Source organism: Compostibacillus humi (genome assembly GCF_014637175.1).
Lineage (GTDB): Bacteria > Bacillota > Bacilli > Bacillales > Amphibacillaceae > Oceanobacillus > Oceanobacillus humi.
The window spans coordinates 57,672-101,797 of the sequence record NZ_BMEV01000002.1 but is presented as its reverse complement, the minus strand read 5'-3'; the positions used below and the strand labels follow the sequence as shown (position 1 = coordinate 101,797).

The following is a 44,126-nucleotide window of genomic DNA, read 5'->3' as shown; positions in this document are numbered from 1 at the left end:
AGTCTTTTTCAAAACAACGAAGTCCCTATTGAAACTGGAAAAAGAATTCCAGAGTCGTTCATATGATGCACTAATCAGCCATACAACCATTGTGTTTACAAGGTATATCGTGCTTTCCTGGCAAAATCGGTGCAGACCGTACATTAGGTGGCATGTTTTATGAATTATGTGATGAAATAAATGAACTTGATTGGTCTGTAGCGTTACAGCAATTAATCGAGCTTCTTGAAGATATCCTAAAACACACCAATAAAAGAATACAAAAGTTAATTAAAAGTCAACTACAACAATGGGTTGCGGGTCTGCCTAACTATATCAAGGTGTACCTGCCTATTTTAAACTGCGAAAGTTGAGTTAATAATATAAGGAAAGGGGGTGGGATGGGATTGACTCAGGATAACATCATTCTTTTTCCAAAATGGAGGGAAATGTTAGAGGAAGAAAGTTTGCAGGCGCTGAAGGAAAAGCGCTATGGAACAGCTTTGAAAAAATTGAACAAGCTGATCGAACATAAAGTGGAAGATGTAGAAATTTTTACCGGCAAATTAATCTGTTTAATGGAATTAGGACGTCTTCCGGAGGCCCAGTCCTTATGTGAAGAGCTGCTGGCGCTTAAAAACGAAAATTATTTGCATTACATCCATATCTACTTGACGATTTTGCTGCAAACGAATCAATATGAACTGTTAATGGAAGAAGTTCAGTCTTTATTAGAAATGGAACATTTGACACCTCCCGAAAGAGAACAGTTTCTCCAGCTGTTTTCGATGAGCAAAAAAATGAAAGAAGAATCAGAAGAGGAAGAGGTGAACGAGCTTCTCGCCAAATTTAATCGGGCAGTTGGAGAAGGCAATATTCCTTTACAGTGGCATTACATAGACAGATTGAATAAATTAGGGGCAGAACCGGAAAATGCCGTAATCGAACATTTAGCAGCCGAAACGATTCACCCGGTAATTAAAACGGCAATTTTCCAATGGCTGCAAGCGCAGCAGGTAACAGAACCCGTTCGGATACATAAATTTGACAAATGCAAAGATTTTATACCGATTAAAATAGAAAGACTGGATAATAACCAAGACTACAAGCTCATCGTCAAGCAATTCGCCCATGTTGAAGAAAACAATCCAACGCTGTTTCAAGTGATGAAGAAATTATTGTATCATTTTCTTTATGTTTTATACCCGTACAGTCCATCACGGGAACATTATTCCGACATTGCCCTTGCATTAACATCTTTAGGGAAAAAGTTATTGGGCATCGATACATACCATCATGGGGATCAAAGTGCGACCGTGTCCTATTATGAAGATTTGATACAGTATGCTGAAACGCTGTATTCCAGCGTAATTGAAGAGTGATTTGATGGAAATGCTTGAAAGCAGTATAAATTATGGTATAATGAAGTGGTTATTAAAGCAATATCCCTAAAAATACAATGTTTTTGGAAAACAGATGTCCATTTTCGACATGCTGCACTTACATAGAAATGATGAGGAACGAATTATTTTTTTGGGAAATTTTAAGTTGGAGGGAACAATATGTCAGCAAAATGGGAAAAACAAGAAGGAAACAAAGGGGTACTAACCTTTGAAGTTCCTGCAGAAGAATTTGATAAAGCGCTAGATCAGGCGTTTAAAAAAGTAGTAAAGGATGTTCAAATTCCTGGGTTCCGTAAAGGGAAAGTTCCGCGGAGCATTTTTGAAAAACGTTTTGGCGTGGAAGCATTGTATCAAGATGCCGTGGACATCGTTCTTCCAGAGGCATACCACAAAGCGGTAGATGAAACAGATATTTTCCCTATTGACTCACCGGAAGTGGATATTGAGCAGATTGAAAAAGGGAAGGATTTAATCTTTACTGCTGTCGTAGAAGTGAAGCCTGATGTCACTCTTGGCGAATACAAAGGGCTCGAAGTGGAAGAACTTCCTGTAGAAGTTACTGATGAAGACGTGGAAGAGGAAATTAAACGTATCCAAGAGCGTCATGCAGAACTCGTTGTAAAAGAAGAAGGGGAAATTGAAGAAGGCGATACCGCTGTCATCGATTTCGAAGGCTTTATGGATGGAGAAGCCTTTGAAGGCGGCAAGGGAGAAAACTATTCCTTAGAAATCGGCTCTGGCCAATTTATCCCTGGTTTTGAAGAGCAGCTAATTGGCAAAAAAGCTGGAGAAGAAGTGGAAGTAGAAGTTACTTTCCCTGAAGAATACCATGCGGAAGATTTAGCCGGCAAACCTGCGACGTTTAAAGTGAAAATCCACGAAGTGAAATACAAAGAACTGCCAGAATTAGACGATGAATTTGCAAAAGATGTGGACGATGAAGCAGAAACGCTCGAACAGCTAAAAGAAAAGAAAAAAGAAGAGCTGATCAAATCCAAACAGCAAGAAAGCGACAATGCGAAACGTCAGCAGCTCGTCGAAAAAGCAACAGAAAATGCATCGGTTGATATTCCAGAAGTAATGATTGACACGGAATTAGAACAAATGATGCGTGAATTTGAACAAAACTTGCAAATGCAAGGAATGACCATGGAAATGTATGAGCAATTCTCCGGTCAAGACGAAGATGCGTTAAAAGAACAAATGAAAGAAGACGCAGAAAAACGCGTGAAGACGAACTTGACGCTTGAAGCAATTGCGAAGGCAGAAAACCTGGAAGTGACAGAAGAAGAAGTAAATGAAGAATTAGAGAAAATGGCATCCATGTACGGCATGGAAGCAAAACAGCTTCTGCCATTGCTTGGCGGAAATACTTCCACCATCAAAGGGGATCTTCAGCTGCGGAAAGCTATTGACTTCTTAGTAGAACATTGCAAAGTCGTTTCTGAAGCAAAATAAAAAAATGCAACAAGGTGCGAATAACTTCGCACCTTGTTTTATGTTCCTGCAGCCAATGATACTTAATCTTCAAATTAATCATATAATAGAAGTAAAATAATTTGACTTTTATTCAAAATGGCTGATAATAAAAATCATAAGAAAAGGAATCATTTTTTGGAAAAAGCAAGTTCGCATAAAAGCCTTTCATTTGACCATGCTACCAAAAAGGCTTTCAATTATTTATGAGGGAAAAGTGTTATCGTTTTGTTTTTTACTTTTGTTCTGATATGATTGCTATAAGTTGTAACCTGGATTTTAGGAAATGTAGGGGTGAATGGAATGTTTAAATTTAATGATGAAAAGGGTCAGCTGAAATGCTCTTTTTGCGGTAAGAGTCAAGACCAGGTACGGAAATTAGTTGCCGGTCCAGGTGTTTATATATGTGATGAATGTATTGAATTATGTACTGAAATTGTGGAAGAAGAACTTGGAACCGAAGAGGAAATCGAGTTTAAAGAAATTCCGAAACCGAAAGAAATATGCGAAATCCTGGATGATTACGTAATCGGGCAGGAGAAAGCAAAGAAAAGTCTTTCTGTTGCCGTTTACAACCATTATAAACGGATTAACTCTCCGAAGAGTTCCGATGATGTGGAGCTGGCGAAGAGCAATATTGCGATGATCGGTCCGACGGGAAGCGGGAAAACGTTATTGGCACAAACTCTTGCGCGAATTATTAACGTGCCGTTTGCCATGGCAGACGCTACGTCGCTGACAGAAGCAGGTTACGTCGGAGAAGACGTGGAAAACATTCTCCTGAAATTAATTCAAGCTGCAGACTACGACGTGGAAAAAGCGGAAAAAGGGATTATTTATATCGATGAAATTGATAAAGTAGCCCGTAAATCGGAAAATCCTTCGATTACGAGAGATGTTTCCGGAGAAGGCGTGCAGCAGGCATTGTTAAAGATTTTGGAAGGGACCGTTGCCAGCGTGCCGCCCCAAGGTGGAAGAAAACACCCGCACCAGGAGTTTATTCAAATCGATACGACGAATATTCTCTTTATCGTCGGCGGTGCCTTTGACGGGATTGATCAAGTAATTAAACGGAGACTTGGCAAGAAAGTAATCGGATTCGGCACAACAGATAAGCACGAAGATTTGTCCATGGGAGAACTTTTAGCTCAAGTGCAGCCGGAAGACTTGTTGCGCTACGGTTTGATTCCGGAATTCATCGGTCGGATTCCTGTTATTTCCAGTTTAGAGCCGCTGGATGAAAAAGCGCTGATTAGAATTTTGACTGAACCAAAGAATGCATTGGTAAAACAGTATCAAAAGCTGTTTGAAATGGATAATGTGGAATTGGAATTCGAAGAGGATGCCCTTGTGGAAATTGCCAAGAAAGCCATTGAGAGAAAGACCGGTGCCCGCGGATTGCGTTCCATTATTGAAGGAATTATGCTCGATGTCATGTTTGAACTTCCTTCCCGCGATGACATTGAGAAATGCATAATCACGAAGGAAACGGTAATTGAGGAAGACGGAAGTCCGACACTGATTTATCGGGATGGAACGGTGCAAGAAGGGATGAAAAAACATCCGAAGGAAAGTGCGTAACGGCAGCAATTGAACATAAACGAAAAGAGACTGACGAGACTAGTTCTTAGGACAAAGAGCTTTTGCTTTGTTAGTCTCTTTTTATGTTTAAAGAATAATATTGTATCACATACTAATTGCAATAAAGTTCGTTTACAATTTGCTTGATTTTCTATAAACTACTTGAAGGAATATTGTCGTACATCCACCGAGAAAATTGAAACATGATTTTGGAGGTTACATACATATGACGAATGATATCATACAAATTCCCCTCCTTCCCCTTCGTGGCATACTCGTCTTTCCGTCCATGGTCATCCATTTAGATGTCGGAAGAGATAAATCCGTTTCCGCGCTGGAAAAAGCGATGATGGAGGATCAGCGGATTTTTCTTGCTGCTCAAAAAAAGGTGAGAATCGATGATCCGGGTACGGAAGATATTTACCGCATCGGAACGGTAGCTACGGTAAAACAAATGATTAAACTGCCAAATGGAACTTTCCGGGTTTTAGTGGAAGGGAAAGAGCGGGGAGAAATTATCCGCTACGTTGAATCCGAGGACGAATTTATCGTTGAAATTGAGAAACTAGAAGATGTTCGCGGAGAAGAGCATGAAGAAGAAGCGTTAGCCCGCACCGTTCTATCCCAATTTGAACAGTACATTAAAATTTCGAAAAAGATTAAACAAGAGACATTGGCAACGGTCGCTGATATCGAGGATCCCGGCAGAATGGCAGACATTATCGCCAGTCATCTCGCCTTAAAAGTGAGAGAAAAACAGGAAATTTTAGAAACGATTGACGTAACAGATCGTTTACATAAGCTGCTCAGCATTATTTCCAACGAGAAAAAAGTATTGGATTTAGAAAAGAAAATCGGGCAGCGGGTCCGCTCTTCCATGGAAAAAACCCAAAAAGAATACTATTTGCGGGAACAATTAAAAGCGATTCAAAAAGAATTGGGTGAAAAAGACGGAAAAAGCGGCGAAATCAGTCAGCTGAAGGAAGAAATCGAACAATCACAAATGCCGGAACATGTCCGGGAAGCCGCGTTGAAGGAATTAAGCAGATATGAGAAAGTACCGCAAAGCTCTGCAGAAAGTGCGGTCATCCGAAATTATCTTGACTGGCTAATCAGCCTTCCGTGGACGCAGAAAACGAAGGATAATATCGAAATTAGCCAGGCTGAAAAAATATTAAATAAAGATCACTATGGCTTGGAGAAAGTAAAGGAACGGATTTTAGAATATTTGGCTGTGAAAAAACTGACCAACTCACTCCGAGGCCCGATTCTTTGTCTAGTTGGCCCGCCTGGGGTTGGGAAAACATCATTGGCTAAATCGATCGCTTCGGCAGTCAACCGGAAATTTGTCCGCATCTCTTTAGGCGGAGTCCGGGATGAGGCTGAGATTCGGGGGCATCGTAGAACATATATCGGTGCCATGCCCGGAAGAATTATCCAAGGGATGAAAAAGGCAGGAACGATAAACCCGGTATTTCTGCTCGACGAAATTGATAAAATGTCCAACGATTTCCGCGGTGATCCGTCCGCAGCCCTGTTGGAAGTGCTGGATCCGGAACAGAACAAAAATTTTAGCGACCATTTTATCGAGGAAACCTATGATTTGTCCCATGTAATGTTTATTGCAACAGCAAACAATATTGCCGGCATTCCCGGACCGCTCAGAGACCGGATGGAAGTCATCTCTATAGCCGGCTATACCGAAGTGGAAAAACAGCATATTGCGAAACAATATTTGCTCCCGAAACAAATTAAAGAAAATGGCTTAAAGCGAAGCGATCTGCAAATACGGGATGAAGCATTGCTAAAGCTTATTCGCAATTATACGAAAGAAGCAGGAGTCCGCGGCTTGGAACGGCAAATTGCAAAATTATGCCGAAAAACGGCCAAAATTATCGCAGCCAAAGAGAAAAAGCGGGTTATTATTACTGAAAACAATATCGAAGAATTTTTAGGCAAACCTATATTTCGCTACGGGCTGATGGAACAGGAAGATCAGATCGGTGCTGCGACCGGCCTTGCCTATACGACGGTAGGCGGAGATATTTTAACGATTGAAGTAAGCCATTATCCAGGCAAGGGGAAATTGACGCTAACCGGCAAATTAGGGGAAGTGATGCGGGAGTCGGCCCAGGCTGCCTTCAGTTATATCCGTTCCCGTGCGAAAGAGCTGAATATTGATCCAGATTTCCATGAAAAATATGATATCCACATTCACGTCCCGGAAGGAGCCATTCCGAAAGACGGGCCGTCTGCCGGAATTACGATGGCAACCGCCCTCGTTTCCGCATTGTCCAACCGAAAAGTGAAAAAAGAAGTGGGCATGACAGGAGAAATTACTTTAAGAGGAAGGGTATTGCCAATCGGCGGACTGAAAGAAAAAGCCCTTGGCGCCCATCGCGCCGGACTGACGACGATTATCCTGCCAAAGGATAATGAAAAGGACATTGAGCAAATTCCAGAAAGTGTACGGGAAGGGCTGACCTTTATACCTGTCAAACATTTAGATGAAGTGTTGCAGCATGCTCTAGTGGAGGAACAGTAATGAAAGTAACGAAAGCAGAAATTGTCATTAGTGCGGTAAGCAAAAAGCAATACCCGGAGGACGGGCTTCCGGAAATTGCCTTAGCCGGCAGGTCCAATGTGGGAAAATCATCGTTTATCAATAAATTAATCCAACGGAAAAACTTAGCGAGAACGTCGTCAAAACCGGGCAAAACCCAGACGTTAAATTTTTATAGAATCAATGATGCCTTTTATTTTGTCGATGTACCCGGTTACGGATATGCGAAAGTATCCAAAAAGGAGCGGGAAAAATGGGGTCAGATGATGGAAGAATATTTCCGCTTCCGGGAAACATTGCGGGCTGTATTATTAATCACGGATATTCGCCATGAACCGACAAAAGATGACGTGCAAATGTACGATTACTTAAAATACTACGAAATTCCTGTCGTCATCATTGCCACCAAGCTGGATAAAATTCCGAAAAATAAACGTGACAGCTTTGTAAAACGGACGAGAACGGTTTTACAGGCCGATCCGCAAGACGTACTAATCCCCTTTTCCGCGGAAACCGGGGAAGGAAAAGAAGCAGCTTGGAGCGCCATCGAGAAATATTTGGCATAAATGAATCGCGAATTCTATCGAGGGATGATCTTTATGAAGGTCATCCTTTTCCTCTATTTGCACCTCAACAATCCAATTCCTTGCTTGTCCTCATGAACTATGGTACATTACATTCGTACTAATACGGTTTATCGATTATTGTCATTGAGAGTTCACATATTTGCAAAATATTTCGGGCTGTAACGTGATATACTAATATATAGTATGTTTTAATAATGATTTTAAAATAAGAACGTTTAAGGAATTTGGGGGTAAGGTACATTGCATATATTAAAAGTTGGAATAAATTACAGAACTGCCCCAGTAGAAATTAGGGAGAAACTCACTTTTTCTGAAAATACACTGGCTGAAGCGGTTGTTGAACTGAAAAACCAGAAAAGTATTTTGGAAAATGTGATCATTTCTACCTGTAACCGTACCGAAATATATGCTGTCGTCGATCAGTTGCATACTGGCCGTTATTATATTAAAAGATTTCTTTCCGATTGGTTCCAAATTCCGATGGAAGAGTTCAGCAAATATTTAATCATCACCGAAGATGATGGCGCAGTAGAGCATTTATTCCGTTTGTCTACTGGACTCGATTCGATGGTGTTGGGAGAAACGCAAATTTTAGGTCAAGTGAGAGATGCCTTCCTGACATCCCAAAACGTAAAAACTACAGGAACGATATTTAACGAGCTGTTTAAACAGGCAATCACTTTTGCCAAGAAAGCTCACCATCATACTGGAATCGGCGAACATGCAGTATCCATCAGCTATGCAGCGGTGGAATTGGCGAAAGAAATTTTCGGCAATTTACAAAATAAACATGTAGCGATTCTCGGTGCAGGGAAAATGGGGGAGCTGGCGGCGAAAAATTTGCAAGGCTCCGGAGCATCGTACATTACGGTTATTAACCGGACAAAGGAAAAGGCAGTGGAATTGGCAAAGCAATTTCATGCTACTGCGAGATCGTTAGACGAACTGGAGGAAGTTTTGCTTGATGCCGACATTTTAATCAGTTCCACCGGTTCCGATACGTTTGTCGTCACGAAAGAAATGCTTCAATCGGTTCAAGAGCGCCGCAATGGCAGTCCGCTATTTTTAGTAGATATTGCTGTGCCGCGGGATATTGACCCGGAAGTGCGGGAAATAGAAAAAGTGTTTTTATACGATATTGATGATTTGCAAAATATTGTTGACAGCAATTTGGAAGAACGAAAACGAGCGGCGGAAAAAATAGAGTTTATGCTGGAAGAGGAAATTATTACGTTTAAAGAATGGCTAAAAATGTTAGGCGTTGTACCGGTCATTTCTGCTCTCCGGAAAAAGGCATTGGCAATTCAGGAAGAAACGATGAAAAGCATTGAACGAAAAATGCCTGATTTAACTGCCAGAGAAAAGAAAGTTCTAAGCAAACATACGAAAAGCATTATCAACCAATTGCTGAAAGAACCGATTACCCAGGCGAAGGAATTGGCAGGCAACGGAAATAGCGAAGCGCTGCAGCTGTTTGTTGATATATTTGGGATTGAGGAAGAAGTAAGAGACGAATTTGCCAAACAGGCAAAAAAAGACGAAACATTAATGGTAATGCTTAAAAAAGAACAATCACCATTTAAAAACACGGAGGAAATGACAACAGTCTAATTGTAAATAACCAGAGGGAAATTTCCTCTGGTTATTTTTATAAATACGGCCTGCTCTGCCTTTTTCATTTCTTCTTGCTGAAAAAAGCGTTACAATAAGGTGGAGTAAAGGAATATAGTAGGAGGATTTCTGTGCGAAAAATTATCGTTGGTTCAAGGAAAAGCAATTTAGCATTAACACAAACGAACTGGGTTATAGACCAATTAAAAAAAGCAGGCGTGGAACACGAGTTTGCAGTTGAAAAAATCGTTACAAAAGGGGACAAAATTTTAGACGTCACCTTATCGAAAGTCGGCGGAAAAGGGCTGTTTGTGAAAGAAATTGAACAAGCCATGTATGATAAGAAAATTGACTTTGCCGTACATAGCATGAAGGATATGCCGGCGGAACTGCCGGAAGGGCTTATCATTGCTGCCATTCCAAAAAGAGAAGACCCCCGGGATGTGCTCATTTCCAAGGATGGGACAACCTTCGACGAATTGCCGGAAGGGGCTGTTATCGGTACGAGCAGTTTGAGAAGATCAGCCCAGCTGCTGGCGAAAAGACCAGATTTGCAAATGAAATGGATCCGGGGAAATATTGAAACAAGGATACGCAAATTGCATGAAGAGGACTATGATGCCATTATTCTGGCTGCTGCCGGCTTAAAGCGAGCAGGATTAAGCGAGAAATATGTTACCGAATACTTGGAACCGGAGCTCGTTGTTCCAGCCGTCGGCCAAGGCGCGTTAGCCATTGAATGCCGAGAAGATGATGAAGAAATACGGGCGGTACTGGAGAAAATCCATGATCATTTAACTGCGAAAGTCGTCACCGCGGAACGAACATTTTTAAATCTGTTAAACGGCGGATGCCAAATTCCGATTGGCGGTTACGCCTATTTGGAAAATGAAGAGATTATCCTTACCGCGCTTGTCGGTTCCACCGACGGAAAAACCATTTTGAAGGAAGTAATCCGCGGTACAGACCCGGTTCAAGTCGGTAAGGAAGCAGCAGAGAAATTGCTTCGTCAAGGGGCGAAGGAAATTATCGAAGCGGCCAAAGAGGAGCTGGACAACTGATGTCCCTTCCCCTCCAAGGAAAAAAGATTATTATTACGAGGGAGCAAAATAAAGCTTCCGTGTTTGCCGAGAAAATTAGAGCTAACGGAGGCATCCCAATCATCATACCGCTTTTGAAGATCAGCTGCAAAGATGAAGCTAGAAATAGAAACATCCTTTCTCAGCTGGATCGGTTTCGGTGGGTTTTCTTTACGAGTGCAAACGGGGCACATTGTTTTTTTCAAATGCTGCACCGGTATCAGGTGCCGATGGAAATCATGCAGGAGAAAAAAATTGCTGCCGTTGGAGTGAAAACAGGGGAAAGCCTGGAATCATATGGTATTACTGCTGACTTTATTCCGACCATATACAATGCGGAAACGATGGCGGAAGAATTTTTAGAAAACGACGTTTCAGGACCGATACTGCTCGTCCGGGGAAATTTATCGCGGGATGTGCTTCCTCGGGTATTTTCCCAGCAAGGAATGGACTTTGACTGGGTGGAAGTGTACGAAACGATCCCGATGGTCGAAAACGAAGAAAAATTACGGAACATATTGCAGGAGCCTTACGATTTTATCACCTTTACCAGTCCTTCGGCAGCAGATGCCTTCTATCAGTTTGCCGGTATTGCTGTCGAAAAACCATGTGTCAGCATTGGAACGACGACGGAGAAGCGACTCGCTCAGTTAGGGTTTCCGAATATCATCACTGCAAAGGAATTTACCATTGATGGCATGATTGAATGCATGAAACAATTTTTGGAAAAGGAGTAAAGAAAAAATGAACGATATTGCCTTTAAGAGACATAGAAGGTTGCGCTCTTCGGCTTCGATGCGCGCGTTAGTGAGGGAAAATTATCTGCGGGCAGACGATTTCATCTACCCGATGTTTGTCATTGAAGGGGAAGGAATTAAAAATGAAGTACCGTCCATGCCTGGAGTATACCAAGTTTCCCTCGATTTGCTGCTCGATGAAGTGAAAGAAGTATATGATCTGGGAATTAAAGCGATAATGTTTTTCGGTGTTATTACCGCGAAAGATGAAATCGGAACCGGCGCATATATTGACGATGGCATCGTGCAAAAGGCAACCCGCCTCGTGAAAAAAGAATTTCCGGATTTGCTTATCGTTGCAGACACCTGCCTTTGCGAATATACGTCCCACGGCCATTGCGGCGTGATACACGAAAATGATGTGGATAACGACGAATCGCTGAAATTATTGGCAAAAACTGCCGTTTCCCAAGCGAAAGCAGGAGCGGACATTATCGCCCCATCCAATATGATGGACGGCTTTGTCGCGGTCATTCGCCATGCTTTGGACGAAGCAGGGTTTACACATATTCCAATTATGTCGTATGCGGTGAAATATGCCTCCGCCTTTTACGGACCTTTCCGGGATGCGGCCGATAGTGCCCCTCAATTTGGCGACCGGAAAACGTATCAGATGGACCCGAGCAACCGGCTGGAAGCGCTGCGGGAAGCCCAGTCCGATATCGAAGAAGGCGCAGACTTTATTATGGTGAAACCGGCGCTGTCATTTTTAGATATTATTCGGGACGTGAGAAATCATGTTCAAACGCCTGTCGTCGCTTATAATGTCAGCGGCGAATATGCGATGGTGAAAGCGGCGGCCCAGAACGGCTGGATTGATGAGAAGAGTGTCGTGCTGGAAATGCTTACGTCCATGAAACGGGCCGGGGCGGATATTATTCTTACGTATTTTGCCAAAGATGTTGCAAAATGGCTTAAAGAAGAAAATTAATGGATGAGGTGATCCTATGATTCAGCAGCAGAACTCGAAAAGAATTTATGAAGAGGCAGTACACTTAATGCCGGGAGGGGTAAACTCTCCAGTTCGTGCCTTTAAATCGGTCGGCATGTCACCCCTTGTGATGGAGTCCGGGAAAGGATCGAAAATTTACGATGCGGACGGCAATGAATATATCGATTATGTATTGAGCTGGGGTCCGCTAATTTTAGGACATGCCGATGAACGGGTTGTAGCCAAACTGAAAGAGGCTGTGGAAAAAGGAACAAGTTTTGGCGCGTTGACAGAAATGGAAAATAAATTGGCAAAATTAGTGATGGAGCGCATTCCGTCCATTGAGATGATTCGCATGGTGAATTCCGGAACGGAAGCAACGATGAGCGCAATTCGCCTTGCCCGGGGATATACGGGAAGAGAGATTATTTTAAAATTTGAAGGAAGCTACCACGGTCACGGGGATTCCTTGCTTATTAAAGCCGGGTCTGGCGTCGCGACGCTGGGACTGCCGGATAGCCCGGGGGTACCGCAGTCTGTTGCCAAAAATACAATTACCGTACCGTACAATGATTTGGAAAGTGTTGAACTCGCCTTTGAAAAATACGGCGATAATATTGCAGGAGTAATTGTCGAACCTGTTTGCGGCAACATGGGAGTCGTTCCTCCGGTCAATAACTTCTTGCACTCTTTGCGAAACATAACGGAACAACATGGCGCATTATTAATTTTTGATGAAGTAATGACCGGGTTCCGCGTTGGCTATCATTCCGCCCAAGGATTTTATGATGTTACACCGGACTTAACTTGTCTAGGAAAAGTCATCGGCGGCGGCCTGCCGGTAGGAGCCTTTGGCGGAAAACGGGAAATTATGGAGCAAATTGCCCCTGCCGGTCCGATATATCAGGCAGGCACCTTATCCGGCAACCCGCTGGCAATGACAGCTGGCTACGAGACGATTTCTGCCTTGGATCATGCTGCCTATGAAGAGATGAATAAAAAAATTGACCGGTTAATTGAAGGCTACAAACAGGCGGCCGAAGAATATGGTGTTCCTCTCGCTGTCAATCGGGCCGGATCCATGTTCGGCGTGTTCTTTACGAATCAGGAAGTTACTGATTTTGCTTCTGCCCAAAGTTCGGATTTGGACTATTTTGCCGAATATTACCGGAGTATGGCGGAAGAGGGAATCTTTTTGCCGCCATCCCAATTTGAAGGATTGTTCTTATCGACAGCCCATACCGATGAAGATATCGAAAAGACGATTGCGGCAGTCCGTAAAACATTTGCTAAACTTCAAAAATAATACCCTAGTACTTTCCGAAAGCTATTCCGATATAGGAATAGCTTTTTTCATGCATATCCAATTAGCCCAGTTCATATAGTTAACTTAGAAAGCATATATATCTTGCTTTATAGGAGGGGAGGAGAAACGTTGTCAAGGGAAGAACCTGCCGTATTTAGTTTTGAATTAAATGAATCTCTTTATTTTGATAAAGGACAGGAAGTAGCTGAATTGCGAACCATTTCTTTAGATCCGGAAATATCGATACAATCCTTTCATGAATATATTTCGATTCGCGGCGTCATAGAATTATCTGGTGAATATGTGAAGGTATCCTCTGACGAAAATGAAGAAGAGCCGCTTTCCAGGTTGGAAGAGATGGACGCGAAAAGATATGTAGAAAACGTAACAGAGACAGAAGATGGCTTTGCGGAATTTTCCCATCGGTTCCCAGTGGAAATATCGGTCCCGGCGTATCGGGTGCGCAGCTTGGACGATGTGAGTGTCAGTATCGATTCCTTTGACTATGAATTGCCAGAGGAAAGTAAAATAAATTTGTATGCCACGATTTCTATTCACGGATTACAGGAAGATGTGACCTTTCCTCAAGAGGACCGGGAAAAGGAAGCAATAGCAGAAGTCGATGATGTATTTGAGTTCGAACAGAGACAGCCGGAGGAGGAACCGGATAGTACCGAGGAGATTTCCTTGCCATCTGAAGGGACAAATAAAGAAACGGAAGAAGCAGGAGAGCCGGAACAGGATGGCGGACGATTCCTTTTTAAAACGAAAACCCAATCCTTTGCCGAATTTTTTGGTACAACGGTAAATGAAGAAGCAGAGGAACATGAGCAGACAGACTTAGAGGCTTCGTCTGAAGAAACCGTTGCGGAACAGGCGAATGATGAGTTCGATTATTTGTCTGATTTATTTGAAGACCGGACGGAAACCGGGTATACGAAAATGCGCCTTTGCATCGTTCAAAAAAACGATACGATTGATACGATTGCAGAGCGCTTTAATATCAGTCCGTTACAATTGATCAAACAAAACAAGCTCGAAGATGATTTCGAAGTGACAGAAGGACAATTGTTATACATTCCAATGAAAACGAGGCAGAAAGAAAAGTAACGCTTTACCCCTTGAATGGACATCTTCAAGGGGTACTTTATATGGGGGGGAATAATGTGGAAGAGTGGTTGACCGCTGTTCTCAGCGCCTACGGATTACATCAAGTTTCGGCAACGAAAATATCCGGCAACTTGTATAAAATAGAAGATGGTTTTCAAGCCTACGCTTTGAAGAAAAGCCGGCTTTCGGACAAAGAATTAGACTTCTTTTCCCATGTTTACTGGCTGGCAAACAGCCTGCAATTGCGATCTATTTTGCCAGTTTATTTGACGACCGACGGGCAAATTGTTTACAAATGGCAAAAGCATTATTTCTATTTAACCCCCTGGCTGGAGAGCACTCGTCCTTTCCGGGACAAGGAAATACAAGATTTTTACAAAAATATTGCAACGATTCATTCCAAGACGAAACGTCCGCGAAAAATAGAACTTCAATCGTTCAAAGATAGCTTTTTATCCTATCAGACGTACTGTAAAGATTGCCAAATCCATTTAGAACGTTACGTTCAATTATTTGAACAGAAGGAGTATATGTCCCCCTTTGAATTGCTCGTCTGTACCCAATATCGGGATGTTGCTTATGCATTTTTCGAATTGAACAAGCGGTTAAAACAGTTTCTTCATGAAGACACAGCGTTTACATGGAGCAGCTCCCTCTGTCATATGAACTTAAAAATTTCCCATTTGTTTGACAGCTACATTATTAATTGGGAAAGTGCCCGTTTGGAAAATGCAGCTGCTGATTTAGCCGTCTTTTTCCGCAATGAAACGAAAAAACACGGCCGTTTCGGGGAACTGCTGCAGCAAAATTTTCATGCCTATATGAATGTAAACAAATTGACTGAAAAAGAATTGCAGTTATTATTGATCTACTTATTATCCATCAGCAATTATTTATCCGTTATTCAACAGTATGTGAGCAAAACATCGCAGGAAACGATGGTCGAGCAAATCATCCGTCTGCAGCATGAGTACCGAAATATTTTGTTTGGGATACAATTCTCCCAATATGTGGAAAAAGAATTTGAAACGGTGTCAGCCGAGGACATTAACCTTTAAATCCATTCCAAATAGAAGGCGATTAAAAGTCCCGTCAGTATACCTAATAGAATTAAATCAAATGTAGTCGGGAACAAAATCGTTCGGATTAATTGAAATATTAAGATGGGCAGCGTTACTTTTTCCGCAATGAAAATACATTTCCTTAACCATGGAGGCAGCCGGTACCGGTAATATCTAGGAATATTCATCACCTCCAGCCAAAATCACAAAGATTTTGTTATTATCATATGTATAAACAAGTACAATTGGTGCAAAGATGGTATAGTAGTTGACGTTTTTCCAAAGACGCTATAAAATAAAGGAAAATCAAAGGAAAAATGCGAGGATAGGGAAGAGTACAAAATAAAAGCCTGAAAGAGAGGGAAATCAGCGGCTGAAAGTTTCCCAGGTACTTTTATTTTGGAAGGTCGCCCTTGATGCAGCTTCTTTGAAACGGAAGTAGAAGAAGCCGGTGTGAACCGTTATCCGTATGGAGAGTACAAATGATTTTGTCATTTGTAAACAAAGGTGGTACCGCGGAAAGCAAGCCCTTTTCGTCCTTTTATGAGGATGAAAAGGGCTTTTATATTGTTAAAGGAGGAATAAGGAGTAATGGAAAAAGGAACTTCAGCCCTTCCAACAAAGTACAATCCGAAGGAAGTGGAAAAAGGAAGATATCAATGGTGGCTGGACGGAAAATTTTTCGAAGCGACAATGGATCCGGAGAAAGAGCCATATTCCATCGTCATTCCGCCGCCGAACGTAACAGGAAAGCTTCATCTTGGCCATGCCTGGGATACGACAATGCAGGATACGATTTCCCGCATGAAGCGGATGCAAGGATATGATGTATTATGGCTTCCGGGAATGGACCATGCCGGTATTGCTACCCAAGCAAAAGTAGAAGCAAAATTAAAAGAGCAAGGAACGAACCGTTATGAGCTTGGCAGGGAGAAATTCCTGGAAAAAGCCTGGGAATGGAAGGAAGAATATGCAGACTTTATTCGTTCCCAATGGGAAAAACTCGGCTTAGGTCTCGATTATTCCCGGGAGCGGTTTACCCTTGATGAAGGGTTGTCTGATGCGGTAAAAGAAGTGTTTGTAAGGCTTTACGAGAAAGGCTTAATTTACCGGGGCGAATATATTATTAACTGGGACCCGGAAACGAGAACCGCCCTTTCGGATATTGAAGTAATTTACAAAGAAGTTCAAGGCAAGTTTTATCATATGAAATACCCGATTAAAGACAGCGATGAAACGATTGAAATCGCAACGACCCGTCCGGAGACGATGTTAGGGGATACCGCAGTAGCAGTACATCCTGATGATGAACGTTACCAGCATCTGATCGGAAAAACCGTTGTACTGCCAATCGTCGGACGGGAAATCCCAATCATTGCCGATGAATATGTCGATATGGAGTTTGGTTCTGGCGCAGTAAAAATTACGCCTGCCCATGATCCAAACGACTTTGAAATCGGCAACCGTCATGACTTGCCGCGGGTGCTCGTCATGAATGAAGACGGGACAATGAACGAAAATGCCGGAAAATACGAAGGAATGGACCGGTTTGAATGCCGAAACCAAATAGTAAAAGATTTGCAAGAAGCAGGGGTGCTGTTCAAAATCGAAGACCATACCCACCAAGTTGGACACTCGGAGCGAAGCGGCGCCGTCGTTGAACCGTACTTATCTACCCAATGGTTCGTAAAAATGAAGCCGTTGGCAGAGGCTGTTATTGAAATGCAAAATACTGAAGAGAAGGTTAATTTTGTTCCTGCCCGCTTCGAACGCACCTATTTAAACTGGATGGAAAATATCCGCGACTGGTGTATTTCCCGGCAGCTCTGGTGGGGCCACCGCATACCTGCCTGGTACCATAAAGAAACGGGAGAAGTTTACGTCGGCAAGGAAGCGCCAGCGGATATTGAAAATTGGGAGCAGGATGAAGATGTTTTAGATACGTGGTTCTCCTCTGCCTTATGGCCGTTTTCTACGATGGGCTGGCCGAATACGGAGGCAGAAGATTATAAGCGGTATTTTCCGACGAACGTGCTCGTTACCGGTTACGATATCATCTTCTTCTGGGTAGCGCGCATGATTTTCCAGTCGAAGGAATTTACCGGAAAGAGGCCGTTTAAAGATGTGCTGATTCACGGTTTAATCCGGGATGCGGAAGGCCGGAAAATGAGCAAATCCCTCGGAAACGGCGTAGACCCGATGGATGTTATCGAGAAATACGGTGCCGACTCATTAAGATATTTTCTCTTAACCGGCTCTACCCCTGGGCAAGATTTGCGTTTCCATTGGGAAAAAGTAGAGTCTACATGGAACTTTGCCAATAAAATTTGGAACGCTTCCCGTTTCTCGCTAATGAACATGGAAGGCTTTACTTACGACGATATCGATTTGACGGGAGAAAAATCCCTTGCGGATAAATGGATTCTTACCCGCTTGAATGAAACGATCGAACATGTAACAAGAAATAATGAAAAATACGAATTTGGGGAAGCCGGACGCCATCTGTATAACTTTATTTGGGATGACCTATGCGACTGGTATATCGAAATGGCTAAACTGCCGTTGTACGGGGACGATGAAGAAAAGAAAAAGACTACCCGCTCCGTACTTGCCTATGTGCTTGACCAGACGATGCGCTTGTTACATCCGTTTATGCCGTTTATCACGGAAGAAATATGGCAAAAGCTTCCGCATCAGGGTGAATCGATTACCGTTGCCAGCTGGCCAAAAGCGAACGATTCCTTCCACGATGAAGAGGCAGTGAAGGAGATGAACCGCTTAGTTGCGATCATTAAAGCGGTGCGGAATATTCGGAGCGAAGTAGATACACCGATGTCAAAACCGATTAAGATGCTTGTGCTGGCAGAGGATGACAATGTCAAAGCAGAATTAGAGCGAAATCGGGAATATTTGGAACGATTCTGTAATCCAAGCGAATTAACGATTGAGACGACGTTGGAAGTACCGGAGAAAGCAATGACAGCAGTTGTAACCGGTGCGGAAATCTTCCTTCCGCTGGAAGGGCTCATCGATTTGGACAAAGAAATCGAGCGGCTCGAACAGGAACTGGAAAAATGGACGAAGGAAGTAGAACGGGTGCAAAAGAAACTTTCCAATAAGAACTTTGTCGAAAAAGCACCGGAAGCTATTGTAGAAGAAGAACGGCGAAAAGAGAAGGATTACTTGGAAAAACAAGCAAAAGTGAAAGCAAGAATTCAAGAATTGCAAGGATAACGCAAAGCGGAGTTCTATATATCAGAACTCCGCTTTACATTTTTTTTTATAAATGAAACGTATTTTTCCAGCAAGTTTATATCGCTTACTTGGCTTAACGTGCGCGAACCGACTACATCTTCAATTTCGTTAAAGAGGAGTCCCCCTTCCGAGTCGAACAAAAAGTCGATTCCAACTAAGCCGAAGTCCATGCTTTCGATGATTTTTTGCACAAGCTTCCTTTCCCCGCTGTTCAGTTCATACCACGCAGCGGTCCCTCCAAGAGTATAGTTGGCGCGAAAGTCTTTGTCACTCGCCCGCAGGACAGCACCGACAATTTCCTTTCCGATGACAAACACACGGAGGTCTTTACCGAGCTGAACATTGGCCGGCTGGATGATTGTGTCTGATTGGATTTTCTCCGCCGAATGACTCCACTGTCTTTCATTTTCGATATAGTATACTTGTTTTCCGCCGTGCCCGTCTACTTCTTTCAGGACAAAAGGAAAGCTAATGGGCGGCAAATCGGGAAGGAGATCCTTCGGAAAATAAAAAGTATCAGCCATCGGTATGTTGAATTGGCTAATGTAGTGATGGGTAGCTGCTTTATTGTTGCAGATCGCTGAGACGTTTGCCGGGTTAAAAACCGGGATGCCTAATGCTTCCAGGTGACAGTTCAGCAACGGTTCCCTCGTCCGGACAACGGCAAAGTCAGGCAGCCTAGTAATGGGCTGCTTCTTTAATTTCATCTGCTTTTTCCAATTTTCGATTCCGATGATTAAGTCTTCCCGAAGGATAAGTTCCAAGTCGATTTGCTGCTTACTTGCTTCTTCGATAAACCATAGAATATAAGAATGATTCGTTGCAGCATCTTCTTTTCGGTAAATTAGCCATCCATTCAGCATTTTGACTTCTCCAATCTTCATTTAATTTGTCGCAGAATATGCCGGACGATATAGTCAGCAGCATTAATCCCGGTACAATCGAACAAATTGCGGATGTGGGCATTGGAATTCACTTCACAAACGTACCGGCTATCATCCGGTCCAAATAAAATGTCTACTCCGGCGAAATCTGCGCCGATCGCCTTTGCAGCCCGAATGGCCAGTACTTTTTCTTCTGTCGTCGGCGAATAATTTTCCATTTTTCCGCCACTTGTGACGTTGGCACGGAAGTCCTGTTCGGATGTCCGCTTCATTGCAGCAACGACGTGATTTCCTACAACTTGCAATCTTAAATCCCGGCCAAAGCTTGATTTGAGAAAGGATTGAAATAAGAATGGCTTGCCTTGTAATTGCTCGACTTTCTCCCTTAATTCAGCTTCCGAATGAACAAGATATACTTGTTCCCCAAAGGAGCCGAAAGCTTCTTTTATGACTAGCGGAAGGCCAAGCTGTTCGATCACTTGTGTTAGCATGTTTTTCTCGATCGTACCTGTCGAAAAGATTTTTGGCGCTATGATCGTCGAAGGAATCGGAATTTCTTCCTTCACCAATTCCTGATACGTGAGAATTTTGTCGTCACTGATCTCAATCGCTCTCGAACTGTTGAATACAGGAATTCCTAAGCTTTCCAATTGCCTTGCCAAGTATATATCTTTATCGATAAAAATGACGTAATCGGGAAGGGATTCCGGAGTATTTTTTAATATCTTAAATTCATTTGATACTAGAAAACTGAGGAGATCATTATTTTTATAAATATGTAATTCCCCGTTTTGGCGGTGGGCTGCTTCCTGCAGCATACGGGCAAAATCGACAAATTTCGAGCTTGGTAAATTTCCGTTGTATATTACCCAGCCAATCGTGCTCATCGTTCGAATTCCTTTCTGTTATAATGTGGTCATAAATATTGCAGAAACGTGGTGGACAGGATGACATTTTCATATCAAGAGATTATTCAATTTTTTTCTGAGCGAAAAATAATCGGCATCAAACCAGGGCTTGAAAGAATGCATACGCTTCTTAAGCTGATCGGCAATCCCGAAAGAAACATTCGGGCAATTCACGTTGCCGGCACTAATGGCAAAGGATCGACCATCCATTATATTCGGGACAGTTTAATTGCCAACGGTTATCAGACGGGCGTATTTACATCCCCAAGCTTAACCGGTTTAGAAGGGAATATTTACGCAAATGACCAGCCTGTTTCAAAGGCGGAATTTACGCAATTATTTCATCGGGTCTACCCGGCAATTCAGCAAATGGATTCCGATATGCCTCCAACCGAATTTGAAATTTTAACCGCGATGGCCTTTCTCTATTTTGCGGAAAACAGTGATATCGCCATCATCGAGTCAGGAATGGGGGGGCGGTTCGATACGACCAATGTAATAACCCCTATCATATCTATTATAACAAATATAGAACTGGACCATCGAAGCTTTCTCGGAAATACCATAAAGGAAATCGCTTTCCATAAAGCAGGAATTATTAAAAAACAGGTACCGGTGATTGTTGGAGAAGTAAAAGGAGAAGCTTTGCAAGTGATTAAAGAAGAGGCGGCAACAAAGGGGGCACCTGTCTATCAATTGCATTCCGATTTTAGTTACGAAAAGATAAATGGAGATGGCTGCATTGAATGGTTTAATGAAGAGGGGAAAAAGGTCTGTTTATGCATTGCGATGGCCGGGGAACATCAGCTGAAAAATGTGGCGGTTGCCTGGACTGCAATCGAATGGTTAATGAATATCTATCAATATCCGCTAGATGAAAGGAAAGCAATCGAAGCGCTAAAGCAGACGGTTATCCCTGGCCGGTTTGAAATTTTCCGGCGAAAACCGCTTGTCATCCTCGATGTCGCCCATAACCCGGCAGGCATCCGTGCTTTAATCCAAACGCTTAAAAAATATGATGGCTTAAAGAAACATGTTCTATTTTCTGCCTTTAAAGATAAAGACTATGAGCAAATGATAACGTTATTAGAAGACTACTTTTCCGAGATTAAGGTAACTACCTTCGATCATCCGCGCGCTCTGTCGAAAGAAGATATTTCAAAACTGGCAAACAATAGAAATATTACGGTTTTGGAGAACTGGAAAGAAGGGCTGTCATTTCGGCAAAAATCGGATGTATATGTCGTAACCGGTTCCTTTGCTTTTATAGAAAATGTCAGAAATTATCTCCTATCGTCGAAGTAAGGGAAATTATGGAAAACGATTTTTTCCTAACTTGACATAATTCGTCTTACTTTTTATCTTCCCTGTGCTAGATTTATACTAACGACACCATAGCAGGGGAGGGAATGAACGAATAATGGAACCGAAAGGCCCAATTATTATTAAAGAAAACGGGAAAAGATTGAAGATTTATCCGGACTATTCTCTGAAGAAAGAAAGTGAAACCGAATCAGCTGCAACTTTGGAATCGCCTAAAGATGAGTCGGTACCCGAATATGTCAGATATACAAACAATCGGTCAGGAAAGAGTCCCCATCGGTCTTTTAAAATATTCCAGCCGATTATTGTCGCGATTCTCTCGGCAATAATTATCGGGAGTGTACTAAGTTTTGTCATGTTTCAAGTATTTGTCAGCGTTGAGGAGGATTTGGCGAATCAAAGCAAAATTCAGCAGCTGCCTGCTGCTGCCGACAGCAACACCGCGAATGAAACGGCAGCAGAAAAAAGCTTGTTTTCGCTAGAAGCGATACATTCTTTCGTATTGCAGGCCGGTGTTTTTTCTGAAAAAGCAAACGCGGATCAGTTAGCTGGTGAGCTTGCAAAGTCAGATATTCCGTCATTTGTATGGGAAAGAGACGGTCAGTTTTTTGTCTTTGTCGGTGCATTGGCGAATAAAGCCCAAGGGGAAAAACTCGCCGAAAAATACAGCGAAGTGGAGCTGTATGTAAAAGAATGGTCAACCCTTCCTGGAGAAATTGAACTTACCGATGAAGAAATTTCCTGGTTTACAGCGTTTCGGGAACAGTTCATAAACCAATTACAATCGGAAGATCAGAACCTGACCTTTTCGGTCGAATCTTTGCCCGAAATAAACGAGTCGGAAATCGTTCAATCGTTTAAAGAAACAGTTGAGAAAAATGACATGTCTATGCCAATATCCTTGTTAAAGATTATGTATGCATATGAACAAATAGGGATGAAATGATCAATAACCAAAGCTTGTTCTTTCTGTCGATTTTTGCAGAATAATTCCCTCATTTCTTTTTTTGGTTCATTTTCGACGGTTCATTTTAAAAAAAGCTTTTACAGAAAAGGCAAATTATAGCTTGTTTTCCGTGAAAAATACGGGAAATCCGTCATTGTTCATATTCCTTTCTTTTCAGTATGATTAATTCTAAAAGAAAGGAGGAACAATGATGAAGCCGTTAATGATTAAAGATGTGCCAAAGGAAGAACGGCCCCGGGAGCGGCTGCTGGCAGTTGGCGCAGAAAATCTGTCCAATCAGGAGTTGCTCGCCATCCTTTTAGGGAGCGGGACGAAGCAGGAATCGGTTATGGAACTGGCCAAACATATTTTAATGCATTTTGAAGGATTGAAACTGCTGAAAGATGCTACGATTGAAGAATTGATTGCCATCAAAGGAATCGGATATGCTAAAGGAATCTTAATTTTAGCTGCTATTGAATTAGGGCGGAGAATGCATCAATATCGGCCGACGGAAAATTATACGATCCGTTCCCCGGAAGACGGTGCCGATTACATTATGGAAGACATGCGCTTGCTGAAACAGGAGCACTTTGTCGCACTGTTTTTAAATACGAAAAATCAGGTCATCCACCGGCAAACGATCTTTATCGGCAGTTTAAACGCCTCTATTGTCCACCCTCGGGAAGTTTTCCGCGAAGCTATCAAACGGTCTGCAGCTTCTATTATTGTCGCCCATAACCACCCGTCCGGCGATCCTACTCCATCGCAGGAAGATATTCAAGTGACGAAACGTTTGGCAGATACTGGCAAGTTGATTGGCATCGAAGTATTGGATCACTTAATCATTGGCGATGGTAAATTTGTCTCATTAAAGGAAAAAGGTTATTTGTAACTATCTTTATAATGATTTTTTTCGTATAATTATATAGAATACTGTTGTAAGCGCCATTTTCAGATGGAGATGAATATGGCGCTTATTCCAATTACTATGCTATAAATAATGTTTGTATAAACATAAAATAGATTTTTCATAGAGGACGACCATTTGGAGAGGAAGATGTTTTTGGGAAAACTTAGTTTTTCGCAAGATTTAGGGATAGATTTGGGAACGGCAAACACCCTTGTATTTGTGAAAGGAAAAGGGGTTGTCGTCCGGGAGCCTTCCGTCGTAGCGAAAAATATCGAAACGAATGAAATTGAAGCAGTTGGAGACGCGGCTAAAAATATGATTGGGAGAACGCCGGGAAATATTGCCGTCATCCGGCCAATGAGAGACGGAGTAATTGCAGATTATGATACAACTTCGGCGATGATGCGGTATTATATGAATAAAGCAATGAAGCAGCGCTCCCTTTTTGCTAAAAAGCCGAGTGTGATGGTTTGTGTTCCGTCGGGAATTACGCTTGTAGAAGAAAGAGCAGTGATTGATGCAACGAAGCAAGCCGGGGCAAAGGAAGCTTTTCCAATTGCCGAACCGTTTGCAGCAGCAATTGGTGCAGGTTTGCCGGTATGGGAACCGACGGGAAGCATGATCGTTGATATCGGCGGAGGAACGACGGAAGTAGCGGTTATCTCCTTGGGAGGTATTGTTACGAGTATGTCCATCCGTATTGCGGGTGATGATATGGATGAAGCGATTATAAACTATATCCGAAAAAACCATAATTTATTAATTGGAGAAAGATCCGCCGAATCGATTAAAATAGAGATAGGTACAGCAGGAAAGGTGAAAGAAAATAAAGAACTGGATATACGAGGAAGGAATTTGCTGACGGGATTGCCTAAGACAGTAACGATAACTGCGGAAGAAATTTCGTTCGCATTAGAAGATACTGTCCATGCGATTGTCGAAGCGGTAAAAAATACACTGGAAAAAACTCCTCCTGAATTGGCAGCGGATATTATGGACCGGGGCATCGTTTTATCAGGAGGCGGCGCACTGCTGCATAATTTAGATAAAGTAATTAGTGATGAGACAAAAATACCAGTGTTTATAACAGAAAATCCTTTGGATAGTGTTGCCATCGGAACCGGTAAATCATTAGATTACATAAAGCAATTTCGTTCCCAGCCAAATGTAGCGACACGTCCTTCCATCGAATAAGAGGGTGTCATCATGTCATTTCTACGGAGAAAACGATTATTTATCTTTTTGATTTCATTTATTATCCTCGTCGCATTAATCGGATATTCGATTAGCGAACGTCAGGAAGCTTCTACTTTGGAAAAGTTTTTTAATGATACGGTAGGATGGATTCAAAGTGCGGTCCACGTTCCGGTCAGTTTTATTACAGGAATTGCGGGTAATGTGAGTGATTTAATCACGACCTATGAAGAGAATAAAATTTTGCGGGAGCAGCTATCCCAGTATAAAGGGCTGATTTATGAAGTCCAGGAATTGCGGAAGGAAAATGAAGAATTGCGGAAAGCTATCGGGGAAACCGATTCGATTCGCGATTACGAGCCAATTCACGCTACCGTGATTTCCCGCTCGCCGGAACAATGGATTGACGAAGTTACGATTAATAAAGGAGAACACCATGGGGTCAAAGCGAATATGGTCGTGATTACAGCAGACGGCATGGTAGGGAAAATTAGGACAGCCTATGAGTTTACATCCAAAGTACAGCTTTTGACCGGATTTGATCAGTATAATCGTATTTCTGCCACTATTTCCAAAGATGGAAAAAATAATATATATGGTATGATTGAAGGTTATGACAAAGAATCGAAATCATTAGTATTCCGGATTATTGAGGAATCGGAAAAAGATGTAAAAGAGGGGGACCTGGTCGTTTCTTCCGGACTGGGCGGAGTTTTTCCGGCTGGTTTAGTGATCGGCGAGGTGAAAGAGGTAGGATTCGATCAGTATGGTTTAACTAGAACGGCTTTAGTAGAACCGGCAGCAGACGTTTATGAAATTAATCATGTCATTGTTCTTGATCGTTCTCTGGAAGAGCGGGAAGAAGAGGTGGAGGAACAGCAATGAGCCGTGTATATATTCCTCTTATCCTTTTTGTTCTGCTCATTTTAGAAGGGGTTTCGATTCGGTTTTTGCCGCCACAAATTGCAGCCGGCGATTTATTGTTTATTCCCCATTGGATTTTGCTTTTTTTAATTTTAGTTTGTATTTTTTATGATAAGCCTCGTACATACCATGCTGTAATCTATGCCCTGATTTTCGGGTTTCTGATTGATATGATTTATACTGGCTTGCTTGGAGCATATATGTTCACCTATGGTTTTGCCATGTATTTGACCCATATATTGAAAAGGGCTTTTCATGGGAATTTTTATGTCAGCCTCCTCTTGGCAGCCATCGGGACCGCTTTAAGCGATATTGTCATTTACGTTATTTATTCTGTAATCGGCTTTACCGATCTGTATTGGACCGAATATGCATCGGTTCGCCTGCTGCCTACTATCATCATTAATCTGATCTTTTTAGTGATCATTTATCCGATGTTTGTGAAGCGATTCATCCGCTGGAGAGATGAACAGGATTGGTCAAGTTAAGCAATATATATAAAATGTAAAGGCTCTTTTACATAGTATTGGGGTGAGCAATCGTGTCAAATAAGAAGCAATTAGTTACGATAAAAGGTACAAAAGAAGGATTGTCCATCTTTATTGATGAAGCCTGTTCCTTTGAGGAGGCCATGGCGGATTTACAGGAAAAAATAAATGCAATTAGGCCGAAAGAATACGAGCCAATTGTCTCTGTTCATGTTAAATTGGGAAATAGATATTTGCTGGAAAGCCAGGAAAAGGAATTGCGAGAAATCTTAAACCATAAGAGCCGTTTTTATATCGAATCGATCAATTCCAATGTCATTCTTAAAGAAGATGCATTAAAATGGAAAGAAAATAGCGAGATTAAAGCGGTGCGAAAAATTGTCCGATCTGGACAAGTGCTTGAAATTACAGGCGATTTATTATTAATAGGCGATGTCAACCCGGGCGGGAAGGTAGTTTCTACTGGCAATGTATATATTTTAGGCAACTTATATGGGATTGCCCATGCCGGTGCTGCGGGGGATAGAAAGGCAATTATTGCAGCCTCGTACATGAAACCGACACAATTAAGAATTGCCGATTATATCAGTCGTGCTCCAGATTATGAATCTGACGGTGTGTATATGGAATGTGGTCTCATCGATGAAGAACAGGACAAAATTGTCATCGATCGAATACAAGTTTTATCACGCAATCGAAGGGAAATAAGCGGATTCGAAAGGAGAATACTTAATGGGTGAGGCAATTGTTATAACGTCTGGCAAAGGTGGCGTCGGAAAAACAACGACAACCGCAAACGTTGGAACAGCACTGGCGATGTTTGGGAAAAGTGTCTGTTTAATTGATACAGACATCGGCTTAAGAAACCTTGATGTAATTATGGGAGTAGAAAACCGCATCATTTATGATATTGTCGATGTGGTGGAAGGACGCTGCAAAGTGAGATCCGCCTTAATCAAAGATAAACGGATCGAGCATCTTGCGTTGCTGCCGGCTGCACAAACGAGTGATAAAACTGCGATTACTCCCGAAAGTATGAAAGAAATTGTCGATGATCTAAAACAAGACTACGAGTTTATTTTGATCGATTGTCCGGCCGGGATTGAGCAAGGTTATCAAAATGCGGTAGCAGGAGCAGACCGGGCGATTGTAGTAACGACACCGGAAAAATCTAGCGTTCGCGATGCAGACCGGATTATTGGATTGCTAGAAAAAGAGGATCTGACCGAACCGCCAAAATTAATCATTAATCGCATCCGCAATCATATGGTAAAAAATGGCGATATGATTGATGTAGATGATATCGTCCAATTATTATCCATCGACCTCATCGGTATTGTCATGGATGATGATGAAGTGATCAAAGCTTCGAATAACGGGGAGCCGATTGCTTTAAATTCAAGTTCGAAGGCGTCCATTGCCTATCGGAATATCGCGAGAAGAATTTTAGGCGAAAACGTACCGTTGCAATCATTGGACACAGAAAAAAGCATGTTTTATAAAATGAAGAAATTTTTCGGCATCCGTTCGTAAAACCTGACTTATCAATTGATGTTTTTGGTGCACACGTCCATTCGTGGACGTGTGATTTTTTTTGAAATGAAAAGGGACCGACTATAACATTTTCATCTTTTAATCATATGTTCCTATCTTTTTCATATACTTGTACAAATATGGAGAAGGATAGTGAGAGTATGGCTAGAGAAGTAAAACAAGTAAGAAAATCAATTGAACGGCGTAAAAAAATGCGAAAAATTCCAGGACAAACAAATATGGCCAAAGTAAAGCCCGCATATCTTCAGGAAGAAGAAAAACATGGTTACTATCCATATTTTCCCACGGTAGAGTATCCTTCCTATCAGAAGAGACGGAATTTAGTAACTGGTTTTGCCGTTAAAGGGATGTTATCCATTTTGCTTTTTTTCGGAACAGCTCTATTGTATGAGACAGACTCGCAAATGCTGGCAACACCGAAAGCACTTACAACAGAAGCGTTAACAGCCCAGTTTCCTTTTGCAAAAGTAAATGTCTGGTACCGGGAGACCTTTGGCGCTCCGCTGGCAATGACCCCGGAACCGGAAGAAGCAGCGAATGCAGCCGATGGACTGGCGCTGCCGGTCAGCGGCCATATAACGGAAACCTTTCAAGTTAATGGGAAAGGGATCATGATTACCCCAGAGGAAACGACCGAAGTATCCGTTATTCGTGAAGGTGTCGTCATCTTTGCTGGCAAGGACCGGGAGACAGGGAAAACAGTCGTTGTCCAGCATCAGGACGGGACAACCTCTACTTATGGCTATTTAAGCAGTGTGGACGTGCATATTTACCAGTATGTCTATCAAAATCAGGCTATCGGCACCTTTACTCCGTCAGAGGATAGCCAAAAAGTATATTTTTCCATTGAAAAAGATAAAGAGTATATTGATCCTATCCAGGTGATTGAAGTTGATGACGTTCCTTAAGACGCTCCCCCGTATTCACATCCATCCGGTCCTGATCGTATTTATGATTATCGCTTTTTTAACGGGGACGTTTATGGAAATGTCCATTATCCTATTTATTGTTTTTGTTCACGAGCTAGGGCATTATTTTATGGCAAAAAAGTATCGCTGGCGGGTCCGCTCCGTAACCCTTTGGGTGTTCGGAGGTATAATGGATACCGATGAACATGGAAGCCGGCCAAACCGGGAAGAATTTTTCGTTACCATCGCCGGACCGCTGCAGCATTTATGGATCTATTTAATGCTCTTTTTTTTATTTCCATTTTTCCAAGTCCCCGCCTCAGTTGCACACACTGTATTCTACTATAATACAGTGATTTTAATGTTTAATTTAATGCCGATTTGGCCATTGGACGGCGGAAAATTGCTGTTTAACGTTCTTTCCGCGGCTCTTCCTTTTAAGAAGGCATATTATCGTACCCTCCTTATTTCTATGGTCAGCAGCTTAGTTCTTATTATAGTGGTACTGTTCGTTCTGCCTTTTAATTTAAGCGCATTTTTAGTTATTGCCTTTCTTCTTTATGAAAATAAAGCGGATTGGAACAAACGTTTTTACGTCTTCATCCGTTTTTTGTTATCGCGCTATGAAGGAAATGTCGTCTTTTCTTCTTTAGTCCCTCTAACTGTAAATTTTGACCGGTCATTTATGGACGTGTTTAGCCAATTTTATCGGGAAAAAAATCATCCGATCTATATCATTGCCCCTGATGGCGCAAAAACAATGGTTGACGAGCAAGTTTGTCTGGATTATTATTTCCGTAACCGGCAAAACAAAAAAATAGGCGATGTTTTGTTAGAGCATTAAAGAAAGATTGAGACTTGACAATAATGGACGAAAAATGATAACATCTATTTGTTGTTTATCGTAGCACCAGTGCTACAACCGCACAGAACAGGCGATGAAAACTTCAAGGATGAAGTGCCTGCATGGCGAGTCTTAGACTTGAGGAGGTGCAAATATGTACGCAATTATTGAAACAGGCGGAAAACAGGTTAAAGTTCAAGAAGGCCAAGAAATTTATGTTGAAAAACTTGCTGCCGGTGAGAATGAAACAGTAACTTTTGATAAAGTTCTTTTCGTCGGCGGAGACGATGTGAAAGTCGGAACACCATACGTGGAAGGTGCGACTGTAACAGCTAAAGTGGAAAAACATGGCCGCGGCAAGAAGATTACTGTAATTAAATTCAAGCCGAAGAAAAACTACCACCGCAAACAAGGTCATCGTCAGCCATACACAAAATTAGTCATTGAAAAAATTAACGCATAAAGGTATTGCCTATGATTCAAGTTACGGTTTACCGAACGAAAGACGAGAATATTCGGTCCTTTGAAATTTCCGGTCATGCGGAGAGCGGCCCCTACGGCTACGACCTTGTATGTGCAGGCGTGTCAGCCGTATCTATCGGGGCGGTGAATGCCGTACTGGAATTATGCGATATCGACCTTGAAATAAAACAAGGGGAGGAAGGCGGTTATTTGGCCGTCAACATCCCAAATAATCTTTCCCCGGATGAGAGGGATAAGGTTCAGCTTTTATTTGAAGGCATGCTCATATCTTTAAAAGCTATTGAGATGGAATATAACAAGTTTATCCAAATCAGACAGAAGTAGGGGGTGAATTGGATGTTGCGCTTAGACTTGCAATTTTTTGCTACGAAAAAAGGAGTAGGTAGTACTCGTAACGGCCGGGATTCGGAAGCAAAAAGACTTGGTGCGAAACGTGCTGATGGTCAATTTGTAACTGGCGGTTCGATTCTATATCGTCAACGCGGTACAAAAATCTATCCAGGTGAAAACGTTGGCCGTGGAGGAGACGACACACTTTACGCAAAAATTGACGGTATCGTGAAATTTGAACGCTATGGCCGGGATCGCAAAAAGGTTAGTGTATATCCGGTTGCTTAGTAGAAAAACTCCAACCAGAACGGTTGGAGTTTTTTACATATCTATTTTTGCCAAAATACAAAAATCTTTAGAACTGCAAATGGACTTTCCTAACATTTTTGCTATACTTTCATAATAATGGGGGTGGAGAAGGATGTTGGAAGAAAAGGATGCTATGCTTATTTTGCAGCGGTATCGCCATGATATTTTAAACGAATTGCAGCTAGTTTCCGGGTATTTGCAGCTCGGCAATGCCAAAAAGGCGGAGGCGATATTGCAAAAATTTTTCGAGCATATGCAAGAAGAAAGAAAATTAACCCAGCTCCAAATTCCGGCTTTTAGTCTTTGGCTGATTGAATTTAATCATACACATCCACGTTACCAGCTTTCTTATGAAGTATGGGCAGACGGAAATTGGGAGCCGCTCGACCGGATATTATTAGAAAAAGCAAATGCAATCATTGGGCTTCTTGACAAAAATTTGACAGACGGGGAAGTATATTCTATACATATTTGTCTGAAGGAAGAAAAAAGCGATCCTTTCGTCAAAGTGATGGAAATGAGTATGAAAGGACCTGACATAGATAAATTAAAGTTAGAAGAAATGAAAGATATTGCTGTTAGTTACAGGGAAGAATCCATTTCTTTTGTTTTTTCAACGACAGTTTGAGGTGATGATATGTTTGTCGATCAAGTCCGAGTTTATGTGAAAGCAGGAGACGGCGGTAACGGGCTTGTAGCTTACCGAAGAGAAAAATACGTTCCGAAAGGCGGCCCTGCCGGCGGCGATGGCGGAAATGGCGCAGATATTATTTTTGAAGTGGATGAAGGGTTAAATACGTTGATGGATTTCCGTTATAAGCGGCATTTTAAAGGAAAACGGGGAGAAAACGGCATGAACAAAAATCAGCATGGAAAAAATGCCGAACCGTTAATCGTTCCTGTTCCCCCTGGGACAACAGTTATTGACGAAGATACAGGGGAAGTCATTGCCGACTTAACGACCCACGGCCAGCGGGCAATTATTGTAAAAGGCGGCCGGGGCGGAAGAGGAAATACCCGGTTTGCTTCGCCCCGCAACCCTGCTCCGGATTTTGCTGAAAATGGTGAACCAGGGGAGGAGCGGAATATTCGCGTAGAATTGAAAGTGATAGCGGATGTCGGGTTAGTCGGATTTCCGAGTGTCGGAAAATCAACCCTTCTTTCTGTAGTCAGTGCAGCAAAACCGAAAATCGCCGATTATCATTTTACTACGCTTGCGCCAAATTTAGGGGTAGTGGAGACGGAGGACCACCGCAGTTTTGTGCTGGCCGACCTGCCGGGACTGATTGAAGGGGCACATCAAGGAGTCGGTTTGGGACATCAGTTTTTGCGCCATGTGGAACGGACACGATTAATCGTCCACGTAATCGATATGGCAGGAACGGAGGGACGGGATCCTTACGATGATTATGTGAAAATTAACGAAGAACTAAAGGAATACGACCCAAAACTTCTGCAGCGGCCCCAAATTATCGCTGCGAATAAAATGGATATGCCAGGCGCGAAAGAAAATTTGCAGCAATTTAAAGAACGGCTCGCTGAAAATACGCCAGTGTACGAAATATCCGCTATTACAAAGTCAGGTGTCAGAGAATTACTGTTCGCGATTGCTGACAAGTTAGATGAAATACCGAAAGTGGCACCAGAATTTGAAGATACAGAACAGGAAGTAGTTTACCGATTCAAAAAAGAAGAAGAACCGTTTCAAATTTCCAGAGATGATGATGGAGCGTTCGTTCTATCAGGCGGAAGGATAGAAAAATTATTTAAGATGACCGATTTTTCCAGAGATGAGGCAGTTCAGCGGTTTTCGAGACAGCTGCGGCAAATGGGAGTCGATGATGCCCTGCGCAAACGGGGAGCGAAAGACGGAGATACGGTCCGGCTATTAGATTTTGAATTTGAATTTATAGAGTAATCACGGTAGCAATGAAAGAGGAGGAACCTGTTTGACTACAATCGGATACTTAGGACCAAAAGGAACATTTACGAAATTAGCGGTAGATTATACATTTAATGGGGAGAAAAAGATCGGATTTACGACTATACCGGAATGCATTGACGCGGTAGACAATGGAGAAATAGATATCGGAGTCGTCCCGCTGGAAAATGCCATCGAAGGTACAGTACAACTGACCGTTGATTATTTAGTTCACCAAGTGCGACTGCCGATTTTGGCGGAAGTTGTTGTCCCTATACAGCAACATTTGCTTGTGCATCCGAATTTTTCCGGTAATTTTCAAGATATAAAAGAGGTTTATTCCCATAGCCACGCCATTGCCCAATGCCATCAATTTATTCATAAAAATTTGCCTAACGCAACGATCCAATTTTCGCCTTCTACTGGCAGTGCCGCTGAGCTTGTTGCGAAAAACGGCGACACGTTGAAAGCGGCAATCGGGAATAAACTGGCTGCTGAAGAATATAAGCTGAAAATATTTAAGGAAAATATTCATGATTATCCGAATAACCATACCCGTTTTATTGCTTTAACGAAAGATAAAAGGAAAATAAACATCAAACACCCAATCAAGACAGAGAAAACGACGTTATTGATCACTTTGCCGAATGATGAACCAGGTGCATTGCACCAAATTTTGTCCGCCTTTGCCTGGCGAAAAATGAACTTGTCGAAAATTGAATCCCGGCCGACGAAAACAGGGCTGGGGAATTACTTTTTTATCGTCGATGTCGATCAGCCATACGATGACGTGTTATTGCCGGGAGTAAAGGCCGAACTGGAAGCCCTCGGCTGTCAAGTTACAATTTTAGGCACATACCCGGTCTACCATATTAAAGTATAATCAAGTATAGTAATTCTTCACTTTTGTGCAGGAAGATGCAAAAATGAGTTTTTAAAAAAGAGATTGAACCATACTCCTATTCGATAATGTTTCGGGATAGGTCAACATTTTCACTGGCGATGCATATGTTGATATAGTAATGAGCCCAGTTCAAATTTACGAAAGGAGTATGGTTGAACTTGAAAATTCACATTGTTCAAAAAGGGGATACATTATGGGAACTTGCCAAAAAATACGGGGTTGATTTTGAACAGCTGAAAGCTGTAAACTCCCATTTGGCAAGCCCGGATATGATTATGCCCGGCATGAAAATTAAAATACCTACTTCCACGAAGCAAGTAAAACATGACACCAAGCCAACTGTTCAGAAAGAAACGAAGAAGCCATATAACGATATGTCGCCAAAGCCGATGCCTGTTTTGAAAGAAGACGATGTGCAAAAGAAAAAGCCTGTTAAGCCAGAGATGCCGGTCGTTCAAACACCAATGCCCCAGATGCCTGCCATGCCTTCCCTTGATTTTGATTTGCAGCAGTTAAATGTTCAAATGCCAGTCATGCCGATATTTCCGCCAGAAGAGAAGAAGGAGGAAATAAAACCGGTACCAAAAGAAGAGAAAAAAGTAAAAGAAGAGGTAAAACCTGTTCAAAAGGAAGAGAAAAAAGCTCCGGTTGCTGAAAAGATGCCAGAACAAGTGCCTCCTGTTCCATTGCCAATGCCAGTGCCGATGGAGCCCGCTTTTCAGCCGATACCTTGCTATTACGTTATGCCATGTCATCCTTGTTTTCCAATGATGATGCCTTGCATGGAACCGGCATTTCATCCTAATGTTGCACCAATGCACCATAGCCCTATGCCAGATTGCGGGTGTGGAGGAGGAAAACATGAGATGGGACCGCATATGATGCACATGGATGCCGGAGCAGCACAACATTTTCCGTATATGTACGGTATGCCTCGGCCAGAACCTTCTTCTGGTGAAACATACCCAAAACCGCCGACCTATCCGAATTTTTCACCAACACAAAATAATAATGAAGAGGAAAAATAACAGTAAGGTGCAAAATGGACTGAACATGTCAGTCCATTTTTATATGCGCAAAAAATTGCATAGCCCTCTATGAATGAGCACATAGTATAAGCAGCTTTAGGAAAAGTAGACGAATTCATACCGTTGGGCTAAAATGAGTCTATGTTAGATACATCCAAGGAGGAAGTGGAATGGAACGAGAAATACAAAATGTTGTTCATTGGCTGCGGGAACAGCTGGAGAAGACAGGTGCAAAAGGCTTCGTTGTAGGCGTGAGCGGAGGGCTTGATTCGGCTGTCGTAGCCAATTTAATTAAATTGGCAGCTCCCAACCATTCATTAGGCGTCATTATGCCGATTTATTCCGATGAAAAACATTTAACCGATGCGAAGGAAGTAATCAAACAGTGCGGAATTAACTCTCTTACCATTGATTTAACTGAAACCCATCGGGTTATGTTTTCTCACATTAAAGAACAAATCGGACAAAAAAACGATTTTAATCAAAATTTGGAGCAAATTGCCAATGCAAATTTGCGTGCACGGTTAAGAATGAGCGCTTTGTATACAGTAGCAACAAATTATCAATATTTAGTCGTCGGAACTGACAATAAAGCTGAATGGTATACCGGGTATTTCACAAAATACGGAGATGGCGGAGTAGACTTGCTGCCGATTGTAGATTTTTCCAAAGCAGAAGTGCGAGAAATGGCAAAAAGCCTCGGTGTTCCTGAACGGGTAATTGAAAAGGCACCTAGTGCAGATCTTTGGGAAAACCAAACGGATGAAGCGGAGCTAGGCACGACATATGACATCATTGATGCATACTTGAACGGGGAAGATGTTCCGCCGAAAGATAGAGAAATAATCGAGAAACTGCATCAAAGATCCGAACATAAACGGACGAGCATCCCCCAATATAAAAGAAAATAACTGGATTACCTTAAATTAACTGTGTATTTCATCCTCCCTTTCTCAAACTATAGGAAAGGGAGGTTTGTTTATGATGAAAAAATGGATCAGTCTTATATTTATGCTCGTATTAATGGCTGGCTGCGGCCCGCAAGAAGAACCTGCGGATCAAGCAAAGGACAATCTCGCGCCGATAAAATACGAAACAAAGATGGAAAAGGCGGAAAGAAGCAATATGGAACCGAAATCCATCGGCGATGTCGGCGGGTATGCCCAAAGTGAGCAGCGAAAAGTAAATCATTTGGATAGTGAAAGCGGATATACAGACCCATATACGAATGAAGAAACGGAACACATTGCCAATGAATTGAGAAAGCATAAACAGATTATTCAAGCTCAAGTCGCCTCGACCGAAAAGGAAATTGTCGTCGGTGTCATGCTCACTGATGACGGGGAAAAGAAAGTAACTAATGAGATGGTCAAAGCTTGGGTGAAAGAGATCGTGCCGGATACAAATAAGGAAATAATCATTTTTACCGATGATGCGGAGTGGCATCATTTGAAAAATACCCATTCCCGTTTTAACCATAGCAAATACGACGAGCTGGACATTTTCTTTAACTCGGAACGATTTGCGGATTGAATCAACGCCTGCCTTATCCTTTTCTAACCGTGTTTTTTTTGATATAGTTAGAAAGGATAATGGAAGGAAGGGGAATGGCCGATGGCAGGACATTCAAAATGGAAAAATATTCAAAGACGCAAAAATGCTCAAGATGCCAAAAAAGGCAAAATTTTTATGCGTCATGCGAAAAATATTTACACTGCAGCCAAATTAGGCGGCGGTGATCTTTCGATGAACCCGGCGTTACGGACCGCCGTGGAAAAAGCGAAGGCAGACAATATGCCGAATGACAATATCGAACGGGCCATAAAAAAAGCAACCGGTGCCCTGGATGGTAAAAGTTTTGAAGAAATTACCTATGAAGGATATGGTCCTGGCGGTGTTGCCGTCATCGTCCATGCGCTGACGGATAATAAAAACCGAACCGCCTCGGAAGTGAGACATGCATTCAAGAAAAACGGCGGAAATCTTGGCGAAAGCGGAAGTGTATCCTTCATGTTCGACCGGAAAGGATATATTTTAATTTTGGATGAAGCTGGAGAAATTGATGAAGACGAACTGACTTTAGAGGCATTGGAAGCCGGGGCAGACGATTTGATTAAAACCGATAATGCATACGAAATATATACCGAACCGGATGCCTATCAGTCGGTATACGATCATCTTACAAATTTAGGCTTTTCCATCGAAGAAGGGGAAGTGACCTTAATACCGCAAAACGAGCAGCAAGTCTCAGAAGAAGATATGGAAAAAATGAACAAACTGTTGGAAACGCTGGAAGAAAACGAAGACGTTCAAGATATTTTCCATAATTTAGCAGAATAATTCAGTGCAATAAACTTCTATTTCTGGAAACAGAAATGGAAGTTTATTCATTAGATTGAGTCGTGTAAAATAGATACAGGAAAGGGGAAGGGCATGATAGCATACGTTAGGGGCGTCCTTTCGACAATCCAGGATGAATCTGTAATTATTGATGTGAACGGGATTGGCTATGAAGTTATTTGTCCAAATCCATACCGGTTCCAAGCCCATATGGATGAGGAAGTCTTTGTTCATACATATTACTATGTCCGTGAGGATGCCCATATATTATATGGTTTTCAGACCAACGACGAAAAACACTTATTTACGAAACTCATCTCCGTGTCCGGCATCGGGCCGAAAAGTGCTTTAGGAATTTTAAGCGCCGTCGATGTATCTGCTTTTGTTGCTGCTGTTGAGCGGGAGGATGAAAAATATTTAGTTCAATTTCCCGGAATCGGCAAGAAAACAGCAAGGCAAATTATATTGGATCTGAAAGGAAAATTAGACAGTGCGCTTTCTATTACTGCGGCAAAACCAGAAAAATTGACGGAAGCGTCTTATTTAGACGATGCGTTGGAAGCATTAAAAGCCCTTGGATTTTCGGACAAGGAAATTAAAAATATTATTCCAGAATTGCAAAAGGAAGATAAACAAAATACGGATCAATTAATCCGCACTGCTTTATCTTTGCTGCAAAAAACATAGGAAGGAGGGAGAGGAGTGGAAGAACGAATATTAGACGGCCATTTGCAGGATGACGAATTGACAGAAGAAATGAGTTTGCGGCCGACGACTCTCCGCCAATATATCGGACAACATAAAGTAAAGGAAAATTTGCAAATCTTTATTAAGGCAGCGAAAATGCGGAACGAGCCATTAGACCACGTCTTATTATACGGGCCGCCCGGATTGGGGAAAACAACTCTGGCGGCCATCATCGCCAACGAAATGGGAGTCCAGTTCCGGTCCACCTCCGGTCCGGCGATAGAACGGGCTGGGGATTTGGCGGCAATTTTATCGTCATTGGAGCCGGGAGATGTACTGTTCATCGATGAAGTGCATCGCCTTCCCCGGACGGTGGAAGAGGTGCTGTACCCGGCTATGGAGGATTTTTTCCTTGACATCGTTATCGGTACGGGCCCCAGTGCAAGGTCGGTCCGCATTGATTTGCCACCATTTACATTAGTCGGGGCAACGACGAGGGCAGGTTTGTTGTCAGCGCCATTAAGGGACCGCTTTGGTGTATTAAGCAGGCTGGAATTTTATGAAACAGATGATTTATGTTCGATTGTGGAACGGACAGCAGAGATTTTTCAAACTTCGATTACAAAAGAGGCAGCATTCGAAGTGGCAAAAAGGTCGAGGGGAACACCGAGAATTGCCAATCGTCTGCTAAGACGGATACGCGATATTTCGCAAGTAAAGGGAGAAAAGGAAATCAGCATCGAAACGACAAAAGAAGCATTACGGATGCTGCAGGTCGATTCCCTCGGACTGGACCATACGGATCATAAATTATTGCTGGGCATCATTGAACAGTTTCATGGCGGTCCGGTCGGATTAGATACGATTGCGGCAACGATTGGCGAGGAAGCGCAAACGATTGAAGATGTATATGAGCCCTATTTGCTGCAAATCGGTTTCCTGCAGCGAATGCCGAGGGGAAGGGTTGTAACAGGCAAGGCTTATGAACATTTTGGGTTGGAAAGGCATGAAGAAAAATGAATATGGGTAAACTTTTTATAATCATAGGGATTATATTTCTCATGATTGGTCTCGTATGGAATTTTATAGGCCGGCTTCCTGGAGATATCCAATTTAAAGTCGGAAATGTCCAAGTTCATTTTCCCATTGTCACCTCCATCGTTGTCAGCATCATTTTGACCATTGTTTTATCCTTTTTTGCACGGTTTCTAAAATGAGTTAGGAGAGGTACTATTGGATATTGCAGAATTTGATTTTCATTTGCCAGAACAATTAATTGCACAAACCCCATTAAAAAACCGTTCCAGTTCCCGATTAATGGTCTTGGACAAAAATTTGCAAACCATTCAGCATAAGCATTTTTCTGACATTATCCATTACTTAAATCCGGGAGACTGCTTAGTTTTAAATAATACGAAGGTATTGCCCGCCCGTCTGTATGGAATAAAGAAAGATACAGGGGCTAAAATTGAAGTACTATTGCTTCATCAGGCGGAAAAAGATGTTTGGGAAACTTTGGTTAAGCCTGCCAAAAGGATTAAGCAGGGAACGGAAATCATTTTTGGCGATGGTCTGCTAACAGCCACCTGTTTAGAAGAATTAGATCACGGCGGCAGAATGTTGAATTTTCATTATGACGGCATTTTCTATGAAGTGATAGATAAACTGGGAGAGATGCCATTGCCGCCTTACATTAAAGAACAGCTTCCGGAGAAGGAAAGATACCAGACGGTATATGCGAAAGAAGAAGGTTCTGCAGCGGCTCCTACTGCAGGATTGCATTTTACAGAAGAGTTGCTGCAAAACATAAAGGAAAAGGGCGTTACGATTGCTTATGTGACGCTTCATGTCGGTTTAGGCACCTTTCGTCCGGTCAGTGCGGAAACGGTGGAAGAACACGAAATGCATAAGGAATTTTATTCCTTATCAGCAGAAACGGCGAAAGTGCTCAATGAAACCCGGAGAAACGGCGGAAAGATTATAGCTGTCGGCACTACGTCTACACGGACGCTGGAGACGATTGCACGGGACTACGATGGTATTTTTACGGAATCCCGCGGCTGGACAGATATATTTATCTATCCCCCTTATCGTTTCCGGGCAATCGATGGATTAATCACCAACTTTCATCTGCCAAAATCAACGCTGATTATGCTTGTCAGCGCCTTTGCCGGCAAGGAATTTATTATGAAGGCGTACGAGGAAGCAGTGAAAGAAAAGTACCGGTTTTTTAGTTTTGGCGATGCCATGCTAATTATTTAAAAGGAGTTTTACACATGACACCGATTACGTACGAATTAATTAAAACAGATAAACAGACAGGAGCGAGACTCGGCCGGGTTCATACTCCCCATGGCTCTTTTGATACACCGACCTTTATGCCAGTCGGCACTTTGGCGACGGTCAAGACGATGAGCCCGGAAGAATTGGAACAAATCGATGCAAAAATTATTTTGTCCAATACGTATCATTTATGGCTTCGTCCTGGAGAAGAAATTATCAGAGAAGCGGGCGGACTCCATTCTTTTATGAACTGGAAAGGAGCCATATTAACAGATTCCGGCGGATTCCAAGTATTTAGCTTAAGCGATATGCGGGAGATTACAGAGGAAGGGGTTTATTTTCGGAATCATCTAAACGGGGATAAATTATTTTTATCACCGGAGAAGGCAATGCAAATTCAAAACGCCCTCGGTTCGGACATTATGATGGCTTTTGATGAATGTCCGCCTTATCCGGCAACCTATGAATACATGAAGCAATCCGTTGAGCGGACGTCCCGCTGGGCCGAAAGATGTCTGAAAGCCCATGAACGGCCAGAGGAACAAGGGCTGTTTGGCATTGTGCAAGGCGGGGAGTTTGAAGATTTGCGAAAAATGAGCGCGCAAGATTTAGTCTCGTTAGATTTTCCAGGATACGCGGTGGGCGGTCTATCGGTTGGAGAGCCGAAAGAGGTCATGAACCGGGTGCTGGAATTTACTACTCCCCTTTTGCCGGCGGACAAGCCGAGGTATTTAATGGGGGTAGGTTCACCAGATTCCTTGATAGATGGAGCGATTCGTGGTATAGATATGTTTGACTGTGTGCTGCCAACGCGGATTGCCCGTAATGGAACGTGTATGACTTCTACCGGCAGACTCGTCGTAAGGAATGCGAAATACGCGAAAGATTTTCGCCCGATCGATGAACATTGTGACTGCCACGTTTGCAAAAATTATACTAGAGCGTACATCCGCCATCTCATTAAGTGCAATGAGACGTTTGGATTTAGACTTACTACTTATCATAATCTATATTTTCTGGTAAAATTAATGAAGCAAGTTCGAGCTGCAATTTCAGAAGATCGGCTTGGTGATTTCAGAGAAGAATTCTTTGAACGTTACGGGTTTAATAAACCGAATGCAAAGAACTTCTGATTTTCTTTCTTTATGGAAAGGAGGGGAAGAAAGTATGGAAATGCTCGTTTCTTTGGCACCGATTATTTTAATGTTTGTTATTTTTTACTTTTTACTCATTCGGCCTCAGCAAAAGCGTCAGCGCCAAGTGCAGGAAATGCAAAATAATTTGCAAAAGGGCGATGAGGTAATTACAATCGGCGGATTCCATGGAAAGATTCATTCTTTAGACGAATCAACGATTGTGCTTTTAACGGAAAATGGGACAAAGCTTACTTATGACCGCTCCGCGGTTCGCGAAGTGAAACAGAATTAATCATACATAGTTCCATATTCGATAAAAAAGAAGTTAATCTTAAACAGATTAACTTCTTTTTCGTTTATTTGCTGTCGCTTGAGACATTTACCCCGATAATTCCGCCAACTACCGCTGCTAATACATACCCTAAATGATGGAGGGATTGCTGCAGGGAGAAGCCGGTTTGGTAGCCCAGGTACTGTACTAAAAATGTAAATAATGTAAATCCAATCCCGATAATTCCGCCGATGACCCACCCTTTTGCCTTTCCTTTGAGCCCTGCGATCAGTCCGCCAATAAATAAGGACAGGACGCCGATTGTGAGGGTAATCCACGTTAAGGCAGGTGCATCCAATGAAGTAAATTTCAGCAATGCAGCGACAATTAAACTGGCAACTAAAATTAATCCGAATACCGCTATCCAGCCAAATAGCAGACTATGAATCAACTGTCTCGTCAAATTGCATCCTCCTTTCCTGTTTGTCCATCCTATCACTATCCTATTCACAAATTTGCATTATAGAAGTTTAAGATAGCCATTTTTGCAAGAAAGGAATTTGTTGAAGCTCTTCCTTTGTGACAAATTTTAAAGCAAATAGGATGAAAAGGTAGATTCCGGTGAACAGAAGCAAGACGATTAGAAAAATACCAACTTGATGGATCGCCGATTCAAATAATTGCATTAACCCATATCCTGCAAGAAATGACGCCAGTAAAAGGAAAATCATCTTAAGCAATACTTTGACCGGAATGTAATACGCGATGGCCTTTTTCAAAGTGAATAAGTGCAGCAATGTAATAAGGACTACTGTAACGTTCATTGAAATGGCAACACCGTAAATGCCGATATTTGGGTTCGAAGTAAGCAGGAATAGAATTGTCAGTTTTACAACCGCCCCGATTAAGCTGTTCCACATGGCACTTTTAGCCAGGTCTAATGCTTGCAATGCAGCTTGCAGCGGGGATTGAATATACAACAATATATAAAAAGGCGCCATAAACATAACATAATGGCTCGCATTCGCAGTCCCGTACATAAAAGTTAAAATCGGCACAGAAAATAAGGTTAAAATTACGGTTGCAATTGCACCCGAAGCAAAGGAAATGCGTATAGACTGATGAATCCGATAATGGATTAATTTCCGGTTATTTTTCGCTTCTGCTTCAGAAATCGAAGGGACTAGGGCAATTGCCAACGAATGGGTAATAAAGGTTGGCAAATATAATAAAGGAAGTACAAATCCGGTCAACTCCCCGTATTGCTTTGTGGCAACGGTTGCGGCCACTCCAGCGATTGCCAGGCTCTGTGCGACGAGTATCGGTTCGAAAAAATTGCTGAGGGAAGAAATCATCCTGCTGCCTGTACTTGGCAATGCGATGGAAAATAATTGTTTGATGGTGTCTTTGCTGGAACGAAGGAAGGAAAAAAAGTTGGTCCGAATCCGGATTTTTTTACTGTACTGGAACATTTTGATCATATAGAGGAGAGAAACAAATTCCCCGATAATCACGCTAAACATCGCCCCTGCAGCTGCAAATTCCACGCCGTACGGAAGCAGCAAGTAAACGAAAAGGAATACGAAAAGGATGCGAACAATTTGCTCAAGCACTTGAGCATAGCTTTGCGGTTTCATGTTTTGTTTTCCTTGAAAATATCCGCGGATGACGGAAGAAATTGCAGTAATCGGGATAATCGGGCTGATGGCAAGCAAAGGATACATCGTCCGCTCATCCGTTAATAACGTTTTTGCGATATACGGACTGCCAATGACCATAATCATCGTAACGATGATGCTGCTAATAAAGGTGATCGCAAGGGACACGACTAATATCTGCTTCACTTTTTTCCTATTTCCTAACGCTTCCGCTTCGGAGATTCGCTTTGCGATAGCAACCGGCAATCCGATTTGGGTCAGCGTCATCGCCAGAAATAGGGTAGGCAATGCCATCATATATAGCCCCATTCCTTCTTCCCCCAAAAGCCTTGCGAGTACAATCCGGTTAATAAATCCTAGAAACCGGGTAATAATGCCAGCAGCTATTAATATTAGCGCGCCTTGTAAAAATGATTGTTTGGCCATCGTCAAGACCTCACTTCTCAAATAGTAAAAATTCATATACAATGATATATATGCATAACAGTAGGCCAAGCATGACAAGCAATATTGTTACTCCAATGTAGGAGGGGGAACATGAAAATTTATCAGACTGTGGAAGCGTGGAAACAAACAGTACAACCTGCCATAGAGAGTAAGGTGAATGAACTCCATACGTTAGGATATAACGAAGCATCTTATGAAGATGTTTGGAATTGTTTAATGGAAAAAGTATGGAAAGGCAATCCGGAAAAAAGGTTATATAAAGTTGTACAGGATATTTTACAGTTGAATACGAGTACATATTTAAGCTATATCACTGTCCAATCCTATCAAGAGGATGATTTGCTGGCATCAATCACTGCGGTTACAAGCAATGATGATTCGAATACATAAAAGGTATTACTTTTTAATGGCCATAAATTTGTAAGTAATTAAGGAGGCAGTAATGGATGAAAAAGAGAGGCAGAATCGTTGCCTTTTTTCTAGTCGTACTACTATTTGCATTAACGATTGGAACAACGATAAATCCGATAGCGAAAGATATAAGTTTAGGCTTAGACTTACAGGGCGGATTTGAAATTCTGTATGAAGTGGAGCCTGTTGATGAAACTCAGGAAATTACCCGCAGCTTGATGGAAGGAACGGTGGAAACATTAAATGACCGGGTGAACCGGCTCGGAATTAGTGAAGCCGTGATTAATATTGAA

The 44,126-nt window shown here is 42.3% G+C and carries 46 protein-coding genes, 1 pseudogene and 2 other annotated features (1 of these 49 only partly in view); of the genes and pseudogenes, 42 read left to right on the top strand and 5 right to left on the bottom strand.

All coding sequences use genetic code 11. The annotated features are described in order from the left end of the window. The 13 genes and pseudogenes from IEV18_RS17165 to IEV18_RS00955 all read left to right on the top strand — a co-directional run. Positions 1 to 353: pseudogene (locus IEV18_RS17165) on the top strand (IS4 family transposase); the annotation flags it as partial. Positions 354 to 386: 33 nt separating this feature from the next. Further along, complete coding sequence (locus IEV18_RS01010; RefSeq protein ID WP_188390500.1) at positions 387 to 1,361, top strand: tetratricopeptide repeat protein; 975 nt, start codon at positions 387 to 389, stop codon at positions 1,359 to 1,361. Positions 1,362 to 1,541: 180 nt separating this feature from the next. Then, positions 1,542 to 2,840 carry a trigger factor gene (gene tig / locus IEV18_RS01005; protein ID WP_188390499.1) on the top strand — a complete coding sequence of 433 codons (1,299 nt, stop codon included), beginning with the start codon at positions 1,542 to 1,544 and terminating at the stop codon, positions 2,838 to 2,840. Positions 2,841 to 3,161: 321 nt separating this feature from the next. After that, the gene (clpX, locus tag IEV18_RS01000; RefSeq protein ID WP_188390498.1) at positions 3,162 to 4,439 is read left to right on the top strand and encodes an ATP-dependent protease ATP-binding subunit ClpX; all 1,278 of its coding nucleotides are present in this window, start codon (positions 3,162 to 3,164) and stop codon (positions 4,437 to 4,439) included. 226 nt (positions 4,440 to 4,665) lie between these two features. Beyond that, complete coding sequence (lon, locus tag IEV18_RS00995) at positions 4,666 to 6,984, top strand: endopeptidase La (RefSeq protein WP_188390497.1); 2,319 nt, start codon at positions 4,666 to 4,668, stop codon at positions 6,982 to 6,984. Further along, positions 6,984 to 7,568 carry a ribosome biogenesis GTP-binding protein YihA/YsxC gene (yihA, locus tag IEV18_RS00990; RefSeq protein ID WP_188390496.1) on the top strand — a complete coding sequence of 195 codons (585 nt, stop codon included), beginning with the start codon at positions 6,984 to 6,986 and terminating at the stop codon, positions 7,566 to 7,568. The genes lon and yihA overlap by 1 nt, the downstream gene beginning before the upstream one ends. Before the next feature lie 261 nt (positions 7,569 to 7,829). Beyond that, on the top strand, positions 7,830 to 9,200 hold the full coding sequence (gene hemA / locus IEV18_RS00985) for a glutamyl-tRNA reductase (RefSeq protein WP_188390495.1): 1,371 nt from the start codon (positions 7,830 to 7,832) through the stop codon (positions 9,198 to 9,200). A gap of 131 nt (positions 9,201 to 9,331) precedes the next feature. Next, positions 9,332 to 10,261 carry a hydroxymethylbilane synthase gene (gene hemC / locus IEV18_RS00980; RefSeq protein ID WP_188390494.1) on the top strand — a complete coding sequence of 310 codons (930 nt, stop codon included), beginning with the start codon at positions 9,332 to 9,334 and terminating at the stop codon, positions 10,259 to 10,261. Beyond that, positions 10,261 to 11,016: a uroporphyrinogen-III synthase gene (locus IEV18_RS00975; RefSeq protein ID WP_188390493.1), complete on the top strand. Its 756-nt coding sequence runs from the start codon at positions 10,261 to 10,263 to the stop codon at positions 11,014 to 11,016. Before hemC ends, IEV18_RS00975 begins: the two co-directional genes overlap by 1 nt. Before the next feature lie 7 nt (positions 11,017 to 11,023). After that, positions 11,024 to 12,007, top strand: coding sequence for a porphobilinogen synthase (gene hemB / locus IEV18_RS00970; protein WP_188390492.1), 984 nt, complete (start codon positions 11,024 to 11,026; stop codon positions 12,005 to 12,007). Between the two features lie 16 nt (positions 12,008 to 12,023). Further along, positions 12,024 to 13,313 (top strand): glutamate-1-semialdehyde 2,1-aminomutase, encoded by a 1,290-nt coding sequence (gene hemL, locus IEV18_RS00965; RefSeq protein ID WP_188390491.1) that lies wholly within the window; start codon positions 12,024 to 12,026, stop codon positions 13,311 to 13,313. A gap of 129 nt (positions 13,314 to 13,442) precedes the next feature. Beyond that, complete coding sequence (gene spoVID, locus IEV18_RS00960; protein WP_188390490.1) at positions 13,443 to 14,423, top strand: stage VI sporulation protein D; 981 nt, start codon at positions 13,443 to 13,445, stop codon at positions 14,421 to 14,423. 56 nt (positions 14,424 to 14,479) lie between these two features. After that, positions 14,480 to 15,481 (top strand): protein kinase family protein, encoded by a 1,002-nt coding sequence (locus IEV18_RS00955; RefSeq protein WP_188390489.1) that lies wholly within the window; start codon positions 14,480 to 14,482, stop codon positions 15,479 to 15,481. Here the strand turns inward: IEV18_RS00955 and IEV18_RS00950 are convergent. Then, a complete protein-coding gene (locus tag IEV18_RS00950; RefSeq protein ID WP_188390505.1) occupies positions 15,478 to 15,666 on the bottom strand; it encodes a YszA family small membrane protein in 189 nt (62 codons plus the stop codon). The genes IEV18_RS00955 and IEV18_RS00950 overlap by 4 nt on opposite strands. A 131-nt stretch (positions 15,667 to 15,797) precedes the next feature. Continuing rightward, positions 15,798 to 16,028 (top strand) — a binding site (T-box leader). A 47-nt stretch (positions 16,029 to 16,075) separates the two neighbouring features. Between IEV18_RS00950 and IEV18_RS00945 the strand changes: the two genes are divergently transcribed. After that, on the top strand, positions 16,076 to 18,718 hold the full coding sequence (locus tag IEV18_RS00945) for a valine--tRNA ligase (protein ID WP_188390488.1): 2,643 nt from the start codon (positions 16,076 to 16,078) through the stop codon (positions 18,716 to 18,718). A gap of 14 nt (positions 18,719 to 18,732) precedes the next feature. On the opposite strand, the gene IEV18_RS00940 is transcribed toward IEV18_RS00945, so the two are convergent. Together IEV18_RS00940 and IEV18_RS00935 are read right to left on the bottom strand one after the other, a co-directional pair. Beyond that, positions 18,733 to 19,602, bottom strand: coding sequence for an ATP-grasp domain-containing protein (locus IEV18_RS00940; protein ID WP_188390487.1), 870 nt, complete (start codon positions 19,600 to 19,602; stop codon positions 18,733 to 18,735). 17 nt (positions 19,603 to 19,619) lie between these two features. Then, entirely contained in the window at positions 19,620 to 20,510 is an 891-nt protein-coding gene (locus IEV18_RS00935) for an ATP-grasp domain-containing protein (protein WP_188390486.1), read from the bottom strand. Positions 20,511 to 20,570: 60 nt separating this feature from the next. On the opposite strand from IEV18_RS00935, the gene IEV18_RS00930 reads away from it, so the two are divergent. From IEV18_RS00930 to yajC, 26 genes are all read left to right on the top strand, one after another. Further along, positions 20,571 to 21,836, top strand: coding sequence for a bifunctional folylpolyglutamate synthase/dihydrofolate synthase (locus tag IEV18_RS00930; RefSeq protein WP_188390485.1), 1,266 nt, complete (start codon positions 20,571 to 20,573; stop codon positions 21,834 to 21,836). 115 nt (positions 21,837 to 21,951) lie between these two features. Further along, positions 21,952 to 22,800 (top strand): SPOR domain-containing protein, encoded by an 849-nt coding sequence (locus IEV18_RS00925; RefSeq protein ID WP_188390484.1) that lies wholly within the window; start codon positions 21,952 to 21,954, stop codon positions 22,798 to 22,800. A gap of 211 nt (positions 22,801 to 23,011) precedes the next feature. Then, positions 23,012 to 23,695 (top strand): RadC family protein, encoded by a 684-nt coding sequence (gene radC / locus IEV18_RS00920; protein ID WP_308421523.1) that lies wholly within the window; start codon positions 23,012 to 23,014, stop codon positions 23,693 to 23,695. A 171-nt stretch (positions 23,696 to 23,866) separates the two neighbouring features. Further along, positions 23,867 to 24,907, top strand: coding sequence for a rod shape-determining protein (locus tag IEV18_RS00915; protein ID WP_308421522.1), 1,041 nt, complete (start codon positions 23,867 to 23,869; stop codon positions 24,905 to 24,907). Between the two features lie 12 nt (positions 24,908 to 24,919). Further along, positions 24,920 to 25,792, top strand: coding sequence for a rod shape-determining protein MreC (gene mreC / locus IEV18_RS00910; RefSeq protein ID WP_188390482.1), 873 nt, complete (start codon positions 24,920 to 24,922; stop codon positions 25,790 to 25,792). Beyond that, positions 25,789 to 26,319: a rod shape-determining protein MreD gene (gene mreD / locus IEV18_RS00905; protein WP_188390481.1), complete on the top strand. Its 531-nt coding sequence runs from the start codon at positions 25,789 to 25,791 to the stop codon at positions 26,317 to 26,319. Before mreC ends, mreD begins: the two co-directional genes overlap by 4 nt. A 53-nt stretch (positions 26,320 to 26,372) precedes the next feature. After that, positions 26,373 to 27,059, top strand: a complete 687-nt coding sequence (gene minC, locus IEV18_RS00900) for a septum site-determining protein MinC (RefSeq protein WP_188390480.1) — start codon at positions 26,373 to 26,375, stop codon at positions 27,057 to 27,059. Continuing rightward, positions 27,052 to 27,852: a septum site-determining protein MinD gene (minD, locus tag IEV18_RS00895; protein ID WP_188390479.1), complete on the top strand. Its 801-nt coding sequence runs from the start codon at positions 27,052 to 27,054 to the stop codon at positions 27,850 to 27,852. Before minC ends, minD begins: the two co-directional genes overlap by 8 nt. A 161-nt stretch (positions 27,853 to 28,013) precedes the next feature. Next, positions 28,014 to 28,781, top strand: coding sequence for a M23 family metallopeptidase (locus IEV18_RS00890; protein WP_188390478.1), 768 nt, complete (start codon positions 28,014 to 28,016; stop codon positions 28,779 to 28,781). Next, positions 28,768 to 29,625, top strand: coding sequence for a M50 family metallopeptidase (locus tag IEV18_RS00885; protein ID WP_188390477.1), 858 nt, complete (start codon positions 28,768 to 28,770; stop codon positions 29,623 to 29,625). Before IEV18_RS00890 ends, IEV18_RS00885 begins: the two co-directional genes overlap by 14 nt. 66 nt (positions 29,626 to 29,691) lie before the next feature. Further along, positions 29,692 to 29,768, top strand: a sequence feature (ribosomal protein L21 leader region). 11 nt (positions 29,769 to 29,779) lie between these two features. Beyond that, positions 29,780 to 30,088, top strand: a complete 309-nt coding sequence (gene rplU / locus IEV18_RS00880) for a 50S ribosomal protein L21 (protein ID WP_188390476.1) — start codon at positions 29,780 to 29,782, stop codon at positions 30,086 to 30,088. Between the two features lie 11 nt (positions 30,089 to 30,099). Further along, positions 30,100 to 30,432 carry a ribosomal-processing cysteine protease Prp gene (locus tag IEV18_RS00875; protein WP_188390475.1) on the top strand — a complete coding sequence of 111 codons (333 nt, stop codon included), beginning with the start codon at positions 30,100 to 30,102 and terminating at the stop codon, positions 30,430 to 30,432. 12 nt (positions 30,433 to 30,444) lie between these two features. Then, a complete protein-coding gene (gene rpmA, locus IEV18_RS00870) occupies positions 30,445 to 30,726 on the top strand; it encodes a 50S ribosomal protein L27 (RefSeq protein ID WP_188390474.1) in 282 nt (93 codons plus the stop codon). A 133-nt stretch (positions 30,727 to 30,859) separates the two neighbouring features. After that, a complete protein-coding gene (locus IEV18_RS00865) occupies positions 30,860 to 31,375 on the top strand; it encodes a Spo0B domain-containing protein (RefSeq protein ID WP_188390473.1) in 516 nt (171 codons plus the stop codon). Between the two features lie 9 nt (positions 31,376 to 31,384). Continuing rightward, positions 31,385 to 32,665, top strand: coding sequence for a GTPase ObgE (obgE, locus tag IEV18_RS00860; RefSeq protein WP_188390472.1), 1,281 nt, complete (start codon positions 31,385 to 31,387; stop codon positions 32,663 to 32,665). A gap of 31 nt (positions 32,666 to 32,696) precedes the next feature. Continuing rightward, a complete protein-coding gene (gene pheA, locus IEV18_RS00855) occupies positions 32,697 to 33,551 on the top strand; it encodes a prephenate dehydratase (protein WP_188390471.1) in 855 nt (284 codons plus the stop codon). 179 nt (positions 33,552 to 33,730) lie between these two features. After that, positions 33,731 to 34,600: a SafA/ExsA family spore coat assembly protein gene (gene safA, locus IEV18_RS17505; RefSeq protein ID WP_188390470.1), complete on the top strand. Its 870-nt coding sequence runs from the start codon at positions 33,731 to 33,733 to the stop codon at positions 34,598 to 34,600. A 170-nt stretch (positions 34,601 to 34,770) separates the two neighbouring features. Then, a complete protein-coding gene (nadE, locus tag IEV18_RS00845) occupies positions 34,771 to 35,511 on the top strand; it encodes an NAD(+) synthase (protein WP_188390469.1) in 741 nt (246 codons plus the stop codon). A 70-nt stretch (positions 35,512 to 35,581) separates the two neighbouring features. Next, positions 35,582 to 36,133, top strand: a complete 552-nt coding sequence (locus IEV18_RS00840) for a YhcN/YlaJ family sporulation lipoprotein (protein WP_188390468.1) — start codon at positions 35,582 to 35,584, stop codon at positions 36,131 to 36,133. Positions 36,134 to 36,214: 81 nt separating this feature from the next. Next, positions 36,215 to 36,940, top strand: coding sequence for a YebC/PmpR family DNA-binding transcriptional regulator (locus IEV18_RS00835; protein WP_188390467.1), 726 nt, complete (start codon positions 36,215 to 36,217; stop codon positions 36,938 to 36,940). A gap of 93 nt (positions 36,941 to 37,033) precedes the next feature. Then, the gene (gene ruvA, locus IEV18_RS00830) at positions 37,034 to 37,627 is read left to right on the top strand and encodes a Holliday junction branch migration protein RuvA (protein WP_188390466.1); all 594 of its coding nucleotides are present in this window, start codon (positions 37,034 to 37,036) and stop codon (positions 37,625 to 37,627) included. Positions 37,628 to 37,642: 15 nt separating this feature from the next. Further along, complete coding sequence (ruvB, locus tag IEV18_RS00825) at positions 37,643 to 38,647, top strand: Holliday junction branch migration DNA helicase RuvB (protein ID WP_188390465.1); 1,005 nt, start codon at positions 37,643 to 37,645, stop codon at positions 38,645 to 38,647. Positions 38,648 to 38,649: 2 nt separating this feature from the next. Continuing rightward, positions 38,650 to 38,844 (top strand): DUF2905 domain-containing protein, encoded by a 195-nt coding sequence (locus tag IEV18_RS00820; protein WP_188390464.1) that lies wholly within the window; start codon positions 38,650 to 38,652, stop codon positions 38,842 to 38,844. Positions 38,845 to 38,860: 16 nt separating this feature from the next. Continuing rightward, on the top strand, positions 38,861 to 39,889 hold the full coding sequence (queA, locus tag IEV18_RS00815; RefSeq protein ID WP_188390463.1) for a tRNA preQ1(34) S-adenosylmethionine ribosyltransferase-isomerase QueA: 1,029 nt from the start codon (positions 38,861 to 38,863) through the stop codon (positions 39,887 to 39,889). 14 nt (positions 39,890 to 39,903) lie between these two features. Continuing rightward, positions 39,904 to 41,043, top strand: coding sequence for a tRNA guanosine(34) transglycosylase Tgt (gene tgt / locus IEV18_RS00810; protein WP_188390462.1), 1,140 nt, complete (start codon positions 39,904 to 39,906; stop codon positions 41,041 to 41,043). 34 nt (positions 41,044 to 41,077) lie between these two features. Next, on the top strand, positions 41,078 to 41,338 hold the full coding sequence (gene yajC / locus IEV18_RS00805; RefSeq protein ID WP_188390461.1) for a preprotein translocase subunit YajC: 261 nt from the start codon (positions 41,078 to 41,080) through the stop codon (positions 41,336 to 41,338). A 64-nt stretch (positions 41,339 to 41,402) separates the two neighbouring features. Here the strand turns inward: yajC and IEV18_RS00800 are convergent, their stop codons facing one another. Further along, positions 41,403 to 41,780, bottom strand: a complete 378-nt coding sequence (locus tag IEV18_RS00800) for a TIGR04086 family membrane protein (RefSeq protein WP_188390460.1) — start codon at positions 41,778 to 41,780, stop codon at positions 41,403 to 41,405. A gap of 67 nt (positions 41,781 to 41,847) precedes the next feature. Continuing rightward, a complete protein-coding gene (gene spoVB / locus IEV18_RS00795; RefSeq protein WP_188390459.1) occupies positions 41,848 to 43,401 on the bottom strand; it encodes a stage V sporulation protein B in 1,554 nt (517 codons plus the stop codon). 111 nt (positions 43,402 to 43,512) lie between these two features. Between spoVB and IEV18_RS00790 the strand changes: the two genes are divergently transcribed. Together IEV18_RS00790 and secDF are read left to right on the top strand one after the other, a co-directional pair. Then, positions 43,513 to 43,812: a post-transcriptional regulator gene (locus tag IEV18_RS00790; RefSeq protein ID WP_188390458.1), complete on the top strand. Its 300-nt coding sequence runs from the start codon at positions 43,513 to 43,515 to the stop codon at positions 43,810 to 43,812. 56 nt (positions 43,813 to 43,868) lie between these two features. Then, positions 43,869 to 44,126 carry the 5' end (the start) of a protein translocase subunit SecDF gene (secDF, locus tag IEV18_RS00785; protein ID WP_188390457.1) on the top strand. The gene runs 1,992 nt beyond the window's last position, so only the first 258 of its 2,250 coding nucleotides appear in the window; its start codon is at positions 43,869 to 43,871; the stop codon falls past the right edge of the window.

Excerpts from the sequence above, each read along its gene's own strand:
- yajC (WP_188390461.1), top strand. The coding sequence starts at position 41,078 with ATGGAAATGCTCGTTTCTTTGGCACCGATTATTTTAATGTTTGTTATT.
- mreD (WP_188390481.1), top strand. The coding sequence starts at position 25,789 with ATGAGCCGTGTATATATTCCTCTTATCCTTTTTGTTCTGCTCATTTTA.
- radC (WP_308421523.1), top strand. The coding sequence starts at position 23,012 with ATGAAGCCGTTAATGATTAAAGATGTGCCAAAGGAAGAACGGCCCCGG.
- yihA (WP_188390496.1), top strand. The coding sequence starts at position 6,984 with ATGAAAGTAACGAAAGCAGAAATTGTCATTAGTGCGGTAAGCAAAAAG.
- hemL (WP_188390491.1), top strand. The coding sequence starts at position 12,024 with ATGATTCAGCAGCAGAACTCGAAAAGAATTTATGAAGAGGCAGTACAC.
- tig (WP_188390499.1), top strand. The coding sequence starts at position 1,542 with ATGTCAGCAAAATGGGAAAAACAAGAAGGAAACAAAGGGGTACTAACC.
- clpX (WP_188390498.1), top strand. The coding sequence starts at position 3,162 with ATGTTTAAATTTAATGATGAAAAGGGTCAGCTGAAATGCTCTTTTTGC.
- spoVB (WP_188390459.1), bottom strand. The coding sequence starts at position 43,401 with ATGGCCAAACAATCATTTTTACAAGGCGCGCTAATATTAATAGCTGCT.
- IEV18_RS00930 (WP_188390485.1), top strand. The coding sequence starts at position 20,571 with ATGACATTTTCATATCAAGAGATTATTCAATTTTTTTCTGAGCGAAAA.
- obgE (WP_188390472.1), top strand. The coding sequence starts at position 31,385 with ATGTTTGTCGATCAAGTCCGAGTTTATGTGAAAGCAGGAGACGGCGGT.
- rpmA (WP_188390474.1), top strand. The coding sequence starts at position 30,445 with ATGTTGCGCTTAGACTTGCAATTTTTTGCTACGAAAAAAGGAGTAGGT.
- rplU (WP_188390476.1), top strand. The coding sequence starts at position 29,780 with ATGTACGCAATTATTGAAACAGGCGGAAAACAGGTTAAAGTTCAAGAA.
- IEV18_RS00890 (WP_188390478.1), top strand. The coding sequence starts at position 28,014 with ATGGCTAGAGAAGTAAAACAAGTAAGAAAATCAATTGAACGGCGTAAA.
- IEV18_RS00940 (WP_188390487.1), bottom strand. The coding sequence starts at position 19,602 with ATGCTGAATGGATGGCTAATTTACCGAAAAGAAGATGCTGCAACGAAT.
- mreC (WP_188390482.1), top strand. The coding sequence starts at position 24,920 with ATGTCATTTCTACGGAGAAAACGATTATTTATCTTTTTGATTTCATTT.
- IEV18_RS00875 (WP_188390475.1), top strand. The coding sequence starts at position 30,100 with ATGATTCAAGTTACGGTTTACCGAACGAAAGACGAGAATATTCGGTCC.
- hemB (WP_188390492.1), top strand. The coding sequence starts at position 11,024 with ATGAACGATATTGCCTTTAAGAGACATAGAAGGTTGCGCTCTTCGGCT.
- IEV18_RS00835 (WP_188390467.1), top strand. The coding sequence starts at position 36,215 with ATGGCAGGACATTCAAAATGGAAAAATATTCAAAGACGCAAAAATGCT.
- IEV18_RS00885 (WP_188390477.1), top strand. The coding sequence starts at position 28,768 with ATGACGTTCCTTAAGACGCTCCCCCGTATTCACATCCATCCGGTCCTG.
- tgt (WP_188390462.1), top strand. The coding sequence starts at position 39,904 with ATGACACCGATTACGTACGAATTAATTAAAACAGATAAACAGACAGGA.
- IEV18_RS00840 (WP_188390468.1), top strand. The coding sequence starts at position 35,582 with ATGATGAAAAAATGGATCAGTCTTATATTTATGCTCGTATTAATGGCT.
- IEV18_RS00925 (WP_188390484.1), top strand. The coding sequence starts at position 21,952 with ATGGAACCGAAAGGCCCAATTATTATTAAAGAAAACGGGAAAAGATTG.
- IEV18_RS00975 (WP_188390493.1), top strand. The coding sequence starts at position 10,261 with ATGTCCCTTCCCCTCCAAGGAAAAAAGATTATTATTACGAGGGAGCAA.
- IEV18_RS00945 (WP_188390488.1), top strand. The coding sequence starts at position 16,076 with ATGGAAAAAGGAACTTCAGCCCTTCCAACAAAGTACAATCCGAAGGAA.
- lon (WP_188390497.1), top strand. The coding sequence starts at position 4,666 with ATGACGAATGATATCATACAAATTCCCCTCCTTCCCCTTCGTGGCATA.
- minD (WP_188390479.1), top strand. The coding sequence starts at position 27,052 with ATGGGTGAGGCAATTGTTATAACGTCTGGCAAAGGTGGCGTCGGAAAA.
- IEV18_RS00865 (WP_188390473.1), top strand. The coding sequence starts at position 30,860 with ATGTTGGAAGAAAAGGATGCTATGCTTATTTTGCAGCGGTATCGCCAT.
- IEV18_RS00935 (WP_188390486.1), bottom strand. The coding sequence starts at position 20,510 with ATGAGCACGATTGGCTGGGTAATATACAACGGAAATTTACCAAGCTCG.
- IEV18_RS00820 (WP_188390464.1), top strand. The coding sequence starts at position 38,650 with ATGGGTAAACTTTTTATAATCATAGGGATTATATTTCTCATGATTGGT.
- IEV18_RS00790 (WP_188390458.1), top strand. The coding sequence starts at position 43,513 with ATGAAAATTTATCAGACTGTGGAAGCGTGGAAACAAACAGTACAACCT.
- ruvA (WP_188390466.1), top strand. The coding sequence starts at position 37,034 with ATGATAGCATACGTTAGGGGCGTCCTTTCGACAATCCAGGATGAATCT.
- nadE (WP_188390469.1), top strand. The coding sequence starts at position 34,771 with ATGGAACGAGAAATACAAAATGTTGTTCATTGGCTGCGGGAACAGCTG.